38 protein-coding genes (2 of these 38 cut by a window edge) are annotated in these 57671 nt (G+C 71.7%); 20 read left to right on the top strand and 18 right to left on the bottom strand.

The annotated features are described in order from the left end of the window. On the bottom strand, nt 1-1605 hold the 5' portion of the coding sequence (locus OG607_RS42975) for a glycoside hydrolase family 44 protein (RefSeq protein ID WP_405735531.1). 765 nt of this gene lie to the left of the window's left edge; 1605 of the gene's 2370 nt are visible here — the first part of the coding sequence; its start codon is at nt 1603-1605; the stop codon falls past the left edge of the window. Between the two features lie 177 nt (nt 1606-1782). On the opposite strand from OG607_RS42975, the gene OG607_RS42970 reads away from it, so the two are divergent. Continuing rightward, entirely contained in the window at nt 1783-3297 is a 1515-nt protein-coding gene (locus OG607_RS42970) for a metallophosphoesterase family protein (RefSeq protein WP_405735529.1), read from the top strand. 10 nt (nt 3298-3307) lie between these two features. Here OG607_RS42970 and OG607_RS42965 read toward each other — a convergent pair whose 3' ends face one another. The 4 genes from OG607_RS42965 to OG607_RS42950 form a co-directional block, all read right to left on the bottom strand. Further along, the gene (locus OG607_RS42965; RefSeq protein WP_405735526.1) at nt 3308-3868 is read right to left on the bottom strand and encodes a cysteine hydrolase family protein; all 561 of its coding nucleotides are present in this window, start codon (nt 3866-3868) and stop codon (nt 3308-3310) included. An 82-nt stretch (nt 3869-3950) separates the two neighbouring features. Continuing rightward, complete coding sequence (locus OG607_RS42960; protein WP_405735524.1) at nt 3951-4808, bottom strand: hypothetical protein; 858 nt, start codon at nt 4806-4808, stop codon at nt 3951-3953. A 21-nt stretch (nt 4809-4829) separates the two neighbouring features. Then, nucleotides 4830-7478 (bottom strand): right-handed parallel beta-helix repeat-containing protein, encoded by a 2649-nt coding sequence (locus tag OG607_RS42955; RefSeq protein WP_405735522.1) that lies wholly within the window; start codon nt 7476-7478, stop codon nt 4830-4832. Beyond that, complete coding sequence (locus OG607_RS42950; RefSeq protein ID WP_405735520.1) at nt 7475-18016, bottom strand: hypothetical protein; 10542 nt, start codon at nt 18014-18016, stop codon at nt 7475-7477. Before OG607_RS42950 ends, OG607_RS42955 begins: the two co-directional genes overlap by 4 nt. A gap of 184 nt (nt 18017-18200) precedes the next feature. Between OG607_RS42950 and OG607_RS42945 the strand changes: the two genes are divergently transcribed. From OG607_RS42945 to OG607_RS42925, 5 genes are all read left to right on the top strand, one after another. After that, entirely contained in the window at nt 18201-20456 is a 2256-nt protein-coding gene (locus OG607_RS42945) for a hypothetical protein (protein WP_405735518.1), read from the top strand. Nucleotides 20457-20549: 93 nt separating this feature from the next. Then, nucleotides 20550-20849 carry a hypothetical protein gene (locus OG607_RS42940; RefSeq protein WP_405735515.1) on the top strand — a complete coding sequence of 100 codons (300 nt, stop codon included), beginning with the start codon at nt 20550-20552 and terminating at the stop codon, nt 20847-20849. 334 nt (nt 20850-21183) lie between these two features. Further along, nucleotides 21184-21792: a sigma-70 family RNA polymerase sigma factor gene (locus OG607_RS42935; protein ID WP_405735512.1), complete on the top strand. Its 609-nt coding sequence runs from the start codon at nt 21184-21186 to the stop codon at nt 21790-21792. Next, complete coding sequence (locus OG607_RS42930) at nt 21789-22958, top strand: hypothetical protein (RefSeq protein WP_405735510.1); 1170 nt, start codon at nt 21789-21791, stop codon at nt 22956-22958. Before OG607_RS42935 ends, OG607_RS42930 begins: the two co-directional genes overlap by 4 nt. 52 nt (nt 22959-23010) lie before the next feature. Next, on the top strand, nt 23011-27579 hold the full coding sequence (locus OG607_RS42925; protein ID WP_405735508.1) for an FtsK/SpoIIIE domain-containing protein: 4569 nt from the start codon (nt 23011-23013) through the stop codon (nt 27577-27579). A 16-nt stretch (nt 27580-27595) separates the two neighbouring features. Here the strand turns inward: OG607_RS42925 and OG607_RS42920 are convergent, their stop codons facing one another. Genes OG607_RS42920 through OG607_RS42900 form a run of 5 tightly spaced genes read right to left on the bottom strand, consistent with a single transcriptional unit; the run spans nt 27596 to nt 32895 of the window. Beyond that, a complete protein-coding gene (locus OG607_RS42920; RefSeq protein WP_405735506.1) occupies nt 27596-27835 on the bottom strand; it encodes a hypothetical protein in 240 nt (79 codons plus the stop codon). Next, nucleotides 27832-28227: a hypothetical protein gene (locus OG607_RS42915; protein WP_405735503.1), complete on the bottom strand. Its 396-nt coding sequence runs from the start codon at nt 28225-28227 to the stop codon at nt 27832-27834. Before OG607_RS42915 ends, OG607_RS42920 begins: the two co-directional genes overlap by 4 nt. A gap of 53 nt (nt 28228-28280) precedes the next feature. Beyond that, a complete protein-coding gene (locus OG607_RS42910) occupies nt 28281-29789 on the bottom strand; it encodes a sensor histidine kinase (protein ID WP_405735500.1) in 1509 nt (502 codons plus the stop codon). Then, complete coding sequence (locus OG607_RS42905) at nt 29786-30487, bottom strand: response regulator transcription factor (protein WP_405735498.1); 702 nt, start codon at nt 30485-30487, stop codon at nt 29786-29788. The genes OG607_RS42910 and OG607_RS42905 overlap by 4 nt, the downstream gene beginning before the upstream one ends. After that, the gene (locus tag OG607_RS42900; RefSeq protein WP_405735496.1) at nt 30484-32895 is read right to left on the bottom strand and encodes a SpoIIE family protein phosphatase; all 2412 of its coding nucleotides are present in this window, start codon (nt 32893-32895) and stop codon (nt 30484-30486) included. Before OG607_RS42900 ends, OG607_RS42905 begins: the two co-directional genes overlap by 4 nt. A gap of 162 nt (nt 32896-33057) precedes the next feature. Between OG607_RS42900 and OG607_RS42895 the strand changes: the two genes are divergently transcribed. Both OG607_RS42895 and OG607_RS42890 read left to right on the top strand, forming a co-directional pair. Then, a complete protein-coding gene (locus OG607_RS42895) occupies nt 33058-33732 on the top strand; it encodes a maltokinase N-terminal cap-like domain-containing protein (protein ID WP_405735494.1) in 675 nt (224 codons plus the stop codon). A gap of 43 nt (nt 33733-33775) precedes the next feature. Next, on the top strand, nt 33776-34234 hold the full coding sequence (locus OG607_RS42890) for an SLATT domain-containing protein (protein ID WP_405735491.1): 459 nt from the start codon (nt 33776-33778) through the stop codon (nt 34232-34234). A gap of 13 nt (nt 34235-34247) precedes the next feature. Here OG607_RS42890 and OG607_RS42885 read toward each other — a convergent pair whose 3' ends face one another. From OG607_RS42885 to OG607_RS42875, 3 genes are read right to left on the bottom strand one after another with little or no spacing between them, the layout of a single operon-like run. Then, nucleotides 34248-35021, bottom strand: coding sequence for a nucleoside phosphorylase (locus OG607_RS42885; protein WP_405735489.1), 774 nt, complete (start codon nt 35019-35021; stop codon nt 34248-34250). Between the two features lie 28 nt (nt 35022-35049). Further along, complete coding sequence (locus tag OG607_RS42880; RefSeq protein ID WP_405735486.1) at nt 35050-38172, bottom strand: aminotransferase class III-fold pyridoxal phosphate-dependent enzyme; 3123 nt, start codon at nt 38170-38172, stop codon at nt 35050-35052. Beyond that, nucleotides 38159-39823, bottom strand: coding sequence for an amidohydrolase (locus OG607_RS42875; protein WP_405735484.1), 1665 nt, complete (start codon nt 39821-39823; stop codon nt 38159-38161). Before OG607_RS42875 ends, OG607_RS42880 begins: the two co-directional genes overlap by 14 nt. Before the next feature lie 137 nt (nt 39824-39960). Here OG607_RS42875 and OG607_RS42870 point away from each other — a divergent pair, with 137 nt between their 5' ends. Beyond that, nucleotides 39961-40647, top strand: coding sequence for a TetR/AcrR family transcriptional regulator (locus OG607_RS42870; RefSeq protein WP_405735481.1), 687 nt, complete (start codon nt 39961-39963; stop codon nt 40645-40647). Nucleotides 40648-40662: 15 nt separating this feature from the next. On the opposite strand, the gene OG607_RS42865 is transcribed toward OG607_RS42870, so the two are convergent. From OG607_RS42865 to OG607_RS42845, 5 genes are all read right to left on the bottom strand, one after another. Then, the gene (locus tag OG607_RS42865; protein WP_405735478.1) at nt 40663-41268 is read right to left on the bottom strand and encodes a GPP34 family phosphoprotein; all 606 of its coding nucleotides are present in this window, start codon (nt 41266-41268) and stop codon (nt 40663-40665) included. 78 nt (nt 41269-41346) lie between these two features. Further along, nucleotides 41347-41643 (bottom strand): muconolactone Delta-isomerase family protein, encoded by a 297-nt coding sequence (locus OG607_RS42860; RefSeq protein ID WP_405735476.1) that lies wholly within the window; start codon nt 41641-41643, stop codon nt 41347-41349. A 169-nt stretch (nt 41644-41812) separates the two neighbouring features. Further along, nucleotides 41813-42934, bottom strand: coding sequence for an arabinogalactan endo-beta-1,4-galactanase (locus tag OG607_RS42855; protein WP_405735473.1), 1122 nt, complete (start codon nt 42932-42934; stop codon nt 41813-41815). A 34-nt stretch (nt 42935-42968) separates the two neighbouring features. Then, nucleotides 42969-45146: a glycoside hydrolase family 9 protein gene (locus OG607_RS42850; RefSeq protein WP_405735470.1), complete on the bottom strand. Its 2178-nt coding sequence runs from the start codon at nt 45144-45146 to the stop codon at nt 42969-42971. Between the two features lie 241 nt (nt 45147-45387). Further along, nucleotides 45388-46110 (bottom strand): dienelactone hydrolase family protein, encoded by a 723-nt coding sequence (locus tag OG607_RS42845; protein ID WP_405735467.1) that lies wholly within the window; start codon nt 46108-46110, stop codon nt 45388-45390. Nucleotides 46111-46434: 324 nt separating this feature from the next. Here OG607_RS42845 and OG607_RS42840 point away from each other — a divergent pair, with 324 nt between their 5' ends. From OG607_RS42840 to OG607_RS42790, 11 genes are all read left to right on the top strand, one after another. Beyond that, entirely contained in the window at nt 46435-47601 is a 1167-nt protein-coding gene (locus tag OG607_RS42840; protein WP_405735464.1) for an acyl-CoA dehydrogenase family protein, read from the top strand. Next, a complete protein-coding gene (locus OG607_RS42835) occupies nt 47601-48368 on the top strand; it encodes an SDR family NAD(P)-dependent oxidoreductase (RefSeq protein WP_405735461.1) in 768 nt (255 codons plus the stop codon). The genes OG607_RS42840 and OG607_RS42835 overlap by 1 nt, the downstream gene beginning before the upstream one ends. Nucleotides 48369-48510: 142 nt before the next feature. Next, nucleotides 48511-49314: a FadR/GntR family transcriptional regulator gene (locus OG607_RS42830; protein WP_405735458.1), complete on the top strand. Its 804-nt coding sequence runs from the start codon at nt 48511-48513 to the stop codon at nt 49312-49314. A 155-nt stretch (nt 49315-49469) separates the two neighbouring features. Continuing rightward, nucleotides 49470-50270, top strand: coding sequence for an enoyl-CoA hydratase/isomerase family protein (locus OG607_RS42825; protein ID WP_405735455.1), 801 nt, complete (start codon nt 49470-49472; stop codon nt 50268-50270). 2 nt (nt 50271-50272) lie between these two features. Then, nucleotides 50273-51253: an acyl-CoA dehydrogenase family protein gene (locus tag OG607_RS42820; RefSeq protein ID WP_405735453.1), complete on the top strand. Its 981-nt coding sequence runs from the start codon at nt 50273-50275 to the stop codon at nt 51251-51253. Beyond that, nucleotides 51250-52389, top strand: a complete 1140-nt coding sequence (locus OG607_RS42815; RefSeq protein ID WP_405735449.1) for an acyl-CoA dehydrogenase family protein — start codon at nt 51250-51252, stop codon at nt 52387-52389. The genes OG607_RS42820 and OG607_RS42815 overlap by 4 nt, the downstream gene beginning before the upstream one ends. A 22-nt stretch (nt 52390-52411) precedes the next feature. After that, nucleotides 52412-54001: a FadD3 family acyl-CoA ligase gene (locus tag OG607_RS42810; protein ID WP_405735447.1), complete on the top strand. Its 1590-nt coding sequence runs from the start codon at nt 52412-52414 to the stop codon at nt 53999-54001. Next, nucleotides 53998-55185: a CaiB/BaiF CoA transferase family protein gene (locus OG607_RS42805; protein ID WP_405735445.1), complete on the top strand. Its 1188-nt coding sequence runs from the start codon at nt 53998-54000 to the stop codon at nt 55183-55185. Before OG607_RS42810 ends, OG607_RS42805 begins: the two co-directional genes overlap by 4 nt. Beyond that, nucleotides 55182-56012, top strand: a complete 831-nt coding sequence (locus tag OG607_RS42800) for an enoyl-CoA hydratase/isomerase family protein (RefSeq protein WP_405735442.1) — start codon at nt 55182-55184, stop codon at nt 56010-56012. Before OG607_RS42805 ends, OG607_RS42800 begins: the two co-directional genes overlap by 4 nt. Next, nucleotides 56005-57138 carry a thiolase family protein gene (locus tag OG607_RS42795; protein ID WP_405735440.1) on the top strand — a complete coding sequence of 378 codons (1134 nt, stop codon included), beginning with the start codon at nt 56005-56007 and terminating at the stop codon, nt 57136-57138. Before OG607_RS42800 ends, OG607_RS42795 begins: the two co-directional genes overlap by 8 nt. An 11-nt stretch (nt 57139-57149) precedes the next feature. Further along, nucleotides 57150-57671: the beginning of an acyl-CoA dehydrogenase family protein gene (locus OG607_RS42790; RefSeq protein WP_405735438.1), read on the top strand. 627 nt of this gene lie beyond the right edge of the window; 522 of the gene's 1149 nt are visible here — the first part of the coding sequence; the start codon lies at nt 57150-57152; its stop codon lies off the right edge, out of view.

Below are 57671 nucleotides of genomic sequence, written 5' to 3'. Positions count from 1 at the left end.
CAGCGGCTGGTCGGCCGGGTGCTGGATGGCGGTGAGGTCGGACTGGCCGTAGCGGTAGACCTGGGCGGCGGTGGCGGTGGACGCGGAGCCGCCCGTCACGGACACCGGGGCGGTCAGGTCACCGGTGGTCTTGTTGATCACGGTCACGGTCAGCGCGTGGTCGCTGCTGCGCTCGGCGGCGTAGACCGACAGCTTCTCCTGGTCGGCGCTGGCCGCGCGGACAGAGGTGTCGCCGAAGGAGCCGCCCTGCCCGTCGTAGTTCCGGAACATCCGGAAGGCGTACGCGCCGGGTTCGTCGGCGGTCGGCGGGTCCCACAGGGTCGCCAGGTCGAGTCCTTCGCGCCCGAAGATGCCGAGGACGTCGGCCTGGGCGAGTGCCCCGTCGATGTGGTCCAGTGCGCCCCAGTTGTACTCGGTGATGGCGGTCTTGGTGCCCGGGTAGTTCTGGTCGACGAGGGAGCGCAGGCGCGGGATGAACTGGATGGGCTGGTTGATCCAGCTCTCGTCCACGTAGGTCGGGTCCCACAGCTGGCGGGTGGAGCGGAGCCGCAGCGCCTGGGTGGCGGCGTCGTTGCTGCCGCCGAAGACCCCAGTCTGCTGGGGGTAGATGTGCTCGTCGAAGTAGTCCAGGATGCGGCGGCCGTGGGCCTGCTCGTACGCCTGCATCTGCTGGAGGTACCAGGGGGCGAACTGCACTCCGCCGTGCGCGGCCCGGTCCGGTGGGTTGGACCAGCAGTCGCCGCCCACTTCACTGCAGGTCTTCTGGTCCAGGCCGGAGTAGACCAGCGAGTTGAAGCCCCAGCCGACCGGGCCGAGGGTCTGGGCGGCCGGGTCGGCGTCCTTGATCGCGGCGGCGGTGGCGTAGGTGCTGTCCCGCATCTCCTCGTAGCCGGTACCGGCCGGGTGGACGTCCCGGTGGGTGCTGAACCACAGGTCGGGCTCGTTGTCGAGGTCGTAGAAACGCACTCCCCCGCTGTTCGCCGTGCCGTACGTGCTGTCGAGGTACTGCACCCAGCCCTTGGTGAAGTCCGGGCCGGCGGCGACGCTGGTTTCGGCCGGGATGTTGCCGGTGACCTTGGTGCCGTCGCTCTTCACGCCGTTGCCGCAGTCCGGGCGCCACTGGGCGTCGCTGCCCTGCTGGGGGCCGTACTTGGCGATGCTGAAGCCGCAGGCGTCGTCGCGGGCGGCGGTCGTCCAGCCGACCATCGGCACGGTCAGCACGGTGCCGGTGCCGGTGCGGAGGTTCTGCTCGACGAACTTGTCGGCCTCCGAGCCGTCCGGCAGAGCGGCGGGGTCGTTGCTGTAGTGGAGGTTCTCGAAGTACCAGTCGGCGCCCGCGTTGTAGGCGTCGAGCTTGTAGTTGTAGCGCGTCGTGGCATTGCCGCCCCAGCGGCGGACGGGCAGGCGTAAATCTGCCGCCAGCGCCTCGTCGGCGAAGTTGATGCCGTAGATGTTCGGGTCGATGGCATGGCGGGCCGTGGTGGCGTCGACGGTGATCGCGGGGCCGTCCGCCGCGAGTGGCTGCGCCTGCGCCTGGCCGGTGGGGGCGATTCCGGCGGCCAGCAGGATCGCGGCAGCCAGTGCGGCCTTCTGTGCTCTGTTCATGGTCTCCTTCTCAACGGCCGTACGCACGCACGGCCTTGTGCGGGGGGCGAGCGGAGAGAGAGGAAGAGCGTGGGAGCGCTCCCACTATGAGAGCGCTTACCCGCACTGTCAATGCGTTTGCCATGTCACAACTTCCTCGTGAGCTTCTCGCTGCACAGGGGTTGCTACAGTGCCGCCGTGTCCGCCTCTTCACGTGATTCCCTGGCCGGTGCCGGTTGGCAGAGCCAGGAGCCCGGTACGTACCGGGAGTTGATGCCCCCTCGGGTGGCCAAGCTGTCGTGGCTGAATCCGTCGACGCTGTGGAAGGCACGCAACGGTCCGCTCGCCGCGCTGCTGGGCGATCCGACCGGAACCGACCGACAGCGTTGGGTGCAGCGGCAGTTGGACGGCGGGGCCGCCACCGCGGACCTGGTGATCGAGCGGGACGACCCCGACGAGTACTCCTTCGTACTGATCGCGGACACCGGTGAGGGCGACGACTCGCAGTACGCCGTCGTGCCCGGCCTGCTCAAGGCCGGGGCCGGCACGCGCTTCGCCGTACTCTCCAGCGACGTGCTCTATCCCGTGGGCAGCGCCAACGAATACGGCACGAAGTTCTTCCAGCCGTACCGGGACTACGACGCCCCGATCTACGCCATCCCCGGAAACCACGACTGGTACGACGGCCTCACCGGCTTCATGCGGGTCTTCTGCCGCGCGCCGGCACTGCCGGCCCCCGCCCGCCCACGGCCGCTGGTGACGGCGGCCTGGTGGCGGAACCTGCTGTGGAAGGCGTCCGACGAGCCGGACGACGCGCTACTGGACGAGGCCCGGAAGCTGCGGTCCGCCCCCTCGCAGGCCGCCTCCCAGCCCGGGCCGTACTGGGCGCTCGACTCGGGCCCGATACGGATTATAGGCATAGACACCGGGCTGCTCGGCGGCATCGACAGGGCACAGGGCGAGTGGCTGCGGCGGGTCTCCCTCGGGCCCCGGCCCAAGATCCTGGTCACCGGCTCCCCGATATACGTGGACAACGAGCACCACCCGTGCGCCATCGAGGGCGGCGGGACGGTCGACGACATCGTCCGCGACCCGAAGCACAACTTCGTTGCCGCGATAGGCGGCGACATCCACAACTACCAGCACTATCCGGTCGATGTGGACGGCCGCCGGATCGAGTACGTCGTCTCCGGTGGCGGCGGGGCCTTCATGCACGCCACCCACACCATCCCCCGGGTGACGGTCGGCGGGGTCACCGAGGAGCAGTTCCGCTGCTATCCGCTGCGGTCCGACTCCCTCGCGTTCTACAGCGGGCTGTACGGGCGCCGGCTGCGCCTGCGCCGGCTGTTCGGCCTGACGGCCGACGAGGCGGGCGCGGTCCTCGCCCAGCGCCTGGACATGAAGCCCACCCGGGCCACCGGCGCCGCCGTGACCTGGCGTACGCGCTTTGTCGCGTCCGCGCTGGGCGCTCCCCCGCGTCCGCACAGCAGGGCCCGGCTGCGGCTGCCGGTCCGCAAGGTGCTGACCCAGGTGATCTCACCGGGCGGGGCGACCTACAGCCCGCCGTTCTTCAAGAGCTTCCTGCGCCTGGATGTCAGCCCGGCCGGTGTGCGGGTGCGGTGCTTCGCCGCCACCGGCCTGCGCGGGCAGGAACTCGACCCGCCGGTCGAGGACGAGTTCACCATCGCGCTGCCGCCGGTCGCCGGCGTCTGATCCCCCGGGCTCAGCTTTCCCCGCCGAAGGTCACCTTCGCCGTGTCGACGGTCCCGCCGTGGCGGCCGGGCGCGCTCTGCCACCGCCAGTAGAGATTGGTGTGCGCTATCACCTGCTCCGCGGAGGGCGCGCCGTACTCGGAGAGGTCCTCCGTGGTGTGGGCGTCGCCGACCAGCGTCACGTCGTACCCCCGGACGAAGCCCCCGTGGAGGGTCGAGCGGATGCAGGCATCGGTCGCGGCGCCCGTGACGACGAGCCGGCCCACACCGCGCTCGGCGAGCAGCGCCTCCAGCTCGGTGTCCTCGAACGAGTCGCCGTAGAGCTTGTGGACGACAGGCTCCGCATCGCGGCGGACCAGCTCCGGCACGTACTGCCAGCTCTCGCTGTCCCGCTTGAGTTCGTCGTCGGAGTGCTGGACCCAGACCACCGGCACGTCCTCGGCACGAGCCTTGTCGACCAGGGTGTTGATATTCGCGATCACGCCGTCGCGGTTGTGGGCGGCTGCCACCACCCCGTTCTGGACGTCGATGACGAGCAGCGCGGTGTTCGGCCGATCGGGCAGGGTCGTCATGGGCACTTCCTGTTCCTCGTCGGGATTCCGGTGTCGTCTCCCACAGTAGGACGGGCCACTGACAACGGCCCTGAGGCCGCCGTCAGGCGAAGCCGCCCTTGACGAACTCGGTGCTGGAGGCGGTCGAGGTGGCGGTGACGTTGTAGCGGTCGCCGCCGGCGTCGCGGTTGCCCTGGCTGTGGTTGTACTGGAACTGGAAGACGTAGGTGCCGGCACCGATCGTGACACCGGACTTCAGGGTCACGACGTACGCCAGCTGGCTGCTGTCGGCGGCGGCGGACACGCTGACCTTGTCCCCCAGTGAGGACCAGGTGCCGGTGCTGGCCACACTGCCGGTCTGGGCGATGCGTACGACCACCTTGAGCGCGGTGAGGGCCTTGGTGGTCCTGACGGTGATGGAGCTCTGGTCCCAGTAGTCGTTCGAGTCCGTGTCGACGTTGCCGTCGGCCCAGAGGTAGGCGGTGGCCGCCTGCGTGGTGGCCGGGGTCGAGGTCGAGGAGGTGGTGCCGGTCCTGCTCCCGGTGGTGGTTCCGGTGCCGCCGCCGGACGAGGTGGTCTGCGACGTGGAGTCCTGGCCGGAGTTCACCGCCGGGCCGGCGCCCGCGCCGGGGGCGTACACGACACCCGGGGAGGCGTCCCTCGAGCCGGGCGATGCGCCGGGGGACGGGGTGCCGCCCCGCTCCTTCTGCCCGGTGCCGGCGGGACCGGGGGACGCCTTGGTGCGCTGCCCGGCGGCGACCGTGGTCACGTCTTCCGCGCCGCCGCCCCAGTCGATTGCCGTGACGAACGCGCCGGTCCCGGCGATCACCACCACGGCGACGGCGGTGCCGCCGACCGCGGTCCAGACCCGGCGGCCCGGCAGGAAACCACGGAGCGGGGTGCGCGCTCGGCGGGCGAACAGGGCGGCGAACTCGCCTTCCTGGTGGCGGTCTGGCTGCATTGACTCGGGTCCTTAGGGAAGTTACGGAAGGTCTTCGGGCTTGAGGGTCATCAGGTCCGACTCCGTGGAGTCGGACAGCTCGGCCACGCGGTAGGCCTGGCGCTCGGTCATGGCCTGGAAGAGCTGTCGGGCGGCGCGGCCGTTGCCGAAGCCGCGCGCCTTGGGCGTGGCGTCGAAGTGCGCGGACAGCGCCTCGCGGGCGGGCGGGGTCAGCTCGTACTGGTGCTGTGCGGCCTGGTGTTCAAGGATGCTGACGAGTTCGGCGGTGCTGTAGTCCTCGAAGACCAGGGTGCGGTTGAAGCGCGACGCCAGTCCGGGGTTGGAGCGGACGAAGACCTCCATCTCCTTGGGGTATCCGGCGACGATCACCACCACGTCGTCGCGGTGGTCCTCCATCAGCTTCACCAGGGTGGCGATCGCCTCCTGGCCGAAGTCGTTGGTCCCGGCGTACTGGGTGAGCGAGTACGCCTCGTCGATAAAGAGCACGCCGCCACGGGCCTGCTGGAAGACCCGGCTGGTCTTGGGGCCGGTGTGGCCGACGTACTCGCCGACCAGCGCGGAGCGGTCGGCCTCCACCAGGTGGCCGCGCTCCAGCAGGCCGACGGCGGCCAGGATGCGGCCGTAGAGGCGGGCCACGGTGGTCTTGCCGGTGCCCGGGTTGCCGGCGAAGACCAGGTGACGGCTGAGCGGCGGCGGGGCCAGGCCCATCTCCTCGCGGCGGCGCACGGTCCGCATCAGCTTCACCAGCGAGGAGACGTCGTGTTTCACGCGGTCCAGGCCGGCCAGTCCGCCGAGTTCGGCGAGCAGGTCGTCCAGGGTGTCCTCCGTGGGGGCCTCGGTCTCCCGGGCGGAGGTCCCGGTGTCCGCGCCGGGGCCTGCGGAGGCCGAGGGCAGCGCCGAGGCCGGACCCGTCGGGAGGGCCGGGTTCTTCACGTCCCGCGCCAGGCAGTCGTCGAAGACCGCGCGGGCGCCCTTCTCCAGGGCCACGTCCTCCTCGGTGTCGCGGATCAGGCAGCCGCGCAGCACCGGGGCGGCGGCGGCCGACACATGCACCGCCGGGAACGCCGGGCCCGCGTTGCCCGCCCCGGCGAATACGCAGTCCTCGAAGGTGCCCCGCGCCTTCTCACCGACGAACAGGCTGTTCTTGCCGCTACGGGCCACGGTGACGGCCCGGACCCGGGGCTCGGCCTCCGGTCCCACGACCATCCCGGAGCCGGCGGTGTCGCGCACCGTGCAGCCCTCGATGCTGGGGGTGGCGCGTTCACCGACCACCAGCCCCGCAGTGCCGGTGCCGTTGATCCGGCAGTCCCGAAGCACCGCGGCCGATTCCGTCCCGCAGGAGATCCCGGCCCGCTCGGCGTCGGTGATGTCGCACTCCTCCAGGACTACGGTCCCGGTGGACTCGGCGTTGATCCCGGTCCGGCCGCGCACGACGGACAGCCCGCGCACCCGGGCCTCGGCCGCGGTGTCGATCTGGAGGCCGGACAGCCCGCAGTCGGTGATCCGGCCGCCCTCGACGGTGAGTTCGGCCCGGTCGGTGGCCCGGACGCCGTGCTCCGGAGTTTCCCCGATACGGCAGGAGGTGAGCGTCACCCGGGAGTCGTCGCAGGCGTGCACCGCGCTGAACGCGCAGTCCCCGACATCGCTCGCGGCCAGCTTCACGCGGGAACCGCCGCCCGCCAGCAGCCCGTTGGCGCGGCTGCCGGTCACCGAGGTGCCCTCCGCCGCCAGCCGGGCGCTGCCCCGCGCCACCAGGCCCGAGCCGCCCGGCCGGTCCACCTGGCAGTTCACCAGCTCGGCCCGGCTCTCGTCCTCGGCGGTCGCCCCGGGGCCGGAGCCGGCCCGCAGCCGGCAGTTGAGCAGCAGTACGTCACCGGTGCCCGAGACGGCCACCGCGTCAGCGCCGGCCCGCAGCACCTCGCAGTCCTGGAGCACCACTCCTCCGACGGGCCGCTGCGAACTGCCCAGGACGCGTACGCCCTCGGCGCCCGTCTCCGTCAGCCGGCACTCCTGGGCGGTCACCGACGCGTCGTCCTCCACCAGCAGCCCGCTGCGGCCGGGGCCGCTGATCCGGCACTCCCGCAGGATGGCCCTGGCCCGGCCCCGTACGCGTATGCCGGAGCCGGTGACCCTGCGTGCCGTGAGCGCGTCGGCCTCGGCCGACGCCGTGGAGCCGATGACGACGCCGGTGCCGTCGATGTCCTCGACCACGACCCGGGTCAGCCGTGCCGTGCCGGTGGTGTTGACGTGCACGGCGGCCAGTTGGGCCCCGGATATCCGGCAGTCCGTCAGCGTGAGGGAGGCGTCGCCGCCCGCCTCGACCCGGCCGCCGGAGATCTCGCACAGCGACAGCTCCAGGCTGCCGGCGGCGGCCAGGACGGCCGGAAGGCCGGGGTCCTGGCCGGTCAGGGCGATGCCGCCGACGTGGACGCCGGGGGCGGTGACCTCCAGCACGGGCCGGCCGGGGGCCGCCGCCAGGACGCGTACGGAGTGCGCCGCCGAGCCGTCCTCCGGGAGCAGGCGTACTGCACGGTCCAGGACCAGCAGCTCGACGTACTCGCCGGGGGCGATCCGGATCTCGTCGCCGTCGGAGGCGGCGCGCAGGGCGGCGGTGATGCTGCGGTGGGCGCCACGGCCCTTGGGGGCAACCCGGTGCACGGTGGGGGTCACGGGAGCTCCTGCTGCTGCGTTGCGGTGGTGGTGGCCGGGGTTGTGGCCGGGGTCGTGGGCGGGGCCGGGGTCGTGGGCGGGGCCGGGAACGCCCGGCCGGGGCTGGGCAGGTTGTCGCCGCCCCGCTGGGTGATCAAGTAGTTGATGTACCGGGTCAGGAACGATTCGGCCCAGGTCAGCCCCAGGTCGCCGACGCCGCCCTTGTGGAAGACGCGGGCGCCGGTGGTCGTGTGGAAGATGCTCCTCGCCATACCGGTGCCCACCCCGCTGAAGAGCGAGGAGGCCGCGCCCCAGCCGCCGGCCAGCAGCGCGTCCGCGCCCTTGACCTCGTGGCCGTTGACCCCGAAGACGGCGGCGCTGATGGCGTTGCTGACGAAGCCGCTGAGCGCTCCGGTGGCCAGGCCGACGGTGTTGGCGTAGGTGGCGCCCCGCCAGCGGGTGGGCTTCTCCTGGGCGGCCCAGTCGGTGGCCCAGTCGTCGGTGTTGCCGGCCATGGACTGCTTGGGGTGCGCGCCCCAGTCCCGGGCGCCCATGCTGGTCCTGAAGTAGCCCAGCGGGGTGCGGTTGTAGAGCAGGTTGAGCCCGCCGCTGAAGGTGCCGCCGACGGTGCCGTTCAGCAGCGCCTTGTACACGTCGAGCGGGCTGACATCGCCGTTCTGGGTGATGGCGGTGACGACCAGGCCCGCGGTGAAGTCGGTCACGAAGCCGGTGGTGAACGTGGTCGCGAGGCCGCGCAGCTCGCGTGCCCACACGGGCATCTCGACCGACTCGCCCGCCCTGACGCCTCTGAACACCCCGTGCCAGGGGTCCTGGACCTCTCGCAGGAGGCCCAGCGCCTCGATGTCGTGGCCGCGGAAGTCGGCCTCCCGGCCGATCAGCCGCCACGCGCGGTCGCCGGTCAGGCCGACCTCGCCGCGCACCGCGGGCAGGGCCCCGGCCAGGAACTCGGGGATCGAGGCCGGGCCCGAGGAGCCCCAGCGGCCGAACGGGTCGGTCTTCCAGACCCGTCCGGTGAAGGTGCGCTGCTCGACCAGGTGCCCGTCCTGGAACTCCCGCCACTGGCCCCACTGCTTGTCGGTCTCGCGGAACCGGCCGGGCATGTCGGGCACGGCGGTCCGCTCGCGGAATACCTTGCCGAGGTCGTACTCCTTCCAGACCTGCGGGTCGACGCGGACGGTGGTGGGCGGCTCGAAGTGGCGGGCGGACTGCGCGAGCAGGTCGAACATGGTGAGCCGGCTGCCGGCCTCGCCGGGCAGCGCCGCCGGGGGCTCGTAGGCGGTGACTTCGTACTGGTACTCGCGGACCCGGCCGCCGTCCCGCCGCCTGACCACCTGGTCGTCGGCGAGGTCGCGCCAGCGGCCCCGGGCGGGGTCGTCGTGGATCCGGACGCCCTTGGAGTGGACCGTGCCGTCGGCGGCGGTCCTCGTCCATGTCCAGCCGCCGTCCGGCTGCTTGACCGCGTCGACCCAGGAGGTCGCGGCGTCGGTGGCGTTGCGCTCGCGCACCGGGTTGCCGAGCCGGTCGAGGTCGACGAACGAGTCGTCCCAGGTCGTCGAGTAGAGGGAGCCGCGGTTCTGCTTGCGCACGCCCTCGGCGACCACGGTGGCCGGTTCGGCCGGGTCGTACGCCTTCCAGTGCCAGCTGGTGCGGTAGGGGCTGCCGGAGGACTCGACGATCCGGCCGCCGATGAGGTCCCGGCGGCCGGTGATGTGCAGCAGGGAGTTCTTGTCGACCCACAGGCCCGTGTTGTCGTGCAGGGCGAGGTCGGCGGTGGACGGCGCGTCGAAGACGTACTCGCGGCTTCCGGTGCCCTCGCTGCGCAGCCGGACCCGCTCGACGCCCTGGTCGTCGGTGAACAGGTCCCTCCACCGTCCGTAGCCGTCGACGTGCCGGGTGCCCTGGACGTCGCCCGTCGTGTCCCGCCAGGACAGCTCGTACGAGCCGCCCTTGCGGTACTCCGGGACGGGTGCCCAGCGCGTGGGGTCCTCCAGGCTGCGCCCGACCTCGATGACGTTGCCGTTGTCCAGCTTGCGGGTCTCGCGGACGACGCGGCCGAACTGGTCGACATCGACCCAGTTGGAGCCCGACGGGTTGAGCCGGACGCCGGTGACCTTGGTGCCGTCGGCGGCGGTCTGCGTCCAGTGGCTGACGCGGTGCAGGGAGTCGCCCGCGAACAGGTCGCGGAAGAAACCGTCGAAGGGGTTGCGGCCCGCCGCGCCCTTCCAGAGGAAGGCGGGGGGCCGCATGTCGGCGAACCGCTGGACGAGCAGGCTGCCGCCGTCCGACAGCGCCTCCAGGCTCTGGATCTGGGCGTTCGCCGGGCCGGTGCCGGTGTGCGCGCCGGGGTCGATCCGTCCTCCGGCGGGGAACTCGCCCGGCACCACCGCATGCTCGGTGTACATCCGGGAGCCGTGCAGGCCGCCGAAGGGCCAGGTCTGGGCCCGGCGCTGGGCCACCGTCTCCAGGCCGGTGACCGGGTCGGTGAAGGTGTCCTTGAAGGCGACGTGGTTCAGGCTCCAGTGGCGTGTGCCGGACAGCGCCTCGGCGCCGTCCTTGTCGAACCGCTGCCAGGTCCAGTGGCCGTCGGCGCCCTTCTCCGCGCGGACGAGACCGCCGTCGGCGGCGCGCGTGTACGTCCTGACGTCGGTGATGTTGGGGCGGAGCCAGTTACTGTCCGGCACGTCGTGGAAGGTGCGCTGGTCCGCGTCCGCGATCCGCTCGCCCTGCCGGAACCGGCTGCCCGCGCTGTCGAACTCGGTCCAGCGGGCGCGGCCGAAGCGGTCGAGGTCGATATGGAGGGTGTTGCCGTTCCTGAGCACTTCGCGCTCGAAGACGGTCACCCCGCCCGCGGTGGTCAGCCTGAACTGCCCGGTGCCGGACTTCCCCACCGTGACGCTGCCGAAGCGGCCGGGGAGCTCGGTGCCGGAGGAATCGGTGCGGACGGCGGTACCGGCGACATGGTCGATCCTCCAGAACTCGCCGCCGGGCCTGCCGCCCACACCACGGATGGCGATGGTCTCGTCCAGCAGCGTGCCGGAAGGATCGAACACCGTCCGCTCCAGCGGGTGGGCGCCCTTCCCGATGGGGATGACGGCGATCCGGCCGTCGTCCAGGGCCTCCGCGCGCACTCCGGGCAGCGGACCGCCCGCCGTGTCCAGCAGATGCGGTACGCCGCCGGGGGCACCGGCGTCGAATCGGAAGACGCCCCGGCCGCCGGGGAGCTGCACATCGCGCAGAGCGAGCACGCCCTCGGTGCCGTAGTGCCAGCTCGCGCCGTGCGTGTCGGTGACGGTGAAGCCGCCGCGTTCGGCGATGCCGACGGTGAAGAGGTGGTCCGCCGGGAGCGGGCCCACGAACTCGGCCGAGTGGCCCGTGAACCCGAGTTTCAGTCCGTCCAGGCCTTCCGGGCCGCCGCTGAGCCGCACCTCCTGGTAGAGCAGTTCGCGGTTCGGGCCGAAGCCCGTGGTCAGGTCCGTCGGGTTGTGCAGGACGGTGTAGCGGCTGCCGCCGGGCCCGCCGTGCGGGGTGGGCGTGACGGTGAAGTCGCCGAGGACGCGGCCCGGACCGCCCCCCGCCACGGACCGGAGGTCGTCCAGGCGGGTGGGCAGCGGCAGGTGGAGGTACTCGCGCAGGGTGGTGACGGCCTCCTGCCGCAGCGCCGTCCGGGCCTGGGCCGTCATCTGCCGCAGCTGGTCGCTGAGCAGATCCGGGCTCAGGCCCATCCTGTTCAGCGAGCCGGCAGCGTCCGCGCTGAGCTGCTGGACGCGGGGCAGGTCCAGCGCCTGGAAGGCGTGGGAGTCCGGCGCGGCCCGCAGAAGGTCCATGGCCCCCGCGATGCCCGACAGGTCGGCTGCCGGGCCCTCGGGCAGGGTGCGTACGCCCGCCGCCTCGTCGAGCGTACGGTCGAAGAGCTGCCCCAGGTCGGTGACGGCCTCGTCCAGCGGTTCGGCGAGCCGGGTGGGGGCGGTGCCGGGCGCCGCGCCCTCGGTATGGCGCAGGAGTCCGGAGCCGTCCTGCGCGGGCAGGTCGCGGAAGACGAGGTTGCCGTTGAGGTCGAAGTGGAAGCGGCTGCCGGTGACCGTGTCGGTCACGGTGAAGCCGCCGGGCAGCCGCGCGGCGAGCGGGCCCTCCAAGGGGGTGATCCGGATCGAGCCGAGCGCGCCGGGCGGACCGAGCACATCGACCATGGTCCGTGCCACCCCGTCCACGTCGGGACCGACCGTCACCCGGAGCCGCAGCCCCTCCGGCAGCCCCTCCCCCGTGAGGGCGCTCTCGCGTCCGAGGAAACCGCCGTCGTGAGCGAACGTGAACCGGGTGTCTCCGGCCGGATCGATGACGGCGAACCGGCCACTGTCGTCCAGCACCTCGACCGTGAGGTCCGATGCGCGCACCCGGCCGGCCCCGCCCGGGGCACGGTCGACCGCTTCCAGCCGGAATCCGCCCAGCGGCGACGTCTCGGACGCGGGGACGTTCACCAGCCGCACATCCAGGCCTGCCAGCTCGTCCACTCCGGACAGGGGCACGTGGAGCAGCGGTTCCAGGGTCTGCCAGTGCTCGTCGAGAGTGGCCCTGACAGCGGCGAGGTCGATGTCCGGCAGATCGCCGAGGCCGGAGAGATCGGAGAGCGAGTCCGTGAGCCGCCCGTCGGTCGGCCCGTCCACGCGGGACAGCGGCAGGTCGGCCGCGTCCGGCAGGGAGTGCGGTACGGAGTCCGGCACGGCACGCATGCCCGCCGCCTCGTCGAGCGTGCGGTGGAAGATCTGCTGCAGCCCGTCGGGCGTCGTGCCGAGGCCGTCGAGTTCATCGAGTCGCAGTGGCGGTGTGCCGGGCGCCGCGCCTTCGGTGAAGCGTACGAATCCGGAGCCGTCCCGCGCCGGCAGGTCGCGGAAGGCCAGGCGGCCCGTGCTGTCGAAGTGGAAGCGGCTGCCGGTGACCGTGTCGGTGACGGTGAAGCCGCCGGGCAGTCGCGCGGCGAGCGTGCCGTCCGTCGGAGTGAGCCGGAAGGAACTGATGAGGTGCGACGGACCGGTCAGTTCGACGAGCCGGGCCGTCGTCCCGCCGGGCCCCGGGGTGACCGTCACCCTGGCCGCCAGGCCGGACGGGCCGTCGAGTCCGGGGAAGGTGAGGGGCAGCTCCTGCCGGCGCAGTACGCCGCCGGGGTCGAACCGCCAGGCGGCCGTGAGGTCGTGCGTGCCCGCCATGGGCACCCGTACGTCCAGCCCGGCCGGCGTGCCTGAGGCATCCCGGAGCGGTGTGATGACCCCGCCCGTGACGGGGACCCCGTCCGGGCCGACCACCTGCGGCATCGGATGCGCCACGTCGTCGGTGAAGCGCAGGGCGAAGTCCGTGCCGGAGAGCGGCAGATCCCGGAATTCCAGCCGTCCCATGGGGTCGATCTGCCAGCGCACGCCGCTCTGCGGACCGGTGATGCTGAATCCGCCGCCCTCGCGGGGGGTCACCGTGACGTCCGGGAGCCGCACCGGACCGCCCGGGGCGCCGAAGTCCATCACGTCGATCCGGTCCGACGTGACATGCAGGCGCAGATTCGTCAGCTCGTCGAGCCCCGACAGGGGCACCTCGCGGACCGTGAAGTCGAGGCCTTCCCGCAGATCGAACGCGTCGGGCCCCTGCAACCGTCCCGTCCGCAGAGCATCGGCTACGCCGGAATCCAGCGCACCCGGTGCATCCAGCGAATCCAGCGAATCCAGCGAATCCAGCCGGAGATCCTGGAGTGTCAGCGGCGGCTGACCGGCGGCGCGTGCCTCGGGCATCGGCATGCCGGCGTCGTCCAGTCGCACCGGCAGGCCGTCCGTGCCTTCGGGGAACCGCCAGAAACCGGAGCCGTCCGTCTCCGCCACGCGGACATCGCGGAAGCGCAGCTGTCCGCCTCCGTCGAAGGTGTAGCGGGTGCCGGAGACCGTGTCGGTCACCGTGGACCCGCGAGGCGCGAGCCCGGCCAGATCGCCGCTCACCGGCCTGACGGTGAACAGGCCGTCGCCCACTCCCGGTCCGGTCAACCGCACCGTAGGAAGCGTCCCGCCACCGGGGACCTGGGTGAACGTCGTCGTCACCCGCGCCCCGGCCAGCGGTCCGGCCGGGGCGCCGGTCAGTGCCACGTCCTCGGACAGCCGCGTCCCGTCCAGGTCGAACCGGGCCGTCCAGGCCCCGTCCAGACCCCGCGCCTCCACGCCGGTGACCACGCCCAGCGCGCCCCGCACCGGATCGACCACCACACCGGTCCCGGACAGCGGTATCCCGTCCGGGCCGACGACCCGGGGCAGCGAGCCCATCCCGGGGACCGCGTCGAACCGCAGGAAGCCGTCCATGCCGGGGATCCGCATGTCGCGCAACTCCAGGACATCGGCGGCGTCGTACTGCAGGCGTACATCCCCCATCACATCGGTGAGCGTCACCCCGCCTCCGGCACGCGGCGTGCTCTCCCACTCCACGCGCAGCCCGCTGGACCGCCCCGGATCCAGCACCCGCAGCTCGCTCTGCGGAAGCGGCGCACCGAGCCGGTCCAGGTGGAGCCGGCCGATGTCCGGGCGTACGGGATCGCCGACGGATGCCATCCCCCTGGGGTAGGGGCCCTCCAGGTAGTTCTTGGGAATGACGCCCTTGATCAGCCACTCCTGGTCACGGGTGGTGTTGAGCAGCACACGGACATTCGCGGAGACCTTGGTGGTCATGGTCTTGCCGCCCTTGCCCACCAGATTGAGGTCATGGCTCTTGAGGAAGTCGATGACCTCCTGCCGGCCGCTGTCGGCGGTGAGCGCGGAGTGGAAGTCGAGGCGTTTTCCGATCATCCGGTCGATCTGGTCGCCGATGATGTTCTGCAGGTCCCGGGCCGGGATGATCCCCACGCCCGGCAGCTTCCCGGACTTGATGTCCAGCCCCAGCTTGTAGACGTCGAGGGCGAACTCCGTGTCGCCGTAGACCTTGGGAGCGCCCGCAGGGGCGAAGGACGTGTAGGGACTGCTGCCCTTGCGGGCTGCGAACTCCGCGCCCACCACATGCTGGAAGGCGTTGGTCCTGCCGTTCGGGTCGGCCGGGAGCATGCCTATGTCGGGATCGTAGAACGACTTGCCCAGGCCCTTGCTGTCGACCTGGCTCAGATGGAAGTCGTCCTGCCGGACGAGCTTGACGCCCCGCAACGCCTCGACGTCCAGCTTCGACATGTAGAAGTCGTCGGTCCTGACGGACAGGTCCGCCTCGACGGACGGGAGGCCGGAGCCGGAGCCGGATCCGGAGGCCCGGCCCGCACCGTCCAGACCGCTTCCGGGTACGGTGACCGGCCGGCTGGGCGCGGGCGGTACGAATTTCAGGGAGTCGGCGGTCGCGTAGGGGCCGGTCAGATACTGCTTGGGAATGGCCCCCTTCACCAGCCAGGTGTTGTCACGGCGCACCTGCAGCAGCACCTTGATGTCCGTGGTGACCTTGGTGGCGGCGGACTTGCTGACGCCGTTCTCGGCGAGGAACTTCTTGATGTCGTTGGTGCTGGTCAGGTGGCTGAACGTCGTCGGGATGTTCAGCTGGCCGTCTCCGGTGGTGACCCGGATCTCGGCCAGGATCTCGTGCTGCACCTGGGCGTTGGAGAGGATCCGTACATTCCTTACGCTCTCGGCGCCGGATCCGATGTCGTGGCTGAGCGATACCAGGTCGAGACCGATCTCCTGGTCCCCGAACTTCTTGGGGATGCTGCCCGGCGGCGAGAACGCGGTGAACGGGCTGTGCTCCTTCAGTGCTTTGGCGTTGACGGTGGAGGCCGCCTGGAGCGGTGTGATGTTGCCGCTGAGGTCGACCGGGATCAGGCCGTCCTCGGTCAGCCGCGTCTTCATGCCGGATTTGAGGCTCGCCGCCGAGAAGTCCACGTCCTGCCGCACCAGCCAGTGGACATCCGGTACGGAGGGAAGCGTGGCCTCAAGGGCGACGGGCACGGGCGCGGGACTGCCGTCCGGGAGGATCTTGGTGATGAGGCCGTCGAGGGCGGTGATGGTGAAACCGTCGGCGGCCATCTCCACCTGGACACCGGGGACGATGCCGGTGTCCGTTCTGAGGACCCAGTTGAGATTCTCCCCGGGCTCGGCCGTGATCCACTGCCCTGTGGGCCGCCCGAGGCCGTCCGACAGCCGCAGTTCGCCGGTGGGCATCGCGGGGATGTCCGTGCGGGCCATCATCACCGTGATGTCCTGGCGGACCGTGTCCAGGTTCATGCCGAGCCTGCCGAAAGCGCCTCGTGTCCGGTTGAACTCCAGCTGCGCGGCGCTCAGGTCCAGTTCCGTCTTGGCCAGGTGCAGCGGTTCCACCTCGCCCAGCTTGCTGAGCTCGGTGAGTTTTCCGCCGGCCAGGTCCAGCCGGGACTGGGCGCTCTGCGTACGGATCCACGCCTGGAAGCGGTCCGTGGCGAGCTTGCCGGTCGCCCCGCCCGTGACGATCTCCCGCAGGGTCAGAGGCGGGGAGGAGGGTTTGACGGTGCCGGGCGCGGCCACGAGGTCGGCGCGGGCGGGCCCCAGACCGAACAGCTCGCGTGTGGTGCGGATGCCGTCGGTGCTGTTGGGGACCAGGCGCGAGAGATCGTCGAGTTTGATGCCCAGGTCGGTCAGCCGGCCGGGCCCGGTCACCGATGCCCAGGACGGGGGCAGCACCGAGGTACCGGCGTCGGCGGTGTTGATGACCTTGATCGTGACCTCGTCGTTCAGCTGGACGAGGACGTCCACGGGGTCGGTCTTCCCGATGCGCAGGAGCACCCCGTCCGGTGTGACGTTCACCAGGTCGATCTCACCGTCGAGGATCTTGCCCAGCTCGGCCTCGCCGAGGCCGCCGAACCGGCCGTCGATGCTGAAGGGTGCCAGGTCGGCCAGGTCCTCCAGGTCGTCCATGGGCTTGAGCAGTCCGGCTCCGGTGCGTTCCATGCCCGTCAGGGAGTCCAGGTCCTGCAGGCGGCCGACCGCGTTCGGCGGCGGCAGAAGGGCGGAGCGGACCCCGGGCAGGGCAGGTGCGCCGAACCCGTCGAGGCCGTCCAGCGCGGTGCGTACGCCGCGTGAGCCGACGGGCAGACCCGCCCTGTCGAGGGAGTCGAGGGAGCTGACGCCCGGGGCGCCGGGCATGGCGAACGGCCGCGCCATGGTCTCGGTGAGGCCGCCGAACTCCTTGTCCCAGCCCGCGGTGCCCGGAACGAGCAGCTTGCCCGCGGTGAGGTCGTCGAGCGGGCGCAGGGCGCCGGGCTCGGTCAGGCCGCGGCCCGTCAGCGCGGCGATGTCCGCAGCGGTGGCGCCCGCTCTGGTGAGCGTGGTGACGCCTTGCGCGGGCCTGAGCAGACCGCGTTCCAGGATGCCCGCGCGGAAGGCGCCCCGGTAGCCGAGCGAGGCGAGCTCGGCGTATCTCAGCGGCAGGATCGCGGAGACGGCGAAGTCGAAGGCCCGGCCGGTGTTGATGATCGCGTAGACGCCCAGCCGCTTGCCCATGCTGCCGCTGACGAAGGCGGTGGACATGAAGAAGTCGCGGCGCAGCGCGAACCGGGCCTGCTGGAAGACACCGCGGGCGAAACCGGGGATGAACCTCATGGCCGTGGCCAGCATCTGGGGGCCCCTGGTGGCGAGCCGGGGCAGCCGCGACAGTCCGCTGAAGACCCGGCTGCCCGCCCCGCGCATCGCCCCCGCACCTCTGGCCAGGCTCATTCCGGCCAGCGCGAGGAGGGTGCGGGGCGAGGACAGCAGCCGGCCGCCCGTGAGCAGCAGGCGCCCGCCCGCGGTCAGCGCCCTGCCCGCCAGCCGTCCTCCCGCCGAGGCCATCCGCAGCAGCCCGCTGATGGTGGTGAGGCCCTTGGTCGACGGGAAGAGGATGCCCAGGAAGGCCATGCCCAGGCTGAGGGCGCTGCCGTTGCCCATCGCGTAGTCCACCAGGGCCTTGACGAAGAGCACCGCGCCCAGGCCGAAGGCGATGAGCCCCAGCGGGCCCGTCAGGATGGCGGCGGCGACGGTGAGGATCATCGTCAGGATCTCAAGGGCCTTGAAGAAGTTCGCGACGAACCTCTTCCAGAAGCTCTTCTTCGGGGACTTGACGGGCCGGGACACCAGGTCGGCCGCATCGCGCAGGGCAGCCTCCAGGATTTTGGCCTCGGCCTCGATGTGGCCGACCTCGGCGTCCACGTCCTTGCGCGCGGTGGCCAGTTCCGGATCGTCCGGCGTCAGCCCCAGCGCACCGACCCTTTCCGTGGTGCTCTCCGCCCTGGCCCGCGAGTCCTTCAGAGCGTTGCCGTACCGCGCCACGGCCGAGGCCGCCAGCTCGAAGGAGCGGGTGACGTTCGCCATGAACGTCTTGAGCTCGTTCTTGACGTAGTTGCGCAGGGCGTCCGCGGTCTTCCCTTCGAAGCCCCCGTTCTCGGCCTTGAGCAGAAGGGCGTCCAGTCCCGAGTCGACCCGGCCGGCCAGGTCTCCGAGGCCGCGCAGTTCCTTGGCGATGCCGTCGATGACACCCGGGTTCCCCGTGACCGGATTTCCGGCATGACCGACCTTGCTCCAGTCGTCGGGGCTGGCCACAGAGTCCTCCGCATTGTCCAGGACTTGAGGGTCGGCACGGATGCATCAACGTGCAGGTGACGTAATCGGAAGGACCCGCAGTTCACCGGTGTGACGCATGCCACATATATGAACCATCCGGACCTGCGGCCTCGTCTACACGGCGTCCGTTCCGCCACCGCTCCCGAAGAAAAGGACGGAACACGTGGCTCGCTTTTCCATCGACTACGACCTGATGACCGTCCTCGCCCGGGATATGTGGCATCTGCGTGACGAAATGGATGTCTCCTCCAAGGCGAACCACACCTTCGCCGAGTCGGATATCAGTCCCCGCCGGGAGACGGCCGAGGCGCTGACCGACTTCTACGGTGCCTGGCGGAAGTCGTTCGACCAGGCGTGGAAGGTCATGACGGACCTCGGCAATCTCCTCGACGAGGTGGGCAAGGCTTTCTACGACCAGGACGCGTCGACCTCCGTCGGCGCGGCCGAGCAGGTCGCCGCCTTCCAGCGGCAGAAGGCCTCCTCGGAGCAGGAGGCGTACGAGCAGCAGAAGGACGCCCTGCGGCGCAAGGAGCTGGCCTGGGAACTGGAGGCCCGTTACAAGACCAGGCGGGCGCTTCTGCTGAAGCAGCAGGGGGAGTTCCAGAAGAAACAGCAGGTGCTGGACAAAGAGCAGGAAGCGCAGCAGAAGAGGCAGGAAGACCTCAACAAGGAATCCGACGCGCTGTCGCGGCAGCAGGAGCCCCTGCAGAGGAAAGCGGACGAGCTGCAGCAGAAACAGCAGGCGCTGTGGGCGCAGGAGAAAGCCCTGCGCAATGAGCAGGAGTCGGCCTTCCAGCAGAAGCAGGACGCCCTGCAGAAGGAACAGGACGCGCTGCAGAAGGAGCAGGAGCCCCTGCTGAAGAGGCAGCAGGAGCTGCAGCAGAGGCAGCAGGCCCTGTGGGCGCAGGAGAAGGCCCTGCGGGAGGAGCAGCAGTCGGCCTTCCAGCAGAAGCAGGACGTCCTGGAGCGGGAGCAGCGCGCCTACGACGCCAAGGCGGACGCTCTGCGGCAGCGGCAGGAGGCCCTGTGGCGGGAGCGGGACGCCCTGCTGGGCGACGACAGGACGACGCAGGCGGACCTGGACGCCTGGCAGAAGAAGCAGGACGCCCTGTGGAAGGAACAGGACGCGCTGTGGAAGGGGCAGGGCGAGCCGCTGCAGAAGAAGTGGGAAGCCCTGCAGAAGGAGCAGCAGGACCAGGGGAAGGCGTTCGATCCTCTGGAGAAGCGGCAGGAGGAGCTGGACCGGGAGCGGGACGCCCTGGACCGGGAACAGGAGCCCCTGACGAAGAAGCAGGAAGAGCTGGAGAAGAGGCAGCAGGCCCTGCAGAGCGAGCAGCAGACCCTGCGGGACGCCCAGGACAAGGGCTTCGAGGAAAAGCAGGCGGCCCTGGACCGGGAACAGGACGCCCTGCGCAAGGAGCAGGAGCCGCTGACGAAGAAGTGGGACGACCTGCAGACACGGCAGCACGCCCTGTGGCAGGACCAGTCGGCCAACGATGACGCGCAGGACGCGCTGAGCAAGGACCAGGAGCCCCTGCTCCAGCAGCGGGCGGACCTCGATCAGACCTACGCCGAGCAGCAGGACAAGCTGCGCGACTACCACTACGACCCGGCCAGCGGCGAGGGCGACCCGCTGATGAGAAGGCGCGGGATGGACGACGGGCTGGGGGATCCGCCGCCTCCGGTGCCGGGCGGCTACACGACGGAGACCGCCGAGAGCACCACGACGGTCTCGTACAAGCTCGACGCGAGCGGTCAGGTCGAGGTCGACAAGAACGGCGACCCCGTCGAGACGACGACCACCGTCACCGACAAGACCACCGGGCTGGTCTACTCCGAGACCCACCACGCACTGTCCGACGACGGCGACTCCGTGACGACGATCCGCAGCTCCGACGGCTCCGTCCGCAAGGTCTACCTGGACGTCTCCCCCGCCGACGGGCCCGCGGGATCCATGGAACGCTTCGTCACCGACGGGAACGGCGACACCCTCCAGATCTGGTCCAAGGACCCCGACGGCGACTGGGTGCTGAGGATGGACAAGGACACCTACCTCGCCTCGGAGGCCGGCCAGCAGGACGACCAGCAGTTCCTGGACAGGCCTCCCGCCTACCTGACGGTGGAGAACCCGCTCGTCGGCGCGGACGGCCGCCCGGCCGGCGATCCCCCCTCCCAGGAGACGACGACCACGCTGGCGGACGGCAACACCCGGACGGAGTTCACCCGCGCCGATGGCTCCGACCTGAAAGTCGTCACGACACCGACCGCGCGCTACGTCGCCGGCGCGAACAACGAGATCCAGGAGATCTGGCTGAAGCGCGCGGACGGGACCGGCTGGTACCTCAAGGACTCCATCACCCAGCACGTGCGTTACGGCGACGAACCCCCGCTCGGAACGCTCGGCGAGAACTGGCGCTGACCTCCCTCCCCCGCTGATCCCCTCCCCGAAGCTCCCCGCGTGCGCCTCCCCTCGGCGCACGCGGGGCCCCACCGAAACAGAGAGAAGACCACCATGCCCCGTAACGTCGTCGACCAAGAGCAGATCAACGCCACGGCCGCCAAGCTCAACAACGCCGTGAACAGCACCCTGGTGCCGGAGCTGAAGAGGCTGCAGGACGAGGTCGACGCGCTGCTCGGCGACGGCCTGGTGCTGTCGCAGACCAGCCCGAAGCTCCGTGACTCGTACGCGAACTTCAACACCTCGGTGACCCAGGCGGTGAACAACATCACCGAGTTCGCCAAGCAGTTCCAGCAGATCGGCGACTCCGTGACCAACCTGGACAGCCAGATCGCCGGCGGGATCCCCTCCTGACCCCTGAACCCACCTGACCAGGGGTGCCCACCTGCCCGGATCCCCCTCCGGGCGGGCATCCCCTCCGAAGGGGCGCCGGTCCTCTCCCCCTGGGACCGGCGTCCCTTTTGTTACTTCCGGATCAACACTCATCAGTAATCTCAGAATCACCTCAAGGACTCTTGAAACCCGCAGATTCACTCATAGACTCCGAAGAGGAACCGATCCCTCCGCTCCACCCATGACTGTGGGGGTCGCTCCGGGTACCCGTGCTCGCTCTGCCCAGCTCTCGCCGCACGCGCGGCGTCCGACCGGACCGGCTCATGAGATCAACGCCGGTCTTGGGGGAACTCTCATGAGACCGTCGATACCCAGCCCACTCCCAGGTGGGAGCGCTCCCGTCGAGCGGGACCGACATCCCGGCGACACCGGCGACACCGGCGACACCGGCGACACCGGCGACGAAGCCGTTCGCAGACTCTACGAAGAGCACCACGGGCCGCTGCTGCGCTATGTGTCCGGTCTCCTGCGCGGCGACCGTCAGCGCGCCGAGGACTTCGTCCAGGAAACCCTGGTACGCGCCTGGCTGAGCGCCGCGGACCAGCCGCCGGGCTGGTCGCCGCCCCGCGCCTGGCTGTTCAGGGTGGCGCACAACCTGGTGATCGACTGGGCCCGGCGGGAGCAGTCACGCCCCGAACTCCACCAGGAACACGTCCTGGAGACGCACAGCGATCCCGTGGACCCGATGAGCCAGGCGGTCCACCGGCGCTTCATCGTGCACGCCCTGTCCCGGCTCTCCCGCCCCCACCGCGAGGTGCTCTTCTACGTCTACGTGCTCGGCTGCAGCGGCCCCGACGCCGCTGACGCCCTGGGCATCCCGCCGGGAACGGTGAAGTCCCGCACCCACCACGCCCTCCGGGAACTGCGGCGCCGGCACCCCCAGCCCGAACTGGCGGCGGCATGACGGGGATGGCGCTGGGCAAGCCCGGCGGATCGCTGGTGACCGCCGGCCTCGTCGCCTTCGTCGTCCTGGTGCTGCTCTTCCTTCTCCTGCGGCACTTCGTACGCGGGCAGGGCGGCTGGCGGCGGTTCCGGCGGCGGATCGCCCAGGAGACGGCGCTGACCCGGCGGGCGTTCGGCGAGCCGCTGCGCGCCTTCCGGCGGCACCGCCGGGGGGTACGGGCCCTGGCCCGCCAGCTGTCCGAGCCCCGTACCGGCCTGCTCGTACGGCGGCTGCTGGACTCGGCCGCGGCGGCTCTGTCCGATGCGCCGGGCGCCTTCCCGTACGCCCTGTGGCTGGCGCCGGAGACGGCCGCCGTCCAGATCGCGGCCCGCCGGCTGCCCGGTCCCCCCGCTCCCTGGGAGGACGGCGCCGGGCCGGGTGCGCACGTCTGGCTGCTGGCCCTGGACGAGCAGGAGGCACTGCCCGAGGGCGCGCCCCGCCCGGGTTCGCGCGCCAGGCCGCTGCCGGTCGCCGTGGGCATGGCGGACGACGCCTGCGTCCATCTCGACCTGGCGGCCGGGCCCCGGCTGGTCACCGTCGAGGGCGACCCCGCCGCCCGGCTCCGGCTGCTCCAGGCGCTGGCCGCGCAGCTGGACCGGTCCGGCAGCGGAGTGTCGGTCACCGTGACGGACAACGTCCATCCGCACCACCCGGGGGAGCGGCTCGACTCCGTACTCCGGCGCCTTGAGGACACCCCCGCCCCGGCCGGGGACCTGGACCGGCCCGCCACCACGGAGGCGGTCGTCTGCGCCGCCCCCACCGGGGACCAGGCCCGCCGGCTCGGCGCGCTGGCCGCCTCCGGCTCCGTCGTCGTCCTGGTCGACGGCCGGGCGGCCGCCCACAGCTGGGCCCTGCGGGTGGACGCCCGGGGCCGGGTCACCGCCCCCGAGCTGTGCCTGGACGCCGACTCCGGCCCCCTCGGCAGGGGCGTCGCCGCCGCGATCCGCGCCGACCGGCGCCGTACCCGGCGGATGCCCGCCGCCGCGCCGAGGCAGCTGCCGCCTGAGCTGCCGGAACTGCCGGATGAGCCGTCGGTCGCCGCGTCCGGATCCGACCTGCTGTCCGAACCGGCCACCGCCCGCGAACAGCCCATGGCGGCTTCCTCGAACGCCCCGGGCGAACTCTGAGCCTGCGCCTGCTCGACCAGCCGCCCATCACCAAGCCTCCCGAAGGGGAGACATGAAACTTCTCGTCACCACCGTCGCCGACGGCGATCCCGCCACCCGCCAGGACATCCTGCTCGACGCGGCCGGCACTACCGCGCTCAAGGACATCGCCTCGCATCTGGCCGAGGTGAGCGGCGCCGGCCGGCGCGGTGACCTCTACCTGGGCGGCGAGCCGCAGGCACCCGGCACCGCGCTGGCCGGCAGCCAGGTCATGGACGGCAGTGTCATCGGCCTCGGCGCGGCCGTGCCGCCGGCCGCCGCCGCGTACGGGCCGGAACGCGCAGCCATGCCGCAGCCGCACCAGGTGGACCACTCGCCGGTGGTCGAACTGCAGGTGGTGGGCGGACCGGATGCCGGCCGGGTGTACCCCCTGGGCCTCGGCACGCACGGCATCGGCCCGCTGGAGGACTCGGCCGTGCCGCTGCAGGGCCGCGGTGTGCCGTCCGACGGTGTCCGGGTGACCGTACGCCCCGACGGATCCGCCCTGGTCGAGCTGGACGGGGACGGCGAGGTGCGGCTGTCCGTCCCCGAGCCGCCGGAGCACCGGGGCAGGCCCAATGTGGAGCTGCTGCCCCTCGCGGGGGACGACGGGGACGAGACGCAGGAGGAGGCCGCCGCGGTCGCCGCCGGTCTCCCCGAGGGCTGGGAACTCTGGCCGCTCGGCGGGGAGCTGGCCATCGGGGAGTCCCTGCTGCGGCTGTGCGAGCCGACCGTGAGGGACGCCGCGGTGCTGCCGTCCGAGGGTGGTGGCGGCCTGGACTACAACCGTCCGCCGCGCATCCTGCCGCATCTGGCACCCGAGCGGTACCGGCTGCCCGGGCCGCCCGAGCCGCCCGGTCGGCGGCCCATTCCGCTGCTGGCAGCCCTCGCCCCGATGCTCATGGGCGTCGCCATGGTGCTCTTCTTCAACTCGTACTTCTATCTGATGTTCATGCTCCTGACGCCGCTGCTGATGGCGGCGAACCATGTCAGCGGGCGCCGCACGGCCCGCAAGGACTTCGAGGAGAAGTCCCGCACCTACCGGCTCCGCCGTGCCTCGCTGGAGGAGGACGTACGGCAGAAGGTGGCCAGGGAGCGGCAGCTGCGGACCGAGAGCGCCCCCGACCCGGCCGTACTCGGACTGTGGGCGGTCGGCCCCGGCAACCGGCTGTGGGAACGCCGCCGTGGCGACCCGGACCATCTGGCCCTGCGCGTCGGTACCGCCGGGCAGCCGTCGCTGCTGGGTATCGACGACGCGGCGCGCGAGGAGAACCACACCTCCGTGCACTGGACGATCCCCGACGCACCGGTCAGCTTCGACCTCGTCGGCTGCGGAGTGGTGGGCCTGGCCGGCGAGACCGGGACGGTCCAGGGCCTGGCCCGCTGGCTGACGGCCCAGGCCGCCGTCCTGCACACCCCCCGGGATCTGCGGATCGTCGTACTCACCGACAAGACGGCGGAGGAGTCCTGGGACTGGGTGCGCTGGCTTCCGCACTCCCGGGACGGCCTGCCGGGCTCACGTGGCGGCGCAGTCACCCTCATCGGCAACGACCCGGAGACGGTGGGCAACCGGGTGGCCGAGCTGGTCTCCGCGCTGCGCACCCGCCAGCGGGCGGCCGAGTCGACCATGAGCAAGGCGCTGCTCAGCGAGCCGGACGTGCTGGTCGTGATGGACGGCGCCCGCCGCCTGCGCGACGTACCCGGTGTGGTCTCCATCCTCAAGGAGGGCCCCTCGGTCCGGATCCTCTCGATCTGCCTGGACCAGGAGGAGCGGCTCCTCCCGGAAGAGTGCACCGCCGTGGTCCGGCACGAGAACCACCTGGTCACGCTGCGCCGCACCGGACAGCCCGACATCCCCGACATCCGCCCGGACCTGGTCGAGCCCGCATGGTGCGAGCGCCTGGCCCGGGGCATCGCGCCGATCCACGACGTCACCCCGGACGCCGCGGAGGGGCTGCCCGTCCACGTCGGGCTGCTGGAGCTGCTGGGCCTGCCGGAGCCCAGCGGCCCCGAGATCGCGGCCCGCTGGGCGCAGCTGCCGGCGTCCACCGCCTTCCCGCTGGGCGCCGGTTACGACGGTCCGGCCGCCTTCGACCTGGTGAAGGACGGCCCGCACGGCCTGGTCGCGGGCACCACCGGCTCCGGCAAGTCGGAACTGCTGCAGACCTTCGTGGCCTCGCTCGCCGCGGTCAACCGGCCCGACGAGCTGACGTTCGTCCTGGTCGACTACAAGGGCGGCAGCGCGTTCAAGGACTGCGTACGGCTGCCGCACACCCTCGGCATGGTCACGGACCTCGACAGCCACCTGGTGCAGCGCGCGCTGACCTCGCTGACGGCCGAGGTGGTCCGCCGGGAGCACATCCTGGCGGACGCCGGGGCCAAGGACCTGCCCGAGTACCAGAGCATGCGCCGCCGTGACCCGGAACTGGCGGCCGTGCCCCGGCTGGTGCTGGTCATCGACGAGTTCGCCACCCTGTTCCGGGAGATCCCCGACTTCATCCCCGGCCTGGTGAGCATCGCCCAGCGCGGGCGGTCCCTGGGCATCCACCTGATCCTGGCGACCCAGCGGCCGGCCGGCGTGGTCAACGCGGACATCCGGGCCAACACCAACCTGCGGATCGCCCTGCGCGTGACCGACGCCGGCGAGAGCCAGGACGTCATCGACGTCAAGGACGCCGTCAGCATCTCCCCCACCACGCCCGGCCGCGCCCTGGCCCGCCTGGGGCACGGCACCGTCGTCCCCTTCCAGACCGCGTACTCCGGAACCCCGCTGCCCGGGGCCGCCGGGGCCGCGCCGGCCCAGGAGCCCGACAGGCCGCAGGAGCCGACCCCGGTCCGGACCACCGAACTGCCCTGGCAGCGCCTGGGCCGCACCGCCGGGCTGCCCGACCTCGCCGCCGCCCCTGGTTCCCCCGCGGCGGACGCCGATCTCCCCACCGCCCTCAACGCGCTGGTGGAGGCGGTGTCCGACGCGGCCGAACTCACCGGCTGCGCCCCGCAGCGCAGCCCCTGGCTCCCCCCGCTCGGCCGGTGCGTCCTCATCGACGACCTGCCGCAGCCCGATCCCGAACACTCCGGCGGCGCCCGACTGGCCCCGGTGGCCTGGGCGCTGTCGGACCTGCCCGCCTCGCAGGCCCAGTTGCCGGTCCAGCTGGACCTCGACTCCTTCGGGCATCTGTACGTCGTCGGCATCCCCCGGTCCGGACGCTCACAGGTGCTGCGGACCATGGCCGGGTCCCTGGCCCGCGGCCACTCCTCGAAGGACGTCCACCTGTACGGCGTCGACTTCGCCGGCGGCGCACTGTCCGCCATGGGCGTGCTTCCGCACTGCGGCGCGGTCGTCCCCCGGGGCGACATCGAGCGGCTGGAACGCCTGCTGGGCCGGCTCGACGCAGAACTGGACCGCCGCCAGGCCGAACTGACGGCGCTTCATGCCAGCAATCTGGCGGAGCTGCGCGAGATCCTGCCCGCCGCCGCCCGCCCCGCGCACATCATGCTGTTCGTCGACGGCTGGGACGCGCTGGCCGAGCTCGTCTCCGAGCACAACGGCGGCCGGCAGATGGACCAGCTCAACCGGCTGCTGCGGGAAGGCGCCGCCTCCGGTCTCCATGTCGTCGCGACCTCCGAGCGCGCCCTGCTCTCCGGACGGGCCACCGCCCTCAACGACAACAAGCTGCTGCTGCGGCTCAACGACCGCGCCGACTACCACAGCGTCGGCAAGCGCCCGCGCGACATGCCCGACCTCATCCATCCCGGACAGGGCTGGACCTCCGACGGCGCCGAGATCCAGGTCGCCCTGCTCGCCCCCGGCGCCGCCGGCCAGGACCAGGCCGAGGCCCTGCGCCGCATCGGCGCCGAGGCGGTCCGCCGCGACGCCGGACTGCCCGAGGAGCGCAGGCCCGCCCGGATCGGCACCCTCCCGGCGAAGGTGGCTTTCACCGACGCGTACGAGAAGGTGCGCGAGGAGCTGCGCCGCCCGATGTGGGGCCTGCTGGGCCTGGGCGGTGACGACGTCTCCCCCGTGGGCGTCGACTTCGCCGACGCCTCCCCGACCCTCGTCGTCGCCGGACCCCCCGGATCCGGCCGCAGCACCACCCTGGCCTCCCTCGCCGTCTCCCTGCTCTCCTCCGGCACCCGCCTCGCCGTCCTCGCCCCCCGCGACTCGCCCCTGCGCACCCTCGCCTCTCACCCCGGCGTACGGTTCCTCACCTCGGCGGACCCCACCGCCCAGGAGCTCGCCGGCATCCTCGGACCCGACGGCGCGCCCCGCGTACTCCTCGTCGACGACGCCGACATGCTCGGCCAGGCACGGATCGACCAGGAACTCCGTGACCTCGTCGAATCCGGCCGCGACCGCGGCATCGGACTGGCCGTCGGCGTCTCGGCCGAGGCCATGTCCGGAGCGATGGGCTGGCTGGGCGCTCTCAAGCGGCGGCGCCGAGGTGTGCTGCTGGGCCCCCAGAGCCTGCTCGAAGGCGACATCCTCGGTGCCCGGCTCACACACGCCCACCTGCGCAACCGCATGCTGGGCCGGGGTCTCACCGTCGACCAGCGCTCGGGCGGGCTGATCAATGTGCAGATCCCCGAGACCGTGCTGGAGTAACGGAACGGACGGACCGTCAGTCCTTCGTGGCGTCGGAGTCCGCGGCGGCCGCCGCGCTCTGTGCGGCGTCCACGATGCGGGTCAGCTCGGCGACACCGGGGCCGGAGCCGGTGGCGGACGGCGCCGGTGTGACGGTGGCGGTGGCGGGCGGTCCGCCGCCGTCCGCCGCGCCGGCGTGGCCGCCGCAGGCGGTGGTGAGGGCCGCGCAGACGACGATGACGGCGGCGAGAGCGGCCGTGCGGACGGTGCGGGTCACGTGGTGGCTCCGTTGTCGTTGGCCTCGCACCAGTCCTGGACCTCGGCGAGGTCTTTCTGCCTCTGCTGGAGCGTGGGCACCAGGGACTTGCGGAAGGTGAGCCGGTCCTTGAGGTAGGTCTCGATCTCGGTGTGGCCCGCGGCCTTGGCGTTGTCGACGCGCTGCTGGAGCCGGGCGATCGAGCCGCGCGTGGTCACCGGGCCGTTCAGCCGGGTCAGGGCGCGGTCGATACGCCGGTCGATCTTGGTGGCGCGGTGGCAGAGCGCCTGGGCTCCGTCCGTGCTGGGGACCGGTGCAGGGCTGCCGCTGTCGGCGGCCGCCGGCCCCGCGAGCCCGAGGAGTGCGGCGGCGGTGGCGACCGCTACTACGGCGGTCCTGTGGCTGTATGGCATGACGTACTCCTTCTTCCTGCTGTACGCGGTGGTGACGCCGCGCGGTACGGAAGTTAGGAGCCTTCTTTGTGGAAACCTTGTGGCCCGCCGGCGGCGCTGAGCCAGTCACGGCGCAGCAGAGGCAGCGTCGGCGTCCGGTCAGTGCCGGTGCCGGCCGGGCCGGTGAGCGGGAGGCGCACCTCCAGGCGGGTCCCCGGCCCGCCCGGCCGGTCGTGGATGGCGATCCGGCCCCGGTGCAGGGCGATCTGCTGGGCCACCAGCGTCAGTCCGAGGCCGGAACCGGGGCTGTCCGGGCGGCGGTGGAAGCGTTCGAATACCGCGGTGCGGGCATCGGGCGCGATGCCCGGGCCGCGGTCGTCCACGGTGATGACGGCGGCCGGGACGTCGCGGTCGCCGCTGCGGCGCAGCGTGACCTCCACCCGGGCGGTGCCGTCGTCGTGGTTCCGGCCGTGCACAAGGGCGTTGGTCAGGAGGTTGTCCACGGCGGAGCGCAGTCCCTGCTCCCAGCCGTGTACGAGCAGGCCGGAGGCCAGGTGCGCCGTCACCTCGGCGCCCGGGTGCCGGCGCCGCAGGTCGGCGGCCGACCCGTCGATCAGTTCGGCGAGGTCGACGGGACCGAAGGTGTCCTCCTCGACCAGGTCGCCCTGCGCGAGGGCTCTGAGCATGACCAGCATGCCGAGCAGCCGGGCGTGTTCGTGCCGCAGATCCGCCAGCACCTCGGTGCGTTCGCCCTCCGGCAGGCCGGGGTGGCCGGTGAGGATGTCGAGGTTGGTGCGCATGCTCATCAGGGGGTTGCGCAGTTCGTGCGAAGCGGCGGCGGCGAACGAACGCGCCGTGGCCAGCGCCTCATGGGTCCTGGCGGCCTGCTCGTCGTAGCGGGCCAGCACCGTCTGCAACGTGCTCGCCAGGTCGTCCACCTCGGAGATCCCGGTCGGCGTGTGCTCCAGCCGTACGCTGCTGGCACCGGGGTCCAGCCCGCCGGCCCTTTCCTGGAGGCGCCGCAGGGGACGTACCGCGCCCCGGGCGACCGCCCAGGCCAGCAGCCCCGCCACCGGGGCAGCGAGCAGCGCCACCATCAGCACGCGTCTGCGCACCAGGCGCAGCTGGGTGTCGGCCGCGGTGTCGGGCGAGAACAGCCACAGCGTGCCCAGGGCTTTCCCGCGCGGGCCGGTCACCGGGACCGACATCACCCGCCAACTCGTGCCGCCGGCCCGTACGGTGACCGGCACGGACGCGCCGGTCAGCGGAACCGACGCGGCCGGCTGCGGGCCGCCCGACGCGGTCACCGTGCCGTCGGGGCCGGTCAGCCGGATGCCGACGTCCAGCGCGGTGGCGAACAGCCGCCGCGAGCGGGCCTGTTCGGCAGCCGGGCGTTCGTTCGCCGTGGCGCGCAGCACGGCCTTGGCGTCCTTGGCCACCGCTGCGGCGCGGTCGCGCAGATGGGCGTCCTGTTCCCGGTGCAGGTCGGTGGCGACCAGGCGCAGCAGCAGTGCGCCGGAGGCCAGCACCAGCAGCGGCACCACCGCCCCCACGGCGAGCGCGATCCGCGTCGACAGCCTCATGGCCGGTCGGCCCTGAGCACGAACCCGACCCCGCGTACGGTGTGCAGGATCCGCGGGCGCCCGTCGGCCTCCAGTTTGCGCCGCAGATAGCTGACGAAGGTGTCCACGGCGTCGGTGCGGACCTCGAAGTCGTATCCCCACACGCGGTCCAGCAGCTGGTCGCGGGTGAGCACCAGCCCGGTGTTGCGGGCGAGCATCTCCAGCAGCTCGAATTCCCGCCGGGTCAGCGTCAGCGGCTCGCCGTCGATGCGCGCCTCGCGGGTGCGGGGGTCGATCTCCAGGCCCGCGGCCCGTACGGGACCGGTGGCGGCGGGCGGGCGGCGGCGCAGCAGCGCGTGCAGCCGCAGCACCAGTTCCTGCAGGGCGAAGGGCTTGACGAGGTAGTCGTCGCCGCCCGCCTGCAGCCCCGCGACCCGGTCGGCGAGCTCGTCCAGCGCGGAGAGCATCAGCACGGGGACGTCGTTGCCCTGTCCGCGCAGCGTCCGGCACACCTCGATGCCGTTCAGGTCGGGCATCGAGATGTCCAGCACCACCGCGTCGGGTTCCGCGTCCCGTACGGCGGCGAGCGCGGCCCTGCCGCCTGCGGCCAGGCCCACCGAGAAGCCGTTCAGCCGCAGGCCGCGCTCCAGCGACCGCCGCACGGCGGCATCGTCATCCGCCACCAGCACCCGTCCGCCCGTATGTCCGTCCGTGCTCACAGCGGCGATCGTACGTCCAGGGGCACATCTGGGGAGAGGGACTGCTCGGCCCAGATGGTTTTGCCGGACCGGCCGTAGCGGCAGCCCCAGCGGTCGGTGAGCTGGGCGACGAGGAAGAGACCGCGGCCGCCCTCGTCGGAGATGTGGGCGCGGCGCAGGCGCGGCTGGGTATTGCTGGGGTCGGAGACCTCGCAGGCCAGGACGCCGTCGTGGATGAGGCGCAGCCCGACCGGCCCGGCGGAGTAGCGGATGGCGTTGGTGATCAGTTCGCTGACCACGAGTTCGGTGGTGAAGGCGAGGTCGTCCAGACCCCAGGCGGACAACTGCCGACGGGCGGCGGTCCGGGCGTCGGCGACTGCCGCGGGGTCGCGGGCGAACCGCCAGTTCGCGACTCCGGCCGGCCGGATGGCGCGGGTGCGGGCCAGGAGCAGGGCGATGTCGTCCCGGGGCGGAGCGTCCCCGGCGGTGGCGAGCAGGGCCCGGCCCGTCTCGTCGAGCGGCCGTCCGCCGCCCCGCGCGGACAGCGTCGTGAGGGCGCGGGCCAGCCGCCGGGTGCCTGCGGCGATGTCGTCGGCGCCGGTGCGTACGAGCCCGTCGGTGTACAGGACGAGGACGGTCCCGGCGGGCAGCACGGTCCAGGTGGTCTCGAACGGCAGGCCTCCCACGCCGAGGAGGGGGCCCGGGGAGATCTCGACGGCGTGGACGGTGCCGTCGGGCAGGGCCATGAGCGGCGGCGGATGGCCCGCGCTGGCGAGGTCGAGGCGGCGGGTGACGGGGTCGTAGACGGCGTAGAGGCAGGTGGCCCCGATCATGTCCTGCTGGCCCGGGGGCGCCTCGTTGGCCAGTTGCTGGACGAGGTCGTCCACGTGGCTGAGCAGTTCGTCGGGTTCCATCTCCAGCTCGGCCAGGGTGTGGACGGCCGTGCGGAGGCGGCCCATGGTGGCGGTGGCGTGCAGGCCGTGGCCGGACACGTCGCCGACGACGAAAGCCACCCGCAGGCACGGCAGGGGGATGACGTCGAACCAGTCGCCGCTGATGCCGGAGGCGCCTGCGGCGGGTACGTACAGGCCCGCGGTGGCGGCTGCCGGGGTGTCGGTGGCCGGGCGGGGCAGCAGACGCCGCTGCAGGGCGGCCGCCGCCCGGTGTTCCCGGGTGTACCGGCGGGCGTTGTCCACGCTCAGCGCGCCGCGGGTGACGATTTCCGTCAGCAGGTCGGCGTCCCCCCGGTCGAAGGGGTCGCGCCCGTCGGTACGCCAGACCACGGTCGCGCCGAGCAACAGGCCGCGGGCGAACAGCGGAGCCGCCACGGCCGACTGCCCGTCCTCCGGGATGAACTGCGGGATCATCTCGGGGTGCCCCTCCGCCACGGCCATCGCGGCCGCCCGGTCGGGTATGACGATGGTCTCCCCCTGCTGGATCATCTCCAGCACCGGCAGGTTCAGCACCGGCTGGGGATCCACCCTGCCCGTCCCGGGAAACCCGGCCGGCCACGGCCCCGCCGAGGCGGTGGCCACCCTGCGCATGTGCCAGTCCCCCATGCGGGCCAGCTTCGGCGGCTCGTCGCCGTCGAGCACCGCCTCGGCCAGGCTCACCCAGGCCAGGTCCCCCAGGGCCGGTACGAGGACATCGGCCAGGTCCTGCGCGGTACGCACCACATCGAGGGAGCCTCCGATCCGGGCCGCGGCCTCGTGGAGCAACCGCAGGTGGCGGCGGTCCCGCAGGTGCTCGGTGATGTCGGTGAACATGGTGACGACACCCGCCGGACGGCCTCTGCCGTTGTCGAGGCGGAAGGCGGACAGCGACAGGGCACGCCGCCGTCCGGGCTCGGCCGACGACCGGACCCACCGCTCCAGACCTTTCACCGGCACACCGGTGTCGATCACCCTGCGAAGGGCCTTATCGGTGCTCCGGGCGTCCTCCGGGGACAGCAGATCGCTCAGCCGCCGGCCGAGGACCACGGTGTCGGCCCAGCCGAACCGCCCGCCGCTCAGATTGGTCCGCACGATGGTCAGCCCGGCGTCCTGGACGCAGATCCCGACCCGGTCCTGCGCGAGCAGGGCGCGCGCGAACGTCGCGTCCCGCCCGCAGTCGTCGACGAGCCCGGCGGGAACCGCCAGCATCACCGTCCCGGCGGACCCCTCCATCCGCTGCACACGCCAGGCGACCTCGACATACCGCCCCGAACTGTGCCGGAGCATTCCCCGCCCCGCCTCCGGCGCCTCCGGCCCGCCGGGCGGGGCGAAGGGCCCGCCTTCCTCCCCCGGCGCCCCGGCGAGCAGGTCCCGTACGGGCCGGCCGCAGGCCTCCCCAGCCGTGAAGCCCAGCAATTCGGCGGCGGCACCGGACCACCCCAGCACGATGCCCCCGCTGTCGACCACCACGGCGGCCGTACCGCTGAAGGCGTCCATCCCACTTCTCCCCGCCGCCGGAGCCAGGGCCTGTCCGGCGGAACCCGGCGATTAGACCCTTGTATTCCGGTATACCCGCCTTTGCACCGAGCCACCTCACGTGGCCGGTCATCACGTGACGCCAGAGGGGAAGCAGGCGCCTACGGAATGAGTTCACGAGGTATGGCGATCATCCACAACACCACAATGACCCCCGGCAAGCTGGAGCTGCTCGCATCCTGGCTGCCCGCGCAGCCGTGGTACCTCGGCACGGAGCGCGAGCCGGTACTGACCAAGGCCGGCGGCTTCCGGCTCGACGACCCGGAGGGCGAGGTGGGGATCGAGTTCATGGTGGTCAGGGACGAGTCCGGTGACCGGCCGGTCTCGTACCACGTACCGCTCAGTTACCGTGGAGCACCGCTCGACGGAGCCGATCAGGCCCTCGTCGGCACGTCCGAACACGGGGTGCTGGGACGGCGGTGGCTGTACGACGGGACTCACGACCCGGTGCTCGTCGCCCAGTTGCTCGCCCTCCTCCAGGGTCTCGCCGAGCCGCAGGCACAGAGCCTGACCGATACTCCCGACCCCTCCGTCACCTCCTCCTTCGCCGGATCCGGCTTCCCGACCGCGGTCAAGTCGATCGCCGTCGCCAACGGCTCGCACGGCACCCGCCTCACGGTGGAGACCGGGGCGGCGAGGCAACTGTCCGTCCGGGTGACCCGCGTCCTCGAGCCGGATCCGCAGGCCCCCGGCACGAACCCGGCCGGGGCCCAGGGCTACGTCACCGCCGGGTGGCGCCTGCCGGACGGCGGCGAGAGCCGCGGCGTCTTTGCCGTCCTGGGCGACCCGGCGCCCTGATCAGCCGATGGCCGTGGGGCGGCGCTTCCGGCAGGATACTCAAGTGGCCAGAAACCAACCGTCCTTGACCGGCGGCGACCCCGACGATCCCTTGCTGGCAGTGGCCTTGGAGGACCTGGCCTGGTACGCACGGTCGCGCGACACGGCGCGCAGGGCGAACCGGGCCACGGAACTGGCCGGGCTGCTCGCCGGAGCCGCCACCGTCGTCACCGCCGGCATCTCCGCCCCCGCGGCCGTCACCGCCACGGTGGCCGGCGCGGCGGTCTTCATCGGGGGCTACCGCCAGGTCTTCAACCACAACGAGCGCTACGTGCTCGCCGCCGAAGCCTGGTCACGGCTGCGTCTGGCGATCCGTCGCTACGAGCTCTCGGAGCGCGACGAGGAAAGCCGCCGCCAACTGCAGGAAGAGGTCGAGGGCACGGCGACCTCCGAACTGCAGGACTGGGCCGCCTCCCGCCGGGGCCTGCGGCCCGGCCCGGCACCCGGCGGTCAGCAGCCCTAGGACCGGCCCCGTGTCACAGGTCGAGGGCGACCGCGGTGTCCAGGGCGACCTCGATGCTGCGCACCCAGCCGTCCTTGAGGCGGGCGTTCTTCTCGTCGTAGAGGCTCGCGCCCGCCACGAGGTTGCTGGAGCACGCGCACACCATGCCGGCGCGCAGTCCGCGAAGTCTCGCCACGACGTAGAGGGCGGAGGCCTCCATCTCCACGTTGAGAATGCCCATGCCGCTGAGCCGGCCGATCCACTCGGGGCCCTCTGCGTAGAAGGCGTCATCGGAGGCATTGATGCCCGAGTGGACGCGGAACCCTCCGCGCGCTGTCTGCAGGCGCTCCGCGGTGCGTCTGAGCTCCAGGGCGATGGACAGATCCGGGACCGCGGGGTATCCGGGGTGCACATAGGCGGCGGTGGTGCCGTCGTTGCGGAGCGCCCCTTCGCTGACGAGCAGGTCGCCGGGTTCGATGCCCTGCTGCAGGGCCGCCGAACTCCCCACGCGGATGAAGGAGGTGACGCCCACACGGGCCAGTTCCTCCACCGCGATGGCCGTGGAGGGGCACCCCATCCCCGTCGAGGTGGCGGTGATCAGCTTGCCCTTGTACAGCCCCGTCATCGTCCGGTGCTCCCGGTTGTGGGCGACCTCCCGCACATCGGTGAGGAATTCGGCGATGAGGGGAACGCGGAACGGATCGCCGGGCAGGAGCGCGACGCTGCCGACCTCTCCGGGAGCGATGCCTATGTGGTACTGGCGGGCGTCGCGGCCCTCCGCGTTCTTGTCGACGAGCTGTTGGGGCATCTGCCGTTCTTCTCCTTCGTCTGCATGCCTACCAGCCGTGGCGCAGGGTGCGGGCCAGTGCGTCGACGAAGAAGTCGGCGCTCTCGGTGGTGAGGCACAGCGGGGGCTTGATCTTGAGGACGTTCAGGTGGTCGCCGGTGGGCTGGACGATGACGCCCAGTTCGAGGAGGCGTTCGCAGATGGCGGCGGTCTCCTCGGTGGCGGGTTCGAGGGTGCCTGGGTCCCGGACGAGTTCGATGCCGAGGTAGAGGCCCATGCCGTGGACGGCGCCGATCAGGGGGAGTTCGCGGGCCAGGGTCTCGACGCCGCGGCGCAGGTGGTCGCCGGTCCTGGCGGCGTTCGCCTGGAGGCCCTCGTCCTCGATGACGTCCAGGACGGTGAGGCCGACGACGCAGCTGACCGGGCTGCCGCCGGCCGAGGAGAAGAAGTAGCCGTCCTCGGCGAAGGCGTCGGCGATGTCGCGGCGGGTGATGACCGCGCCGAGGGGATGACCGTTGCCCATGGCCTTGGCGACGGTGACGATGTCCGGGGTCGCGCCCTGCTGCTGGAATCCCCAGAAGTGGTGGCCGAGGCGGCCGTAGCCGACCTGGACCTCGTCGGCGATGCAGAGGGCCCCGGCCGCGCGGACGGCGTCGTGGACCGCGGGCAGGTATCCGGGCGGGAGCGGTACGCCGCCGGCGTTGCCGTAGAGGGCCTCGCAGATGAAGGCGGCGGGCGGGCGGCCGTCGGCGATGGCGGCGTCGATGACGCGGTGGGCGTCGGCGAGGTAGCGGGCGGTGGCGTCGGGGCCGCGGAACTCGCCGCGGAAGGTGTTGGGGGCGAGGAGGGTGTGCACCCAGTCGGGGCGGGTGGTGAGGGCGCGGGGGTTGTCGGCGAGGGAGGTGGAGACGGCGTCGGAGCCGATGGTCCAGCCGTGGTACGCCTCGGCGACGGCGATGACGTCCTTGCGCGCGGTGAAGGTCTGCGCGAGCCGGAGCGCGAGGTCGACGGCCTCGGAGCCGCTGTTGACGAAGAAGACGGTGTCGAGCGGATCCGGGAGGAGACCGGCGAGGCGTCGCGCGAGATCGGAGACGGCCCGGTAGTTGAAGCGCGAGTTGGTGTTGAGCAGGTCCCACTGGCGGGCGACGGCGGCGGTGAGGCGGGGGTGGGCGTGGCCGATGGAGGCCACGTTGTTGATCATGTCCAGGTAGGTGCGGCCGTCGAGGTCGGTGAGGTGCTGGCGCCAGCCCCGTTCGATGCGGGGCGGGTTGTCGTAGTAGTGCTCCTGGACGCCGGCCACGGCCGCGCCCCGTTGCCGCAGCAGCTCCGCGCCGGATGGCTCGGACGGCTCCTCGCGCGCGGTCGTACGGTCCGGGGCGAGCAGCGGCGAGGGGTCGGGGCAGACGGTGAGCCAGGCGAGGGCGGACTCGGCGGTGGCGTAGGCGGGCGGCACCGTGCCGGGCAGGGTGCACAGCTGGACGTGGAGCCTGCCGTCGTCGCCGACCTCGCCCAGCCCGGCGCCGGGGGCCAGGGTCTGTCCGGTCGATCTTGGTCGGACAGGCCGCGGCGTCTGGTGCGGTGCATCGCAAGGCGCCGGAGCGCCCTCAGGGTGGTTTCCTGAGGGCGCTCCGGCAACGCCGCGAGATGCCGCGCCAGGCGTCGCGGACCCGGGCAAGATCGACCGGACAGACCCTAGGCGCTGTCCGGGGGCCGGTGGCGTACGCAGTCCCGTGAGGTGCAGGTCCGCGTCGGTGCCCGCCAGGACCAGGCCGGTCGCCTCGGAGCGTACGACCCCCGCGAAGGGGGCCGTCACAGCGCTGCCGGGGGCGCAGAACACCTCCACGCCGAGGGCGATCGTGGCGGGCGCCTCCGCGCTGTGCAGACGGGTCCGGGTCAGCCGGGCCTCGCCATGCCGGGCGATCGCGACGCCCTGGCGGGCGGCGAGGCTGGCCTCGGCGTCCGGGGCCAGCCAGGCGCCGTCGGAGAGGTCGGGGCTGAGCGTGGACAGGTCGAGGACCGCCGCCGGGGCCCCGGCGGCGAGTCCCGGGAGCAGCGGCGCCCGGACGGCCGGGGGGCGGGCCGCCGGCACCGGCAGTCCCAGCGCTGCCCGGATCGCGGCGTGCGCGACCTCCGCGGGCAGGGAGACGGCGGCCTCGAAGGCCCGCCACTCCTGCTCCTGGGCCCGCAGGACGTACGCGTTGCCGGGGTCGATGCGGCCCTGGTGGAGGCCGCTGACCACGAGCGCGGCGGTACGGGCGGTGATCGCGGGCCACAGGGCGGCGAGTTCGGGCCCGGTGAGCGGAAGGACCGCGTGGAAGGCCCGTACGGCGGCGAGCACCGCCAGCGGCCGGGTGGGCGTGTGGTGCAGCAACGAAGCACAGGCGGTGGCGAGTTCGGCGACGGTCCAGCCGAGGCCGACATCGCCGAAGTCGATGACGCCGGAGGGGGCCGGGCGGCCGTCCCTGTCCTGTACGCAGACCACGTTGTCGTCGGTGATGTCGCCGTGGACCGGCTGGACGCGCAGCTCCGGGGAGAGCGCGTCCAGCCGGTCGCAGGAGTCCTCGACGGCCCGGCGCAGGATCGCGGCCCGGTCGGGATCGGCGACATGACCGGCGAGCGTCTCGTGGACCCGGCGGGTGTTGCGGATGTCCCACTGCAGGGTGCGGTCGAGCCCGGGGTGGCGGCAGTCGGCCAGTCCGGACGCCACCCGGGCGGCGAGGTCGCCGAGCCGGGCCATGACCACCGGGGCCAGATACGCGGCGTCCGCGAGAGGTCTGCCGGGGACGAAACTGAGCAGCCGGGCCCGCAGGGCGACCCCGCCGGACTCGAACCGGGCGACGAAGCCGCCGTCCCGGGCGGGCTGGGGCCGCGGGATCACCAGGTCCGGCGCGGTGCCGGCCCGGACAGACCCTAGGTGCAGCAACGCGTGGTCCTGGGCGGCGAGTTCGGCGTCGGAGAAGGCCGGGTTCGCGATCTTGAGGACGAACCGTCCCGCCGGGCCGTCGATCACGAAGTTGCGGTCCTGCTGGCTGCCGACCTCACGGAAGCGCCCGCCGACCCCGAAGTACTCCCCCGCGACGGCCTCGGCCGTACCGGAACCCACCTCCGGGCGCGGCAGGTCCGGCTCGGCGAAGAAGTCATGCCGGTCCATCCGCTGCTCAGAGCCCCTCATCGTGCACGACCTTCCCCGCCGCCACCGTGAGCCGGACCCGGGCGTCGGCGACGGGCGGCGCGCCGGGTGCGAACAGGTCCGTGTCCAGCAGCGCCAGGTCGGCACGACGGCCGACTTCCAGGGCGCCGCCCTGCTCGTCGTGGTTGACGTACGCCGAGCCCGAGGTGAAGGCGTCCAGCGCGTCGTCCAGGCGCAGCCGCTGTCCGGGAAGGAAGGGCTCGTTGCCCCGGTGCGCGGGGTCGGTGCGGGTGACGGCGACCTCGATCTGCTCCAGCGGGTCGGCCGTGGTGACCGCCCAGTCGCTGCCCATCGCCAGGCGCGCGCCGGAGGCGAGCAGGTCGGCGAAGGGGTACTGCATCCGGGCCCGTTCGGGGCCGAGGTAGGGGATGGTCAGCTCGTCCATCTGCGGCTCGCTCTGGGCCCAGTACGCCTGGCAGTTGACGACCACGCCGAGTTCGGCGAAGCGCCCCACGTCCTCGGGCTGGACGAGCTGGACATGGGCGATGTGGTGCCGGTGGTCGCCGCCCGGCCCGTTGGCGGCGCGGGCGGCGGCGACGGCGTCCAGGGCCTCGCGCACGGCGCGGTCGCCGATGGCGTGCAGGTGGACCTGGAAGCCGTGCCGGTCGAGGGTCGTGACGGCCTGCCGCAGCAGCTCGTACGGGAGGTAGCTCAGGCCCCGGTTGTCGGTGTGGCCGCCGCAGCCGTCGCAGTACGGCTCCAGCAGGGCTCCGGTGTGGTTCTCCAGCACCCCGTCGGTCATGATCTTCACCGTGGTGGGGTGGAAGCCGGAGCCCAGCGCCGCGCCGGGTGCGCGTACCGCGAGGCCCTGTTCGCGCCGCTCGCGCAGCTCGTCGATCTGCTCCAGGCCGCGGTGCCGGTCCCACCACAGGGCGCCCACCACGCGGGCCGTCAGCCGGCCGTCGGCGGCGAGCGACTGGTAGGCGGCCTGGGTGCCCGGGGTGACCCAGGCGTCCTGCCAGCCGGTGATGCCGAGGGAGTGCAGATACGCCTGCGCGTGCAGGATCGCCGCCCGCCACTCCTCCTCCCCCGGCGCGGGCACGACCTCGGCGTCGACCCGGTACGCGGCGCCCTCGTGCAGCGTGCCGGTGGGCTCGCCAGTGGCCGGGTCACGCTCGATACGGCCGTCGGGCGGATCCGGGGTGTCCCGGTCGATGCCCGCGGCCTCCAGCGCGCGGGAGTTCACCCACGCTCCGTGGACGTCCCGGTTGAAGAGGAAGACCGGGCGGTCCGGGACGATCGCGTCCAGGTCCTCCTTGCGCGGGGCGCCGCCGGGGAAGTACTCCATCGCCCAGCCGCCGCCGATGATCCACGGCTCCTCGGGATGCGCGGCCGCGTACGCGCTGATGGCATCCAGGTACGCCGCCCGGCCCGCCAGGTCGTTGAGCCACAGGCGGAGCCGGTTGCGTCCGGCGAAGGGCGCGTGGATGTGGCTGTCCTGGAAGCCGGGGACGACCAGCCCGCCGGGCGTGTGCACCACCCGCGTACGGGGTCCGGCCAGGCCGCGCAGTTCGGATTCGTCCCCGAGTGCGTGGATCCGGCCGCCCCGGACCGCCAGGGCGGAGACCCAGCGGCCCTCGCCGAGACGTACCCGGGCGCCGGTGATCAGCAGATCGGCGTCGTCGGTGGACAAGGTCGGGAGTCCTCTCCTCGGCTGCGATCGCCCGCTGGGCCGCTGAGCCGCCAGTGTGGAAGATAGTCAGTCCCATAGTCAATGGCATCGACTATCGTGGCGATGAACGACAACGGGCGACGAGAGGACACGGCGGGATGGCGGCCACCCCCAAGGCGGGCCCGGGACGCGCCCGGCGGCCCCGGGGCAGTCTCAACCAGCAGGTCATCACCGAGGCCGCCCTGCGGATCTGCGACCGCGCCGGGATCGAGTCACTCACCTTCGAGGCCCTGGGCCGGGAGCTGGACGCCCACCCCACTGCCATCTACCGCCACTTCCGCGACAAGGACGAGCTGCTCCTCGCCCTCACCGACGCCCTGCACGCCGAGACCACCGCGGGCGGTCTCCCCGTCACCGACGACTGGGCCGAGGACCTGCGCACCGTCGCCCAGCGCATCCGGGGCGCCTTCATGGCGCACCCGCAGGTCGGCCAACTCGTCGCGGCCCGCACCACGCGCCGCCCGCACGAGTTCGAGGTCGTCGAGCACATCCTTGGCTGCATGCGCCGCGCCGGGCTGCCGGACCGCGACGCCGCCCGCTGCTACCGGGTCTTCGCCGACACCGTACTGGCCTACTCCAGCATGGAGGCCGCCCTGCACGCCCTGGACGCCCCGGCCCGCGAGGCCGACCTGCGCGCCTGGCAGGTCGACTACCGGGCACTGCCCCCGCAGACGTACCCGAACCTGGCCGCGCTGATCGACGACATCCCGCCGCTGGACTCCCCCGACAACTTCCGGCTCGCCGTCGACCTCCTCATCGAATCGATCCGCTCCCGCGCGCGGTGACCGATCGCGGCGACGTCACTGGCCTCGCCAGATGTTGTCGAAGGCCGCGTCCTCGATGGCCTTGCGCTGCCGTACGGCTTCCAGTTCCATCACCGCGTCGCCGACCGCGGCGAGCACCGTCACGACCGCCTCGTCGGCCACACCCGGGAAGTCCTCGGTCGGCTTGTCATGGATCCCGACGGCGGCCGCGAGGACGGCGAGGACGGGCTCACCGGACGTCCAGCGGTCCGCCGCGTGGCGGCGGGCGGGTGAGTCGGCCAGTGCCGTCCGGCCGGTACGGATCGGCAGCCAGCGACCGCGTTTGCGGGTGACGTGCCCTTCCGCCTCCAAAGAGGCCAGGTAGGCCAGCGACAGCCCCCGGCCCCGCCGCCACAGCCAGTCCTCGACCGACTCGTAGGGCACCTGCCGGACGAGGGACGACGCGGCCCCGTCCAGCAGCGGGTCGGCAAGTGTCCGAGGGGCGCCCGGCACGATGCGGTCGCCGTCGAGTGTGAGCGCCTGGGCCTCGATGAGATCGATCACCTCGGCTCCCGCGAGGGCGAGCGACAGATCGCCCGGCTCCAGGGGACGGCTGGGCACCACGTCCATGGCGACGATCAACAGGTCCTGCGGTGTGGTCATGAACGGCTCCCCGTCAGAGGCATCGGTGGCGCTGCACGTCGATCAGTAACGGATTCTGCCGCAGCGGGGTTCGCGCGCTCACACCTTCGGGCCGTGCGGGTCGTTCGGATGGGGTTCCAGCGGGGTGACGTGCAACGACATCCACGGGCGCAGCGGCAGCGTCCCGAGCACCTTCTCGTGAAGCTCCTCCTCATCGGCGGCACGCCACAGGCCGATGCTGCGCAGCTCGCCGACCGGGCGCCACAGCCGCGCCAGGTTGCCGGTCGCGGCCAGTTCCCCGGCGCGTACGGCCTCGGCGGCGCGCCGGCGGTCGACCTCGTCCTGGCCGGTGCCCTCGGGGACGGTGGTGGTGATCTCGACCAGGAACTCGCGCATGGTCCCGCTCCGTTCGATGAGGTACGTGGCATGGTGCGGCGTGGGTGCCGGTGCCACACCCCCATCCTGCGCCCATGACCTGGTCCGGCGCCCGGTCGTCGCAGCTGAAACGCGGGTGATCCGGTGAGCCCTGGTCGGGGCTCACCGGATCACCGGTTGCTCGTACGGGCTAAGAGGTCCACTTGACGTTCGGGTTGATGTGGCCGGTCCAGTCGAAGGTGGCCATGTTGTCCCAGCCGTCCCCGCTGTTGCTGATGTCGGCCGGATCCCAGCCGTTGCCGGTGACCGCGTACCAGGTCGGTTCCCAGTAGAAGACGCCGATCGCGCCAGCGCTGCGGGCCGTGTTCTGCACGGCGGTGAACTCCGCGCCCTGGCCCGCCCAGGTGAGCGGATAGCCCGAGCATCCCGACGTGACGGAGTTGGCGGTGCTGTCCGCGTTCCCCGTGGTGAAGGGGTAGGCCGTCTCGGCGATGATGACGTCCTTGCCGTACCGGGACTTCATGTCGGAGACGACGCTGCCCATGTTGGCCAGCGTGCCGTGCCACATGCAGTAGTACGACAGCCCGGTGATGTCCCAGCTGACGCCCTTCGCCTTGATCCCGTCGTAGAACCAGCGCGCGTTGCTGTCGCTGTCGGCGTCCGCGGTGTGGATGATCACCTTGGTGCCGCTGTTGCAGGCCTTGGTCGCGTTGTAGCCGGACTTGAGGAGCAGGCTGAGGTTGGTGAAGTCGTTGTTGACCACCTTGCCGTCGTTCCACAGCATGCCGACGTTGATCTCGTTGCCGATCTGGACGCTGTCCGGCGTGGTGCCCTGGGCCTTGAGGCTGTTGCAGACGTCGTAGGTGTAGTTGTATACGTCGGTCTGCAGCTGGCTGATGCCATGGCTGGACCAGGCCGCCGGCTTGTACTGCTTACCGGGGTCGGCCCACGTGTCCGAGTAGTGGAAGTCCACGAGCAGCTTGAGGCCCTTGGCCTTCACCGTCTTCGCGTACGCCAGCACCTTGGCCTTGTTGTTGTAGCCGCTGGCCGGGTTGTTCCAGACGCGCAGGCGCACGTAGTTGACGCCCGCGCCCTTGAGTATGTCGAGCGGGTCCTTGGCTGTGCCGCTGGCGTCGTAGTACTTGGCGCCGAGGTCGAGGGCGCGCTGCGCGGTCGAGACATCGGCGCCGAGCATGCTCAGCGAGTTCGCGGCGGAGGCGCTGGTGGACGTGGTGAGCGTGGTCGCCGGCAGGGCGACCGCCGCCAGGAGCAGGGCGATTTTCGCGGTGCGGCCGAGGCTGGACGCGGTCATCCCGACCTCCTTGTCGAGTTGCGGGAAGGGGAGTTCAGCTCCTTTCGATGGCCTGGCATGGACACACCGGAGGGCTGTGAGCGTTCACAGTAAGGGAGATGAGATCCGCTGTACATACATTCGTCACAAGCTGGGAACGTTCACAGAGCAACCACTCTTCGACCACTAGGCCCAAGGCGGAGATTCGCTCTCGTAGTGGGCTACTCGGGCGATTCGACAACGCAGCGAGGCACCGCCCGCCGCGCCAGCGGCTGATGTCACTGCGGCGTCGCGGGACAGGCGGGATTTTGACGACAGGGCTTAGGGCCTCTGCGCCGCCCAGCTGGAACGCCGCGCCCGCGACGGCGCTGACGGTCATGTCGAGGGCCGGTTCGCTGGACTGCCACGAACGGACATCGTCGACGTACCGGCTGCCGTGCCCGGTGTACGTGTCGTACGGATCGCCGCTCGCCGGGCACTTGGTCATGCCGTCCTGGTAGTCGCCGAGCCCGTCGGAGAACTGGTCCGTGCTGTTGGGGCCGTTGACGACCGCTCCGGTGGCGATCGGCGCGGAGCTGTCAGTACTGCCCTTGAGGTTGGCGACCTGGTGCTGCATGCAGCGGGGGAAGGTGGTGCCCTCGCCGACCATGAAGCTGGTGCCCCAGGCGTTCGCGCCGAGCAGCCAGTTGCGCTGGTCGGTGGCGAAGGTGTCGTACGAACTGTCGCCGCCGGCCTGCTTGTAGAGCGCCTCGGTGGTCAGGAAGCCGAAGGTGTGCGAGTCGGCGTCGAAGTCCGTGTAGACGCCGCCGGCGCGGAAGATGTCGGCGGCGGAGCGGGTGGCGCCGGTGCGCACCTGGCGCTTGAGGTCGCGCACGAGGTCGGAGGCGGTGACGGCGAGCCCGGAGGGGTTTCCGGCCGCGTGGATCGCCTGGATGAGGTCGGCGTGCGCGAGGGCGCTGGTGTCGTAGAGGTTGAATGTGTCGCCGGTGTCGCCCGCGATGTAGCTCTTGGCCCAGGTCGCGGCGGCGGACAGATACGAGGCCGGGTCGTGGCCCAGCTTCTGGGCGGCCAGGGCGATCTCGGAGGCGCCGAACTCCATGTCGTCGCGCCAGGTGTCCTCCGGGTAGAAGGCGTGGGGCAGCGCGGTGGTCAGCGGGTCGGGCGGACTGGCGGTGTTCGCCATCGCGTAGAGCGAGGTCGCGGCCCGGTACTCGGCGGCGGCCCGCTGGGGGTGCCGGACCGAGTCGACCTGTGCGGCGAGCGCGAAGGCGGCGGAGACCCGGCCGGCGAGATTCGGGCTGACCTTGGCGCCGGGCGCGGCGGCCCGGAAGACCGGGCGGTGGGCGGTGGCGAAGCGGTCGGCGGACGAGGTGTCGGCGTCGTCCGTCTCTGGCAGCCGCCACAGGTCGTGGTCGCCGGTGAACGTGCCGGCCTCGTTGCCCGAGCCGATGCCGACCTGGATGTAGAGCGTCTTCGTCTTCTGGTCCCACATCTTGTCCAGCCAGTCCACACCGTGCCTGGCCTCGGCTCCGAGCGCGGCGGGCGCGGCCGCGCCCAGTGCCCGCTGGGAGGCGAACAGCAGCGCGTCGGCGTAGGCCGTGCTGTGCGTGAACTTCAGGTAGTCCCCGGCGTCGAACCAGCCGCCCTCGGCGTCCACGGCCGGTCCGGCGATCCGGGTGAGGCCGGTGTCCGTGATGACGTCGGAGTCGGTCTCGTAGTGCGGGACCTGATAGACGGCCGCGCGGGCGTCGTTGAGGTGCGCCGGCTTGCGGCCGAGGGCGCCGGGGATGACGTCGGAGCCGTCGCGCTGCGTCTGAAAGAACGTCACCCCGTCGGCGGCCAGCCGCCCGTACAGCGCCGCCGGGCTCTCGATCCTGAACACCGGGGAGACCGCGACGGCCCCGCCGCCGACCCGGAGGCGGTAGACGCCCGGGGTGGTGAGCCTGCTGAAGGTGATCGGATAGACGTCCTTGTACGAGGAGTTCCACGACCCCCGGCTCGCCGATCCGACGGATCCGGTGAGGACCGTCTTCCCGGACGCGTCGATCACGCTGTACGTCGACGAGGAGACCTGGCCGGCCGTCATGAGGTAGGCGTGTTTGACCTCGCCGGGCAGGTAGCCCGCCTGGTCCACCCGCACCTGGGGCGCCGCCGCGCCCTGCGCCGGCTGGGACGGGATCGCAAGCGTGGCGGCCAGCACGCCGGCTGCCACCACGAGTCTGGCCGTGGACACTGGCTCCTCCAGATTGACAGGAAAGTTTCCTTACTGTCGGCGGCGACGGTACTGCGATGCCCGCAACGCGGTCAATAGGCCCTCCACTCGGCCATGTTGGACCAACCCCGGCCCGGCCCGGGCGCTGGTGGTCGAGCGCCATCTGCCGGCCACCGCCATCGAGGAGGGCCGGGACCTGTCCTCGATGACGGCATCCTGGCCGACAGCGCCTACCGGCTGCTGCCGGCCCGGCGGCCCGGCCTCACTTCAGGTGCCGGCCGAAGAACCGGTGCCCGTCCTCCACCTCGAACCACGGGGTGCCGGTGTGCCCGCCCAGATTGGCGTGCAGCGTCTTCTCCTTGGTGCCGAAGGCGTCGAACAGGTCCAGGGCCCGCTGCCGGGGGTTCCCTTCGTCGTCCCACTGCAGCAGGAGCAGCAGCGGAACGGTGACCTGCCGGGCCTCCTCGCGCTGGGCGCGGGGCACGTAACCCCCGGCGAAGAAACCGGCGGCCGCGATGCGCGGCTCGGCCACCGCCAGCCGAATGCCGACGGCGGTCCACCCCGAGTACCCGACCGGGCCGCCGATCTCGGGCAGCGCAAGGAGGGCGTCCAGGGTGGTCCGCCAGTCCGGGACCGCCTTTTCGACCAGCGGGCCGATGAAGGACTCGAAGATCTCGTCGACCGGCTCGCCGGCCTGCATCGCCCGGCGGAGGTCGGCGCGGGCCTGCTCGTCGGCGGCGGAACGGGGCCGGTCGCCGCACCCGGCGGCGTCGATGGTGGCCACCGCGTAGCCGGAGGCCGCGGTGCGCCGGGCCCGGGCCACCAGCCGGGGTTCCCTCTTGGGCAGGCCGTTGTTGTGGGCCATCAGGATCAGCGGGGCCGGTGCGGCGGATTCAGGCGTCCACAGGGTGCCGGGGATCTCGCCGAGGGTGAATTCGCGTTCCAGGACGCCGCTGTCGAGGTGCTGTTCGGAAGTGAACTGCATGGTCGTGCCTTTCGGGAGTGCTCGTGAACGGCGCTCCCGGACGACCTATCGCCCGACCGTAACCCCGGAGGGGAGCACCCATGTCGATACTGCGTTCACGGGTACCACCTCCTCGTTCTCTCGCACGGCCTCCGGAAAAGTAGCAGTGGTCGCCGTGGTCCGCCAACGGGTTTTTTCGGAGGCTCCGTGGCCGGTCAGGGACAGTTTTGCCCGGGCCTGGTACAGATGCGACGCCACCGGCGCAGGCACGCCACGAAGTACTACCCAATCGGTCTGACCTTTGATATCTTTCAACATCAACCGGGTCATGGAGGTGTCCATATTGTGGACTTTGAGCTGACCGAAGATCAGGAGACCATCCGCAAGGCGGTCGCAGGACTCCTGCGCGATTTCGACGACCGGTACTGGATGGAGAAGGACCGGGACCACGAGTTCCCCGCCGAGTTCTACGCCGCCGTCGCCGGCGGCGGGTGGCTGGGACTCACCATCCCGGAGGAGTACGGCGGTCACGGCCTGGGCATCACCGAGGCCACGCTGCTGCTGGAAGAGGTCGCGCGGTCCGGCGGCGGTATGAACGCCGCCAGCTCGATCCACATGTCGATCTTCGGGATGCAGCCCGTGGTCGTGCACGGCTCCGAGGAGCTGAAGCGACGGACGCTGCCCCGCATCGCCGCGGGGGATCTGCATGTCTGCTTCGGAGTGACCGAGCCGGGAGCCGGTCTGGACACGGCGAGCATCACGACGTTCGCCCGGCGGGAGGGCGATCACTACATCGTCAACGGCCGCAAGGTCTGGATCTCCAAAGCCATGGAATCCGAGAAGATCCTGCTGCTGACCCGTACGACGAAGGCCGGCGAGGTCGCCAAGAAGACCGACGGGATGACGCTCTTCCTCACCGATCTGGACCGGAGCCGGATCGACATCCGCCCGATCCCGAAGATGGGCCGCAACGCCGTCACCTCGAACGAGCTGTTCATCGACGACCTGCGGGTGCCGGTCGAGGACCGCGTCGGCGAGGAGGGCCAGGGGTTCCGGTATCTCCTGGACGGCCTGAACCCGGAGCGCATGCTGATCGCCGCCGAGGCCCTCGGGATCGGCAGGGTGGCGCTGGAGAAGGCCGTCAAGTACGGCAACGAGCGTGTGGTGTTCGGCAGGCCGATCACCATGAACCAGGCCGTGCAGTTCCCGCTCGCGGACTCGCTGACCCGCCTGGACGCGGCCGAGCTGGTGCTGCGCAAGGCGACCTGGCTCTACGACAACGGCAAGGCGTGCGGGCGGGAGGCGAACACCGCCAAGTACCTCTGCGCGGAAGCCGGATTCACCGCCGCCGACCGCGCGCTGCAGACCCACGGAGGCATGGGCTACTCCGAGGAGTACCACGTCGCCCGCTATTTCCGTGAGGCCCGCCTCATGAAGATCGCGCCGATCAGCCAGGAAATGATTCTGAACTACCTGGGATCGCACACTCTGGGAATGCCGAGGAGCTATTGATGACCGCCACTACCGGACTGTTCGACCTCACCGGACGCTCCGCATTGGTCACGGGAGCCGCGGGCGGTATCGGCGCCGCGGTCGCACAGGCTCTCGCCCTGGCGGGAGCGGCGGTGCTCGTGACCGACATCGACGGGCCGGCCGCCGCGGCCGTGGCGGAGAAGATATCCGCCACGGGTGCGCGGGCGGAAAGCGTCGCACTGGATGTACGGGACCGGGCGGCCGCCGATTCCGCGGCGGAAAGGGCCGCCGCTCTCACCAACGGGACCCTGAACATTCTGGTCAACAACGCGGGGGCAACGGCGCCCGCGATGTTCGAGAAACTCCAGGAGGAAGAGTTCCGCCTGATGGTCGACATTCACCTGATGGGCGCCTTTCACTGCTCTCAGGCCGCACTCCCCTTCCTCCCCACCGACGGCACGGGCCGGATCATCAATGTCACGTCGTCGGCCGGAATCGTCGGCACTCTCGGCCAGGTGAACTACTCCGCCGCCAAAGCCGGAATCATCGGCCTGACGAAGTCCCTGGCCCGTGAACTGGCGCGCAGGCAGGTGAAGGTCAACGCGCTCGCGCCCCTGGCCGCCACCCCGATGACCGAGACCATACGCACCAACGAGAAGTTCGCGGCCACGATGCTCGCGCGTATACCGCTGGGGCGATGGGCGGAGCCCGAGGAGATAGCCGGCAGCTTTGTCTTCCTCGCCTCGGACGCGGCGTCCTTCATCACCGGCCAGGTGCTGCCGGTGGACGGCGGCATGGTGATGTGAGGGGCGGCGGGGGCGCTCTGCAGCGGAACGGGTGATCGGGTGACAGCCCGCTCCCGTATTATGTTGAATGGTTCAGCCAAAGTGGCGGCGCCGATCACTGCCAGCGGATCGGTGTCCGGACGAGCGCGAGAGGCCCGAACCCATGCAGAGCGCCGAGCACCCTTCCCGAGCGGCCGAGGGTCATGAGAGGTCCGATGGACCTCGACCGCGCTTCGACACACTGACGGTCCCGAAGGCATCGGATGTCCTGGCGGCGGAGGTGCGCGAGCGGATTCTCTCCGGCGAGCTCACCGAGGGTACGGCGCTGCCGTCCGAACGGCAGCTGGTCGAGCAGACGGGCCTGAGCCGTGCGACGGTCCGGGAGGCCCTGCGCATTCTCGAAGTCGAGAAACTCCTCCGCATCAGGCCCGGGCGAGGCGGCGGGGCTTTCGTGCACCGGCCCAACCGTGAATCACTCGCGAACACGGTGCAATTGGTCATCCGGGGTCAGCGAATCCGGCTCGAAGCCCTGCATGAGACCCGCGAAGCGATCGAACCCACCTGCGCCGCGCTGGCCGCGAAGCGCCGTACCGACGAGGATCTCGCGGATCTGGACGCCGCGAACAGGGATCTCGTCGAAGCGGGCGATGACATTCCGCGATTCCTGCGGGCGAATATCCGCTGGCACAATGCCGTGGCGAAGACCAGCGACAACGAACTCCTGATCGGGTTCATGAGCGCGCTGTCGCAGGCGATCTACGCCGCCACGGATATCGAGCAGTTCATGGACGCGGAAATCCGCGAGATCACCGCCCGCGCGCATACGAAGATCACCGATGCGATCCGCGAGCAGGACAGTCCGGCCGCGATGCGGCGAATGGCGCGGCATGTGTGCGGATTCGCCCATGCCATCGCCCACATCGACCGGCGTGAGGGCGTGGAATTGTCCGAGTCTGCCGAAGACTGATCCACGGCCACACCCGGCCACACTCCGCCGCACTATTGACGCAACTTCGGTCTGACCTTTAATATCATCTGAGATTGGGGCGACTGAGTCAGTGTCGTGACGGCGTACGGCTGAGGCGATCCCGCCACCGAGCGAGAAGTGGAGATGGGGTCCTCATGGGCGAGGTGAACTCCGTCCTGACCGTGACCGCCGACGGCGATGTCCGGATCGTCACGCTGAACAGGCCCGAGCGGCTGAACGGCGTTTCCGAGGAGCTCCACCGGCGGCTGTCCGAGGTGTGGCGCGAGCTCGCGGACGATCCGGGCGCGCGGGCCGTGATCCTCACCGGTGCGGGCAGGGCGTTCAGCGCGGGCGGCGACTTCGACCACCTGCGGCGGCACCACAGCGATCGGGAGCTCCGGGAGCGGTCGATCCGTCTGGACCGCATGATCCAGACGGAGATGATGCGCTTCCCCCTGCCCGTCATCGCGGCGGTGAACGGCCCCGCGGTCGGGCTGGGGTGCAGTCTCGCCCTCGGCTGCGATCTGGTGCTGATCGCCGAGGACGCCTACCTCGCCGATCCTCATGTCTCGGTCGGCCTGGTGGCCGGCGACGGCGGGGTGACCCTGTGGCCCATGCTCACGAGCCTGCTCCGCGTGAAGGAGTATCTGTTCACCGGGGACCGGATACCCGCCGCCACCGCGGTCGAACTCGGCCTGGCGAACCGCACCGTTCCCCCCGAGGACCTCCAGAGCGAGGCCCTCGCGCTGGCCCGGCGCCTCGCGGCCCAGCCGCCGGACGCTCTGCGCGCGACGAAGATGGCCCTGGCCGTGGTGGTGGAACAGCTGACGCGGGGCGGCATGGAGGCGGCGTTGGCGGCCGAACGCGAGACGATGACCAGCCCGGACCACATCCGGATCGTCGAGAAACTGGCGTCCGGGGCGCGGCGGCCGGCGGCCACGGCCAAGGAGGCCTGACCGTGGAGGCCGGGGAATTCCTGCTGGTACGCGACATGTTCCGCTCCTTCGCCACCCGCTTCCGGGCCGGCTCGGCCGATGTGAAACCCGCGACGCGCGCGGCCGCGCAGGAAGCGCTCGGCGAACTGGGCCTCGGCGAACTGCGCCGGACCTCGCCGCCCGACGCCACCGTCCAGGAGTGCGCCCTGCTGGCCGAGGAGCACGGCAAGCAGCCCCTGACCACCTCCCTGATCGGCACGACGCTCCTCGCCCCCGAGCTGCTCCGGCTTCTCGGCGACGATGCACCCCCGTCGCTTCACGGCACGACGCCCACCATCGCGCTCGCCCGCGATCTGCGCTTCCCGGGTTCACACCCCGGCGAGCTGGTCGCCTGGGACTGCGAGGGCGCCGACGGAGCGCTCTGCGTCACCTCCGACGGCACGGTGACCGGCGTCGCACTGGGCGCGCCCGCACCGAGCGCGGACCTCCTGCGCGGCATCCGGTCCGTACCGCCCGGATCCCCGTCGAAGACCCTCGGCCGGCTCGAACCGGCGCTGAAGCGGCGCTGGCAGGCGTACGCGCTCGTCATTGTGAGCAGCGAACTCGTCGGCGCGGCGGGCTCCTTCGTCCGGCAGAGCGTCGAGTACGCCCGCGAACGGCGGCAGTACGGGCGGGAGATCGGGTCGTTCCAGGCCGTACAGCACCTCCTCGCCGACGCCACGGTCCTGGTGGAGGCCTGCACCAGCGCCACCCGGTATGCCGCGTGGTGCCTGGACAACGAGCCGCCCGCGACCGCGCTGACAGCGGCGCGGGTCGCGAAGGCCGAGGTGAACGAGTCGGCCCTGGAAGCGGTCCGCACCGGCATGCAGGTGTTCGGCGGGATCGCCCAGACCTGGGAGCACGACGCGCATCTGTATCTGCGCAAGGTCCTCACGGGCGCCACGACGCTGGCGACGACGGCCGATCTGCTGACGACGCTGGCCGAACCGGAGGCAGTGCGATGACCGACACCCCCCTGGACTTCGGCGACCCGGCCGACCTCGACCAGCTGCGCCGCCGCTTCCGCGCCTGGCTGGCCGACCACCCCCTCCCCCAGCGGCAGCCGGACGAACCGGTCCCGGTCTTCCTCCGCCGTTGGCACCGTCTGCTCCACTCCGGCGGCTGGGTCGGCCTCGACGTCCCCCGGCAGTACGGCGGACAGGGCCTCACCGCGCTCCACCAGGTCGCGATCAGCGACGAACTCGGGGCCTGCCACGCCCCGGGCGTCCCCCGGATCGGCTATCTCGCCCACGCCCTCCTGGAGTTCGGCTCCGAGGAGCAGCGCGGGCGGCTGCTGCCCCGGATGCTCGCCGGTGAGGACGTCTGGTGCCAGGGATTCAGCGAGCCGGGAGCCGGATCGGACCTGGCCGGGATGACCACCTTCGCCGACCGCCACGACGGCCACTACACCGTCCGCGGCCAGAAGCTGTGGACCAGCTACGCCCAGTACTCCGGACTCTGCCTGCTGCTGGCCCGCACCGACCGCTTCCTGCCGCCGCACAGGTCGATCTCGGCGTTCATCCTGCCGCTGGACCGCCCCGGCGTGACGGTGCGGCCGCTGCGGGCGGCCAACGGCGACGACGAGTTCTGCGAGCTGTTCCTGGACGACGTGCGCATCGGGGCCGACGAGCGCATCGGCGCCGAGGGCGACGGCTGGCCGCTTGCCATGACCACGGTGTCCTACGAGCGCAACGCGCTGGACACCGGCCACATCTCCAAGTACGGGCTGCTGGTCGAACGTCTGCGGCGTATCGCCCACGACCGCCGGGGCGCGCTCCCGGACGGGCTGGTCTCCGACATCGGGCGGTGTGTAGTGGACTACGAGGTCCTGGTGGCCCATGCCCGGCGCCGGACGGCGGAGCGCCGCAGCGGGCAGGTCGCGGGGCCGGAGTCGTCCGTCGACAAGCTCCTGATGACCAGGACCGAGCAGCGGCTCTACGAGACGGCGCTCAAGGTCTTCCCCGAGGAGGTCTTCGGGGAGGGCGGCGAGCTGTTCGGGGACTACCTCTATTCCAGGGCCGCTTCCGTGTACGGCGGGACGTCACAGATCCAGCGGAACATCATCGCGAAACGGATCCTGCGCCTGCCGTCGGGCGGCTGAGCCGGGCCGATAGGAGCCACTCGTGCGATATGACGAAGAATTTCTGAGCATTCCCCACGTGGTCAGACGTGCCGCCCTGCGGTTCGGGGACGCAGTGGCCCTCGTCGACGGGGACCGTCGGTGGACCTTCCGTGAACTGGAGGAAGGGATGGTGGCGGCGGTGAAGGCCGCCATCGCCCTGGGAATCGAGCCGGGCGACCGGGTGGGGCTGTGCGCCCCGAACTCGGCGGAGTGGATCCTGGCCGCGCTGGGCATTCACGGGGCCGGAGGCATCGTCGTCCCGCTCAACACCAGGTTCAAGGCGCGGGAACTCTCCTACATTCTGCGGAAGTCCGAGGCGAAGGCCGTCTTCGCCTCGTCCTTCCTGGGCAACGACTACATCGTCGCGCTGATGAGCGCCGACCCCGGCCTGCCCGCCCTGCGCAGGACCGTGTCGATTCTCGGCCCGCAGGGCGCCGCCAGGCAGTCCTGGCCCGATTTCCTGCGCGCCGGTGAGGCCGTGCCGTCCTCGCTCGTTCACGCCGCCATCGACCGGCTGACCCCGGACGACATCTCCGACGTGATGTTCACCTCCGGGACCACCGGCCACCCGAAGGGCGTCATCCTCACGCACGGCCAGTCGCTGCGGGCCTACGGCTGGATGTCGCAGGAGTACACCTTCACCTCCTCCGACAGCTTTCTGGTCATCCCGCCGTTCTTCCACTGCTTCGGTTACAAGGCGGGGTGGCTCGCCTCCCTGATCCACGGCGTCACCGTCATCCCCATGGCGGTCTTCGACGCCGGGCGGGCGCTCGCGCTGATCAGCGAGGAGAAGGTCAGCGTCCTGCTGGGGCCGCCCACCATCTTCCAGGACCTGATCAACCATCCGGACCGCTCGCGGTTCGACCTGTCGTCGCTGCGGGTCTCCATGACCGGCGGCACCACCATCCCGGAATCGCTGATCCGCGCCATGAAGTCGGAGCTGTCCTTCGACATCGTCATGAGCGCCTACGGTCTGACCGAGTCGACGGCCCTGGTGACGACCACCCGGATCGGGGACTCCGAGGAGACGGTCGCCGCCACGACGGGCCGCCCGATCCCGGACGTCGAGGTCGCCATCGTCGACGGCGAGGGCCAGGAGGTCCCGCTGACGGACCCCGGCGAGATCCTGGTACGCGGCTACAACGTCACCCGGGGCTACTGGGACGACCCGGAGGCCACCGCCGCGACCATCGACGCCGACGGCTGGCTGCACACCGGTGACGTGGGGCGGCTCGACAAGGCGGGCAACCTGCTGATCGTCGACCGCAAGAAGGACATGTACATCGTGGGCGGCTTCAACGCCTACCCGGCCGAGATCGAGAGAACGCTGCTCGCCTACGGGCCCGTCGGGCAGGTCGCCGTCATAGGGGTCCCCGACGAACGGCTCGGCGAGGTCGGCTGCGCCTTCGTCGTCGTGAAGCCGGGTCACCTGGTCACCGAAGCCGACATCATCGCGTGGGCGCGGGAGGCCATGGCCAACTTCAAGGTCCCCCGGCACATCCGGTTCGTCGACGCGCTGCCCCGCAACGCCAGCCAGAAGGTACTCAAGGACGAACTGCGCGAGGCGTTCGAGCAGGAGGTCACCCCGTGACGCACGGACCGCTCGCCGGGGTCACGGTGGTGGCGCTGGAGCAGGCGATCTCGGCGCCCATGTGCACCCGTACGCTCGGCGACTTCGGCGCCCGCGTGATCAAGGTGGAGCACCCCGGTGGCGGGGACTTCGCCCGGTACTACGACGACGTGGTGGGCGGCCTCGCGGCGCACTTCGTGTGGGTCAACCGGGGCAAGGAGTCGGTGGCGCTGGACCTGAAGCGGCCGGACGGCATGGCGGTCCTGCACCGGCTGCTCGACCGCGCCGACGTGCTCGTCTCCAACCTCGCCCCCGGTGCCACCGCCAAGCTGGGCATCTCACCCGCCGACCTGGAGGCGCGCCACCCCGGGCTCATCCCCGTGGAGATCGACGGCTACGGCCCCGGCGGCCCCCTCTCCCACAAGCGGGCCTACGACCTCCTCGTCCAGGCCGAGTCGGGAGTCTGCTCGGTGACCGGCCACCCGGGGGCCCCGGCCAAGCCCGGACCGCCGATGGCCGATGCGTGCACGGGCCTGTACGCCGCCCTGTCGGTCATGGCCCTGCTGTACGGCAAGGGACGCGGGCAGGCCCCCGCCCCCGTCGCGGTGAGCCTGTTCGACACCATGGCCGAGCTGATGGGCTACCCGCTGACCTACACCCGGCACTCGGGCGTCGAGCAGCAGCCGCTGGGCATGAGCTCGCCCGCGGTGTCGCCGTACGGCGCCTACCGCACCGCCGACGGCCACACCGTCGTGCTCGGCACCACCAACGACCGTGAATGGCAGCGCCTGGCACGGGAGTTGCTCGACCGTCCCGACCTCGCGGACGACCCGCGGTTCGGGACCAACTCCGGCCGGGTCGAGCACCGCCCCGTCCTCGACGAGGCGATCGGCGCCTGGTGCGCGGGGCACGATCTGGCGTACGTCCAGAACCGCGCCGACGCCGCCGGGATCGGCAACGCCCGCTACAACACCGCCAACGACGTCCTCGCCCATCCGCAGCTGGCCGCCCGCGACCGCTGGCGGGAGATCGACACGCCGTCCGGGCCGGTGCCCGCGCTGCTGCCCCCGCCGGTGATCGCCGGGTTCGACCCCCCGATGGGCGCGATTCCCGCACTGGGCGGGCACACCGATGCCGTGCTCGCCGAACTCGGCCTGACGGAAGCGGAGATCGCCGCCCTCCACGAGCAGGGAGTGGTGCGGTGACCGGGGAGCCGGTGCTGCTGTCGTCCGACGCGGACGGCGTACGCACCCTCACCCTGAACCGGCCGCACCGCAGGAACGCCATCGACGACGAGCTGTGGAGCGCCCTGCGGGACGCCCTCATGGCGGCGGGGAACGACCGGGCGGTGCGGGCTCTGGTCGTCACCGGCGCGGGCGGCGCCTTCTGCTCCGGCGCCGACGTGTCGGGCGGCCTGCGCAGCACGCACCCCCTGTACCGGATGCGCACCCTCAGCGAGGTCGCCCTGCTGCTGCACGAACTGCCGGTCCCCACGATCGCCAAGGTGACCGGGGTCGCGGTCGGCGCGGGCTGGAACCTCGCGCTCGGGTGCGACCTGGTGGTGGCCACGCCCGAGGCGAGGTTCTCGCAGATCTTCGCGCGGCGCGGACTGTCCCTGGACCTCGGCGGCTCCTGGCTGCTGCCCCGGCTCGTGGGGCTGCAGCAGGCCAAGAGGCTCGCACTGCTGGCCGAGACGATCGACGCGGAAGAGGCCAGGGCCCTGAACCTGGTCACCTGGGTGGTGCCCGAGCCCGAGGTCGACGCCTTCGTGGACGACCTCGGCGCCCGGCTGGTGGCCGGTCCCCCGGTCGCGCTGGCCCAGAACAAGGCTCTGCTGAACGAGGGGCCCGACCGCACGCTGCGCGACGCGCTCGCGAACGAGGCGCGCGCCCAGACGGTCAACTTCGCCACGGCGGACGTCCCCGAGGCGTACACCGCCTTCACCGAGAAGCGCATCGCGCGCTTCACCGGTGACTGGGCGGTACCGAAAGCCGGCCACGTCCGGCCGAAGAGTGGAGGCTCCCATGCGTGAGGCAGTGATCGTGGAGGCGGTGCGAACCGCCGTCGGCAAGCGGAACGGAGGGCTGTCCGGGATCCACCCGGCCGATCTGTCGGCGGTCGTCCTGAACGCCCTCGTCGAGCGGACGGGCATCGACCCGGAGGTCGTCGACGACGTGGTCTGGGGGTGCGTGTCCCAGGTCGGGGACCAGTCGAGCAACATCGGCCGCTACTCGGTGCTCGCGGCGGGCTGGCCCGAGTCCATCCCGGGGACCACGGTCAACCGGGCCTGCGGATCCAGCCAGCAGGCGCTGGACTTCGCCGCGCAGGCGGTCATGTCCGGCCAGCAGGACGTCGTCGTGGCGGGCGGCGTCGAGACCATGAGCCGGGTGCCGCTGGGAGCCGCGAAGGCCGGCGGTGCACCGTACGGGCCCCGGGCGCTCGCCCGCTACCAGGACTTCTCCTTCAACCAGGGCGTCTCCGCCGAGCTCATCGCGCAGAAGTGGGGCCTCGGCCGGACCGAGGTCGACGCGTTCGCCGCGCTCTCGCACGAGCGGGCGGCAGCCGCGCAGGACAGCGGGGCCTTCGAGGCGCAGATCGTCCCCGTGGCGGGAGTGGAGGCCGACGAGGGGATCCGGCGCGGGACGAGCGTCGAGACGCTCGCCAAGCTCAAGCCGTCCTTCCAGGAGGACGGCGTGATCCACGCGGGCAACTCCTCCCAGATCTCCGACGGGGCGGCCGCGCTGCTGGTGATGACGGCCGAGAAGGCGCACGAGCTGGGGCTGACACCGATCGTGCGGTACCGCGCGGGTGTGGTCACCGGCTCCGACCCGGTGCTCATGCTCACCGGCCCGATCCCCGCGACGGAGAAGCTGCTGCTCAGGGCCGGCGTCGGCCTGTCGGAGGTCGGCGTCTTCGAGGTCAACGAGGCCTTCGCGCCGGTGCCGCTCGCCTGGCTCGCCGAGACCGGCGCCGACCCGGCGCGGCTCAATCCGCTGGGCGGCGCCATCGCACTCGGGCACCCGCTGGGGGGTTCGGGCGCGGTCCTGATGACCCGCATGGTCCACCACATGCGGGCGCACGGGATCCGCTACGGCCTGCAGACCATGTGCGAGGGCGGCGGCACAGCCAACGCCACCCTCGTCGAGCTCGCATCCTGACGGGAGACGCCGTGCGCAGAGATGTCTTCACCGCCGACCACGAGGCCTTCCGGCAGCTGGTGCGGACCTTCGTGGCCAAGGAGGTGGTCCCGCACTACGCCTCCTGGGAGGAGGCCGGCCGGCTGCCCCGCGAGGTCTTCGAAAAGCTCGGCTCCCTCGGCCTGCTGGGGATGGCCGTCCCCGAGGAGTACGGCGGAGCGGGGCTCAACGACTACCGCTACAACGTCGTGCTGCAGGAAGAGGCGGCCCGCGCCCTGGTCACCCTGGGCACCGTACGGACCCAGCTGGAGGTCGTCCTCCCCTACCTCCTCGCCTACGCCGGCCAGGAGCAGCGGGAGCGCTGGTTCCCCGGTCTCGCGGCCGGGCGGCTGCTGACCGCCATCGCCATGACCGAGCCCGGCACCGGCTCCGACCTCGCGGGCATCCGTACCACCGCCGTGTGCGACGGGGACCACTATGTCCTCAACGGCGCCAAGACGTTCATCACCGGCGGGCTGCTGGCCGACCTGGTGATCGTGGTGGCGCGTACGGCC

The organism is Streptomyces sp. NBC_01537 (assembly GCF_045040445.1).
In the GTDB taxonomy this organism is placed as follows: Bacteria; Actinomycetota; Actinomycetes; order Streptomycetales; family Streptomycetaceae; genus Actinacidiphila.
This window is presented reverse-complemented; position numbering and strand designations above follow the sequence as displayed.

Excerpts from the sequence above, each read along its gene's own strand:
- OG607_RS42835 (WP_405735461.1), top strand. The coding sequence starts at position 47,601 with ATGACCGCCACTACCGGACTGTTCGACCTCACCGGACGCTCCGCATTG.
- OG607_RS42855 (WP_405735473.1), bottom strand. The coding sequence starts at position 42,934 with ATGACCGCGTCCAGCCTCGGCCGCACCGCGAAAATCGCCCTGCTCCTG.
- OG607_RS42860 (WP_405735476.1), bottom strand. The coding sequence starts at position 41,643 with ATGCGCGAGTTCCTGGTCGAGATCACCACCACCGTCCCCGAGGGCACC.
- OG607_RS42895 (WP_405735494.1), top strand. The coding sequence starts at position 33,058 with ATGGCGATCATCCACAACACCACAATGACCCCCGGCAAGCTGGAGCTG.
- OG607_RS42845 (WP_405735467.1), bottom strand. The coding sequence starts at position 46,110 with ATGCAGTTCACTTCCGAACAGCACCTCGACAGCGGCGTCCTGGAACGC.
- OG607_RS42870 (WP_405735481.1), top strand. The coding sequence starts at position 39,961 with ATGGCGGCCACCCCCAAGGCGGGCCCGGGACGCGCCCGGCGGCCCCGG.
- OG607_RS42865 (WP_405735478.1), bottom strand. The coding sequence starts at position 41,268 with ATGACCACACCGCAGGACCTGTTGATCGTCGCCATGGACGTGGTGCCC.
- OG607_RS42910 (WP_405735500.1), bottom strand. The coding sequence starts at position 29,789 with ATGAGGCTGTCGACGCGGATCGCGCTCGCCGTGGGGGCGGTGGTGCCG.
- OG607_RS42935 (WP_405735512.1), top strand. The coding sequence starts at position 21,184 with ATGAGACCGTCGATACCCAGCCCACTCCCAGGTGGGAGCGCTCCCGTC.
- OG607_RS42925 (WP_405735508.1), top strand. The coding sequence starts at position 23,011 with ATGAAACTTCTCGTCACCACCGTCGCCGACGGCGATCCCGCCACCCGC.
- OG607_RS42885 (WP_405735489.1), bottom strand. The coding sequence starts at position 35,021 with ATGCCCCAACAGCTCGTCGACAAGAACGCGGAGGGCCGCGACGCCCGC.
- OG607_RS42825 (WP_405735455.1), top strand. The coding sequence starts at position 49,470 with ATGGGCGAGGTGAACTCCGTCCTGACCGTGACCGCCGACGGCGATGTC.
- OG607_RS42830 (WP_405735458.1), top strand. The coding sequence starts at position 48,511 with ATGCAGAGCGCCGAGCACCCTTCCCGAGCGGCCGAGGGTCATGAGAGG.
- OG607_RS42965 (WP_405735526.1), bottom strand. The coding sequence starts at position 3,868 with ATGACGACCCTGCCCGATCGGCCGAACACCGCGCTGCTCGTCATCGAC.
- OG607_RS42795 (WP_405735440.1), top strand. The coding sequence starts at position 56,005 with ATGCGTGAGGCAGTGATCGTGGAGGCGGTGCGAACCGCCGTCGGCAAG.
- OG607_RS42940 (WP_405735515.1), top strand. The coding sequence starts at position 20,550 with ATGCCCCGTAACGTCGTCGACCAAGAGCAGATCAACGCCACGGCCGCC.
- OG607_RS42900 (WP_405735496.1), bottom strand. The coding sequence starts at position 32,895 with ATGGACGCCTTCAGCGGTACGGCCGCCGTGGTGGTCGACAGCGGGGGC.
- OG607_RS42815 (WP_405735449.1), top strand. The coding sequence starts at position 51,250 with ATGACCGACACCCCCCTGGACTTCGGCGACCCGGCCGACCTCGACCAG.
- OG607_RS42930 (WP_405735510.1), top strand. The coding sequence starts at position 21,789 with ATGACGGGGATGGCGCTGGGCAAGCCCGGCGGATCGCTGGTGACCGCC.
- OG607_RS42915 (WP_405735503.1), bottom strand. The coding sequence starts at position 28,227 with ATGCCATACAGCCACAGGACCGCCGTAGTAGCGGTCGCCACCGCCGCC.
- OG607_RS42960 (WP_405735524.1), bottom strand. The coding sequence starts at position 4,808 with ATGCAGCCAGACCGCCACCAGGAAGGCGAGTTCGCCGCCCTGTTCGCC.
- OG607_RS42880 (WP_405735486.1), bottom strand. The coding sequence starts at position 38,172 with ATGAGGGGCTCTGAGCAGCGGATGGACCGGCATGACTTCTTCGCCGAG.